52 protein-coding genes (1 of these 52 running past the window's edge) are annotated in these 57,065 nt (G+C 70.9%); 27 read left to right on the plus strand and 25 right to left on the minus strand.

Features of this window, described 5'->3' with window-relative positions:
- Window positions 1-99: 99 nt before the first annotated feature.
- The gene (locus tag RR3_RS13100) at window positions 100-612 is read right to left on the minus strand and encodes a 2-isopropylmalate synthase (RefSeq protein ID WP_010592556.1); all 513 of its coding nucleotides are present in this window, start codon (window positions 610-612) and stop codon (window positions 100-102) included.
- Between the two features lie 365 nt (window positions 613-977).
- Between RR3_RS13100 and RR3_RS13105 the strand changes: the two genes are divergently transcribed.
- Window positions 978-1,538 (plus strand): GNAT family N-acetyltransferase, encoded by a 561-nt coding sequence (locus RR3_RS13105; RefSeq protein WP_010592557.1) that lies wholly within the window; start codon window positions 978-980, stop codon window positions 1,536-1,538.
- A 42-nt stretch (window positions 1,539-1,580) separates the two neighbouring features.
- On the opposite strand, the gene zapE is transcribed toward RR3_RS13105, so the two are convergent.
- Entirely contained in the window at window positions 1,581-2,597 is a 1,017-nt protein-coding gene (gene zapE / locus RR3_RS13110) for a cell division protein ZapE (protein ID WP_010592558.1), read from the minus strand.
- 153 nt (window positions 2,598-2,750) lie between these two features.
- On the opposite strand from zapE, the gene RR3_RS13115 reads away from it, so the two are divergent.
- From RR3_RS13115 to msrB, 3 genes are read left to right on the plus strand one after another with little or no spacing between them, the layout of a single operon-like run.
- Entirely contained in the window at window positions 2,751-4,307 is a 1,557-nt protein-coding gene (locus RR3_RS13115; RefSeq protein ID WP_169833346.1) for an alpha/beta hydrolase, read from the plus strand.
- A gap of 46 nt (window positions 4,308-4,353) precedes the next feature.
- The gene (locus tag RR3_RS13120) at window positions 4,354-5,661 is read left to right on the plus strand and encodes a glycosyltransferase family 87 protein (RefSeq protein WP_010592560.1); all 1,308 of its coding nucleotides are present in this window, start codon (window positions 4,354-4,356) and stop codon (window positions 5,659-5,661) included.
- Window positions 5,662-5,671: 10 nt separating this feature from the next.
- Entirely contained in the window at window positions 5,672-6,100 is a 429-nt protein-coding gene (gene msrB, locus RR3_RS13125; RefSeq protein ID WP_026137914.1) for a peptide-methionine (R)-S-oxide reductase MsrB, read from the plus strand.
- Here msrB and RR3_RS13130 read toward each other — a convergent pair.
- Window positions 6,063-6,788: an HAD family hydrolase gene (locus RR3_RS13130; protein ID WP_010592562.1), complete on the minus strand. Its 726-nt coding sequence runs from the start codon at window positions 6,786-6,788 to the stop codon at window positions 6,063-6,065. The two genes, msrB and RR3_RS13130, sit on opposite strands and share 38 nt — an antisense overlap.
- Before the next feature lie 66 nt (window positions 6,789-6,854).
- Between RR3_RS13130 and RR3_RS13135 the strand changes: the two genes are divergently transcribed.
- A complete protein-coding gene (locus tag RR3_RS13135) occupies window positions 6,855-7,817 on the plus strand; it encodes an L-lactate dehydrogenase (protein ID WP_026137915.1) in 963 nt (320 codons plus the stop codon).
- Window positions 7,818-7,921: 104 nt separating this feature from the next.
- Here the strand turns inward: RR3_RS13135 and RR3_RS13140 are convergent, their stop codons facing one another.
- From RR3_RS13140 to hemE, 4 genes are all read right to left on the minus strand, one after another.
- Window positions 7,922-10,237: a molybdopterin-dependent oxidoreductase gene (locus tag RR3_RS13140; protein WP_040271159.1), complete on the minus strand. Its 2,316-nt coding sequence runs from the start codon at window positions 10,235-10,237 to the stop codon at window positions 7,922-7,924.
- Between the two features lie 101 nt (window positions 10,238-10,338).
- Window positions 10,339-11,034: a hydrogen peroxide-dependent heme synthase gene (hemQ, locus tag RR3_RS13145; protein WP_010592565.1), complete on the minus strand. Its 696-nt coding sequence runs from the start codon at window positions 11,032-11,034 to the stop codon at window positions 10,339-10,341.
- A 5-nt stretch (window positions 11,035-11,039) separates the two neighbouring features.
- Window positions 11,040-12,398 (minus strand): protoporphyrinogen oxidase, encoded by a 1,359-nt coding sequence (locus tag RR3_RS13150; protein ID WP_064066509.1) that lies wholly within the window; start codon window positions 12,396-12,398, stop codon window positions 11,040-11,042.
- A complete protein-coding gene (gene hemE / locus RR3_RS13155; RefSeq protein ID WP_010592567.1) occupies window positions 12,395-13,492 on the minus strand; it encodes a uroporphyrinogen decarboxylase in 1,098 nt (365 codons plus the stop codon). The genes RR3_RS13150 and hemE overlap by 4 nt, the downstream gene beginning before the upstream one ends.
- 116 nt (window positions 13,493-13,608) lie before the next feature.
- Here hemE and RR3_RS13160 point away from each other — a divergent pair, with 116 nt between their 5' ends.
- The 7 genes from RR3_RS13160 (at window position 13,609) to RR3_RS13190 (ending at window position 23,775) form a co-directional block, all read left to right on the plus strand.
- Window positions 13,609-14,184, plus strand: a complete 576-nt coding sequence (locus tag RR3_RS13160; protein WP_017681358.1) for a DUF3000 domain-containing protein — start codon at window positions 13,609-13,611, stop codon at window positions 14,182-14,184.
- 105 nt (window positions 14,185-14,289) lie between these two features.
- The gene (locus tag RR3_RS13165) at window positions 14,290-15,702 is read left to right on the plus strand and encodes a WS/DGAT/MGAT family O-acyltransferase (protein WP_017681359.1); all 1,413 of its coding nucleotides are present in this window, start codon (window positions 14,290-14,292) and stop codon (window positions 15,700-15,702) included.
- A gap of 106 nt (window positions 15,703-15,808) precedes the next feature.
- Window positions 15,809-17,185, plus strand: coding sequence for a WS/DGAT/MGAT family O-acyltransferase (locus RR3_RS13170; RefSeq protein ID WP_017681360.1), 1,377 nt, complete (start codon window positions 15,809-15,811; stop codon window positions 17,183-17,185).
- Window positions 17,186-17,285: 100 nt separating this feature from the next.
- Window positions 17,286-18,524, plus strand: coding sequence for an HRDC domain-containing protein (locus tag RR3_RS13175; protein WP_010592571.1), 1,239 nt, complete (start codon window positions 17,286-17,288; stop codon window positions 18,522-18,524).
- 355 nt (window positions 18,525-18,879) lie between these two features.
- A complete protein-coding gene (locus RR3_RS13180; RefSeq protein WP_010592572.1) occupies window positions 18,880-20,088 on the plus strand; it encodes a thiolase family protein in 1,209 nt (402 codons plus the stop codon).
- 2 nt (window positions 20,089-20,090) lie between these two features.
- Window positions 20,091-22,196 carry a 3-hydroxyacyl-CoA dehydrogenase NAD-binding domain-containing protein gene (locus tag RR3_RS13185; RefSeq protein ID WP_064066486.1) on the plus strand — a complete coding sequence of 702 codons (2,106 nt, stop codon included), beginning with the start codon at window positions 20,091-20,093 and terminating at the stop codon, window positions 22,194-22,196.
- Between the two features lie 139 nt (window positions 22,197-22,335).
- Window positions 22,336-23,775: a sugar porter family MFS transporter gene (locus RR3_RS13190; protein ID WP_010592574.1), complete on the plus strand. Its 1,440-nt coding sequence runs from the start codon at window positions 22,336-22,338 to the stop codon at window positions 23,773-23,775.
- A 49-nt stretch (window positions 23,776-23,824) separates the two neighbouring features.
- Here RR3_RS13190 and dxs read toward each other — a convergent pair whose 3' ends face one another.
- Complete coding sequence (dxs, locus tag RR3_RS13195; protein WP_017681362.1) at window positions 23,825-25,798, minus strand: 1-deoxy-D-xylulose-5-phosphate synthase; 1,974 nt, start codon at window positions 25,796-25,798, stop codon at window positions 23,825-23,827.
- Window positions 25,799-26,083: 285 nt separating this feature from the next.
- On the opposite strand from dxs, the gene RR3_RS13200 reads away from it, so the two are divergent.
- Window positions 26,084-27,058, plus strand: a complete 975-nt coding sequence (locus RR3_RS13200; RefSeq protein WP_010592576.1) for a daunorubicin resistance protein DrrA family ABC transporter ATP-binding protein — start codon at window positions 26,084-26,086, stop codon at window positions 27,056-27,058.
- Entirely contained in the window at window positions 27,055-27,894 is an 840-nt protein-coding gene (locus RR3_RS13205) for an ABC transporter permease (RefSeq protein WP_017681363.1), read from the plus strand. Before RR3_RS13200 ends, RR3_RS13205 begins: the two co-directional genes overlap by 4 nt.
- Here the strand turns inward: RR3_RS13205 and RR3_RS13210 are convergent, their stop codons facing one another.
- From RR3_RS13210 to RR3_RS13225, 4 genes are all read right to left on the minus strand, one after another.
- Entirely contained in the window at window positions 27,895-29,427 is a 1,533-nt protein-coding gene (locus RR3_RS13210) for an MDR family MFS transporter (RefSeq protein ID WP_010592578.1), read from the minus strand.
- Window positions 29,428-29,486: 59 nt separating this feature from the next.
- On the minus strand, window positions 29,487-29,945 hold the full coding sequence (locus RR3_RS13215; RefSeq protein ID WP_010592579.1) for a MarR family winged helix-turn-helix transcriptional regulator: 459 nt from the start codon (window positions 29,943-29,945) through the stop codon (window positions 29,487-29,489).
- Between the two features lie 137 nt (window positions 29,946-30,082).
- Complete coding sequence (locus tag RR3_RS13220; protein WP_048772839.1) at window positions 30,083-31,351, minus strand: class I SAM-dependent RNA methyltransferase; 1,269 nt, start codon at window positions 31,349-31,351, stop codon at window positions 30,083-30,085.
- Window positions 31,348-33,339, minus strand: coding sequence for an APC family permease (locus RR3_RS13225; RefSeq protein WP_010592582.1), 1,992 nt, complete (start codon window positions 33,337-33,339; stop codon window positions 31,348-31,350). Before RR3_RS13225 ends, RR3_RS13220 begins: the two co-directional genes overlap by 4 nt.
- A gap of 177 nt (window positions 33,340-33,516) precedes the next feature.
- Here RR3_RS13225 and RR3_RS13230 point away from each other — a divergent pair, with 177 nt between their 5' ends.
- Complete coding sequence (locus RR3_RS13230; RefSeq protein WP_017682082.1) at window positions 33,517-34,182, plus strand: potassium channel family protein; 666 nt, start codon at window positions 33,517-33,519, stop codon at window positions 34,180-34,182.
- 61 nt (window positions 34,183-34,243) lie between these two features.
- A complete protein-coding gene (locus RR3_RS13235) occupies window positions 34,244-34,897 on the plus strand; it encodes a potassium channel family protein (protein ID WP_010592585.1) in 654 nt (217 codons plus the stop codon).
- A gap of 4 nt (window positions 34,898-34,901) precedes the next feature.
- Here the strand turns inward: RR3_RS13235 and RR3_RS13240 are convergent, their stop codons facing one another.
- Window positions 34,902-35,579: a DUF3159 domain-containing protein gene (locus tag RR3_RS13240; RefSeq protein ID WP_017682083.1), complete on the minus strand. Its 678-nt coding sequence runs from the start codon at window positions 35,577-35,579 to the stop codon at window positions 34,902-34,904.
- Window positions 35,580-35,649: 70 nt separating this feature from the next.
- Window positions 35,650-36,027, minus strand: a complete 378-nt coding sequence (locus tag RR3_RS13245) for an OB-fold nucleic acid binding domain-containing protein (RefSeq protein WP_003935573.1) — start codon at window positions 36,025-36,027, stop codon at window positions 35,650-35,652.
- Window positions 36,028-36,162: 135 nt separating this feature from the next.
- Between RR3_RS13245 and RR3_RS13250 the strand changes: the two genes are divergently transcribed.
- Window positions 36,163-36,891 (plus strand): alpha/beta fold hydrolase, encoded by a 729-nt coding sequence (locus RR3_RS13250; protein WP_010592588.1) that lies wholly within the window; start codon window positions 36,163-36,165, stop codon window positions 36,889-36,891.
- A 12-nt stretch (window positions 36,892-36,903) separates the two neighbouring features.
- Here RR3_RS13250 and RR3_RS13255 read toward each other — a convergent pair whose 3' ends face one another.
- Together RR3_RS13255 and dut are read right to left on the minus strand one after the other, a co-directional pair.
- Window positions 36,904-37,740 (minus strand): DUF3710 domain-containing protein, encoded by an 837-nt coding sequence (locus tag RR3_RS13255; protein WP_017682084.1) that lies wholly within the window; start codon window positions 37,738-37,740, stop codon window positions 36,904-36,906.
- Between the two features lies 1 nt (window position 37,741).
- Window positions 37,742-38,212, minus strand: coding sequence for a dUTP diphosphatase (gene dut, locus RR3_RS13260; RefSeq protein ID WP_082061237.1), 471 nt, complete (start codon window positions 38,210-38,212; stop codon window positions 37,742-37,744).
- Between the two features lie 19 nt (window positions 38,213-38,231).
- Here dut and RR3_RS13265 point away from each other — a divergent pair, with 19 nt between their 5' ends.
- Window positions 38,232-38,741, plus strand: coding sequence for a DUF3093 domain-containing protein (locus RR3_RS13265; protein ID WP_010592591.1), 510 nt, complete (start codon window positions 38,232-38,234; stop codon window positions 38,739-38,741).
- 85 nt (window positions 38,742-38,826) lie between these two features.
- Here the strand turns inward: RR3_RS13265 and RR3_RS13270 are convergent, their stop codons facing one another.
- Window positions 38,827-39,129, minus strand: a complete 303-nt coding sequence (locus tag RR3_RS13270; RefSeq protein ID WP_003935578.1) for a DUF4193 domain-containing protein — start codon at window positions 39,127-39,129, stop codon at window positions 38,827-38,829.
- Between the two features lie 367 nt (window positions 39,130-39,496).
- On the opposite strand from RR3_RS13270, the gene cei reads away from it, so the two are divergent.
- Window positions 39,497-40,180, plus strand: coding sequence for an envelope integrity protein Cei (gene cei / locus RR3_RS13275; RefSeq protein WP_010592592.1), 684 nt, complete (start codon window positions 39,497-39,499; stop codon window positions 40,178-40,180).
- Between the two features lie 13 nt (window positions 40,181-40,193).
- Here cei and RR3_RS13280 read toward each other — a convergent pair whose 3' ends face one another.
- Window positions 40,194-41,090, minus strand: coding sequence for an inositol monophosphatase family protein (locus tag RR3_RS13280; RefSeq protein WP_010592593.1), 897 nt, complete (start codon window positions 41,088-41,090; stop codon window positions 40,194-40,196).
- A gap of 122 nt (window positions 41,091-41,212) precedes the next feature.
- Between RR3_RS13280 and ppgK the strand changes: the two genes are divergently transcribed.
- Both ppgK and RR3_RS13290 read left to right on the plus strand, forming a co-directional pair.
- Window positions 41,213-41,998, plus strand: a complete 786-nt coding sequence (gene ppgK / locus RR3_RS13285; protein WP_010592594.1) for a polyphosphate--glucose phosphotransferase — start codon at window positions 41,213-41,215, stop codon at window positions 41,996-41,998.
- A gap of 134 nt (window positions 41,999-42,132) precedes the next feature.
- Window positions 42,133-43,497 (plus strand): RNA polymerase sigma factor, encoded by a 1,365-nt coding sequence (locus tag RR3_RS13290; RefSeq protein ID WP_064066340.1) that lies wholly within the window; start codon window positions 42,133-42,135, stop codon window positions 43,495-43,497.
- A gap of 8 nt (window positions 43,498-43,505) precedes the next feature.
- On the opposite strand, the gene RR3_RS13295 is transcribed toward RR3_RS13290, so the two are convergent.
- From RR3_RS13295 to RR3_RS13305, 3 genes are read right to left on the minus strand one after another with little or no spacing between them, the layout of a single operon-like run.
- Complete coding sequence (locus RR3_RS13295; protein ID WP_010592596.1) at window positions 43,506-44,726, minus strand: cation:proton antiporter; 1,221 nt, start codon at window positions 44,724-44,726, stop codon at window positions 43,506-43,508.
- Between the two features lie 3 nt (window positions 44,727-44,729).
- Window positions 44,730-45,212: a cation:proton antiporter regulatory subunit gene (locus RR3_RS13300; protein WP_010592597.1), complete on the minus strand. Its 483-nt coding sequence runs from the start codon at window positions 45,210-45,212 to the stop codon at window positions 44,730-44,732.
- A 45-nt stretch (window positions 45,213-45,257) separates the two neighbouring features.
- Window positions 45,258-45,602 (minus strand): DUF952 domain-containing protein, encoded by a 345-nt coding sequence (locus tag RR3_RS13305; RefSeq protein ID WP_010592598.1) that lies wholly within the window; start codon window positions 45,600-45,602, stop codon window positions 45,258-45,260.
- A 255-nt stretch (window positions 45,603-45,857) separates the two neighbouring features.
- Here RR3_RS13305 and RR3_RS13310 point away from each other — a divergent pair, with 255 nt between their 5' ends.
- Window positions 45,858-46,052, plus strand: coding sequence for a DUF7455 domain-containing protein (locus RR3_RS13310; protein WP_010592599.1), 195 nt, complete (start codon window positions 45,858-45,860; stop codon window positions 46,050-46,052).
- Window positions 46,053-46,155: 103 nt separating this feature from the next.
- Here RR3_RS13310 and RR3_RS13315 read toward each other — a convergent pair whose 3' ends face one another.
- Window positions 46,156-47,880, minus strand: coding sequence for a DEAD/DEAH box helicase (locus RR3_RS13315; RefSeq protein ID WP_010592600.1), 1,725 nt, complete (start codon window positions 47,878-47,880; stop codon window positions 46,156-46,158).
- Window positions 47,881-48,133: 253 nt separating this feature from the next.
- Here RR3_RS13315 and RR3_RS13320 point away from each other — a divergent pair, with 253 nt between their 5' ends.
- Window positions 48,134-49,309 (plus strand): YihY/virulence factor BrkB family protein, encoded by a 1,176-nt coding sequence (locus RR3_RS13320; RefSeq protein ID WP_059174606.1) that lies wholly within the window; start codon window positions 48,134-48,136, stop codon window positions 49,307-49,309.
- On the opposite strand, the gene RR3_RS13325 is transcribed toward RR3_RS13320, so the two are convergent.
- Window positions 49,282-49,518 (minus strand): DUF3039 domain-containing protein, encoded by a 237-nt coding sequence (locus tag RR3_RS13325; protein WP_003935590.1) that lies wholly within the window; start codon window positions 49,516-49,518, stop codon window positions 49,282-49,284. The two genes, RR3_RS13320 and RR3_RS13325, sit on opposite strands and share 28 nt — an antisense overlap.
- 72 nt (window positions 49,519-49,590) lie before the next feature.
- Here RR3_RS13325 and RR3_RS13330 point away from each other — a divergent pair, with 72 nt between their 5' ends.
- The 3 genes from RR3_RS13330 to RR3_RS13340 all read left to right on the plus strand — a co-directional run bounded on the left by RR3_RS13330 (window position 49,591) and on the right by RR3_RS13340 (window position 52,627).
- Window positions 49,591-49,950 carry a DUF3099 domain-containing protein gene (locus tag RR3_RS13330; RefSeq protein ID WP_010592602.1) on the plus strand — a complete coding sequence of 120 codons (360 nt, stop codon included), beginning with the start codon at window positions 49,591-49,593 and terminating at the stop codon, window positions 49,948-49,950.
- Window positions 49,951-50,001: 51 nt separating this feature from the next.
- Complete coding sequence (locus RR3_RS13335; protein ID WP_017682087.1) at window positions 50,002-51,483, plus strand: DUF7782 domain-containing protein; 1,482 nt, start codon at window positions 50,002-50,004, stop codon at window positions 51,481-51,483.
- Between the two features lie 181 nt (window positions 51,484-51,664).
- Window positions 51,665-52,627: a sigma-70 family RNA polymerase sigma factor gene (locus RR3_RS13340; protein WP_003935593.1), complete on the plus strand. Its 963-nt coding sequence runs from the start codon at window positions 51,665-51,667 to the stop codon at window positions 52,625-52,627.
- Window positions 52,628-52,761: 134 nt separating this feature from the next.
- Here the strand turns inward: RR3_RS13340 and RR3_RS13345 are convergent, their stop codons facing one another.
- Together RR3_RS13345 and RR3_RS13350 are read right to left on the minus strand one after the other, a co-directional pair.
- Window positions 52,762-55,380, minus strand: a complete 2,619-nt coding sequence (locus RR3_RS13345) for a bifunctional acetate--CoA ligase family protein/GNAT family N-acetyltransferase (RefSeq protein ID WP_234420204.1) — start codon at window positions 55,378-55,380, stop codon at window positions 52,762-52,764.
- 259 nt (window positions 55,381-55,639) lie between these two features.
- Window positions 55,640-56,911: an acetoin utilization protein AcuC gene (locus RR3_RS13350; RefSeq protein WP_010592605.1), complete on the minus strand. Its 1,272-nt coding sequence runs from the start codon at window positions 56,909-56,911 to the stop codon at window positions 55,640-55,642.
- A 150-nt stretch (window positions 56,912-57,061) separates the two neighbouring features.
- Here RR3_RS13350 and RR3_RS13355 point away from each other — a divergent pair, with 150 nt between their 5' ends.
- On the plus strand, window positions 57,062-57,065 hold the start of the coding sequence (locus RR3_RS13355) for an iron-dependent transcriptional repressor DtxR (protein ID WP_010592606.1). 683 nt of this gene lie beyond the right edge of the window; the window shows 4 of its 687 coding nt (coding positions 1-4); its start codon is at window positions 57,062-57,064; its stop codon lies beyond the right edge, outside the window.

The following is a 57,065-nucleotide window of genomic DNA, read 5'->3' on the forward strand; positions in this document are numbered from 1 at the left end:
GGTGTGCCACCCGGACGAGGTCGCCGGTACCGGTCGCCCACACCACTCGACGACGAAGGCCCTCCCGGTCGGGAGGGCCTTCGTCGTGTCACCGCTCCCTCAGCGGGAAGCGTGCAGCCGGTTGGCTCCCGCGATCATCGCGCGCAGTGCCGATTCGGTTCCGGTCGCCGCGGCACCCATGCTCCAGAGCCGGCGCCCGTCCGCCTCGCACAGCAGGAATGTCGTGTGGGTGTCGCCGAGGTCGAACTGGTGGAACGAGAGAATCTCGAGCGGCATCCCGAGGGTGTGCATCATGACGGTCATGGCGGACACCGGACCGGTGGCCGTCGCCGCCGCCGTGTGGATGGTCTCTCCCACGCCGAAAGTGGCCTCGAAGTTCCGCCGACCGGCGCACGGAGCCCCGGCCGACCAGCCACCGAGACGGACCGGCCCGTGCGGTGCATAGGTCGCGGTGAACTCGGTCCAGCTCGTGCCGAGCGCCTCGGCACGCAACTCGCGCGGCAGGGATCGTCCGTAGCGGGCGGCGAACGGATCGATCGGCGCCGAGTATGCGGTCTCCGCGTCGCCGGCGGCGTAGGAGGTGCGGGGAGCGGTGGAGGTGAAGGCGTTCATCGTAGGAGGTCTTCCGCGTGAAGGGAGGACCGACAGGTAGCTCGACGACCCGCAGCGAGGGGTCGGTCCGAATCAGACCCCGCTACGGCGGTGAACTACGAGTACGCGCTTCATGAGAGCCCACAGTAGAGCGTTGCCCGGCGGAAGGCAACCACCCGGACGGCCGGCCCGTGACCCAACCGTGACCACCCCGGTTGGAACCTGAGGGATTCCTCATGTATTGTCGGAGATGCCATCCCCCCGATGGTAATGAACCCCAGCCATGACCCCCCATCCAAGGCTGGGGTTCAGCCATTTCCGGACGTCGAACGGATACCTGCCCCGACCGTCGGCGCGGTGCCCCGCCGAGTGATCTACTGGTTCCCATGTCCACTCCGTCACTCGAGGAATCGACCGCGAACGTCTCCGTCGAGCAGGCCGGCATCTGGGATGCCGAGACCATCGCCGATGTCGCAGCCACCACGTTCCCCCTGGCCTGCCCGGCCGACGCCTCCCAGGAGGACATCGCCGCGTTCATCGACGACACCCTCTCGGCGGAACGGTTCAGCGAGTACCTCACCGACCCGACCCGCATCGTGCTCAAGGCGACCGTCGGCGGCGAGATCGTGGGCTACCTCATGGCCGTCGATGCCGAACCGACGGACCCGGAAGTCCGTGAAGCCGTGACCGCGCTGCCCACCACCGAGATCAGCAAGCTCTACGTGCTGCCGGGCAAGCACGGCACCGGAGTGGCGGCGGCCCTGATGGCTGCCGTCGTCGAGCATGCCCGGGCAGCCGGCTGCCGGGGGCTGTGGCTGGGGGTCAACCAGCAGAACTCTCGGGCCCGGCGGTTCTACGCCAAGAACGAGTTCGAGGTCGTGGGAACGCGCACGTTCCAGGTCGGCTCGCAGACCCATCACGACTACGTCATGCAACGCACCCTGTGACGCGCGGACCCCGCCTGCGGCGGGGGCAGCCGGGAACCCGACTCAGCTGGCGGCGGTCTCGAACCGCGACAGCGCCAACAGGCGCGAGGTCGCACGCAGGTACTTCTTGCGGTAGCCGCCGGCGAGCATCTCGTCGGTGAAGATCTCGTCCAGCTTCGCGCCGGCGACGGTCACCGGAATGCTCGCGTCGTAGAGCCGGTCGGCGAGCACCACCAGACGCAGCGCCACGGACTGGTCGTGGGCGGCATGAACCCCGTTGAGGAAGACGGCCGCGACGCCCTCGACGAGCTTGCCGTACCGGGACGGATGCAGCGTGCTCAGGTGCGCGCACAGCTCGTCGAAGTCGTCGAGGGTGGCGCCGGGGACCGCATCGGCGCGATCGAGCAGCTCCTCGGAGCTGATCGGGTCCGGGGCCGGCGGCAGGTCGCGATGGCGGTAGTCGGGACCGTCCACGCGGATGGTCTCGAAGATCGAGGCGAGCTTCTTGATCTCGCGCAGGAAGTCCTGCGCCGCGAATCGCCCCTCTCCCAGCTGCCCGGGCAGGGTGTTGGACGTGGCGACGATGGACACGCCCCGCGCCGAGAGTTCGGTCAGCAGGCGGGAGACCAGCATCGTGTCGCCCGGGTCGTCGAGCTCGAACTCGTCGATGCACAGCACGCTGTGGCCGGACAGCTCCTCGACGGCCTTGTTGAAGCCGAGAGCGCCGACGACGTGGGTCAGCTCCACGAAGGTGCCGAACGCCTTCGGCGACGGCGCCGCGTGGAAGATCGAGGCCAGCAGGTGGGTCTTGCCGACGCCGAAGCCGCCGTCGAGGTAGAGACCGGCGCCGGTGGACGGCGCCTTCCGTCCGAACAGGCCGCGCCGGCCGCCACCCCGGATCTTCGCGATCTTGTGGGCGAACTCCTCCGCCGTCGCGACAGCGGTCGCCTGGCTCGGCTCGTTCGGATCGGGGATGTAGGACGCGAAGCTCACGTCGTCGAACATCGCGGGCGGAACCATCTGGGCCACCAGTTGGTCGGACGGCACCACGGGATTGCGATCGACGAGACGTTCGTGCATTTCTCCAGGGTAGGGCCGTCGCTCGAGGCGACCGGTACACCCGGGGCAGATTGCGACCTACTTCACACCACGTACACCTGATCGTCACATCCGGCGGATCGGACGATCCGGTCACGTGCGCGGGCCCGCGCACCGACCTGGCAGGCTGTGCGCATGCGCAGAACCCGTGTGCTCACCGTGGGCATCGTCGTGCTCGGAACGATGACCGCCGCGTGCGGGGCGGGCCCTTCGGTACGCCCCGACGTCGCGGTAGTGCAGGAGGCGGACGGCCGGGCCACTCCCACCGGCGAGGATCCGGCCCTCGCCCCGGAGCTACCGGTGCCGGCCCGGGACCTGGACTGGCGCGACTGCACCGCCGACACCCTCGCCGCCCAGCAGCTGCCGCCGGGACCCACCGGTCTCGTCCTCGAATGCGCCCAGCTTCCCGCTGCGATCGACGCCACAGGCACCGTGCCGGGTTCGTTTCCGCTCGACGTGCTGCGCGCCCGGCTGGCACAGACTCCCACCGATGCGGCCCCGCTCGTCATGACGACGGGCGCGGACATGCCCTCCTCGGGGGCGCTGGCCGCACTGTCGACCGGCTCGCTCGCCGAACTCGTGGCCTCCCGGCCGATCATCGCGGTGGATCGGCGCGGCCTCGGCGCCTCCCAGCCGATCGAGTGCATCTTCGGAGCGGACCGGCGCGCCCTGGCCGACCACGGACAGTTCGGCCGCACCGGCGACGGTCCGGAGCGGGTCGCCGAACTCGGGCGGCAGGCCACCATCGCATGCACCGACTACCTGCAGCCGCAGGAACTGCTGTTCGACGCCGCCCACGCCGCCGACGATCTCGAGCAGCTGCGAACCACGTGGGGCGTCGATCGGATCGGCGTGCTCGGCATCGGCAACGGCGCCACGGTCGCCCTCGCCTACGCGTCGAAGTACCCGACCACCCTCGGCCGCCTCGTCCTCGACTCCCCCGCCGCCGCGACGGCCGACGCCGAACTGCTGGCCGAGAGCCGGGTGCGCGGCGCGGAGTCGGCGGTCGACGCGTTCGCCCGCCAGTGCGTCGCGCTGGCGTGCTCGCTGGGGCCGGACCCGCGGGCCGCGCTCGAGGACCTGCACGCCCGCGCCGCGACCGGCGCTCTTGCACCGCTCTCGTCGAACGCCCTGCTCACCGCGGTGACGTGGTTTCTGGGAACCCCCCGCAGCGACGCGCAGGCCCGGGTCCGCGAGCTGTCCGACGCTCTGTCCGCCGCCGGTGCGGGAGACGTGACGCCGATGCTCGAACTCGTCGGCGCCGCCGAGGCCGTGCTGTCGTCCGACGGGCAGTTCGTCTCCCGCTGCAGCGACGGTCAGCGATGGCCCACGACGGCCCGGGCCACCGAGCTGCAGCGAACGTGGTCGGCGAACTACCCCCTGTTCGGCGGCGACAGCGCGGTCGGTCTCACCGCGTGCAGCGCCTGGCCGAGCATGCCGACACCGCCGCTGCCGCCGGAGGTGCGCGTACCCGTGCTGGTGACGACGGGTGCCGCCGATCCGCTCGTCGGCAGCGCGGGCCTCGAGTCGGTCACCGGCGCCCTCACCGCCGTCTCGGCCCGGTGGGCGGCGCTGTCCTGGCAGGGTGCCGGATACTCCGCGGTCCTGCACTCCGGCTGCGTCCAGGCACGCCTGGCGGCCTACCTCGACACCGGTGCCCTGCCGCCGAACGGCAGCCTGTGCCCGGCGTGAATCAGCGTGCGCCGCGTCCCGGGCCCGGCGCCGTCGGGTGGGGACGGTGGGCGGCCGCTCCCGGCTCTCGGTGTACCGTGCCGTAGTGTTCCTCAGCCGCCTCGAGCCCCGCACCGCCCGCACCACCGCGGAGGTGGTCAAGTGCGTGGTGTGGCCGTTGGCCGTGCTCACGGTGCTGCACCGTGTGGTGGTCAAAGCCGTCAACGGATTCCGCACCGACGACTTCACTCCCGTCTACAACGCGGCCCTGGCGTTTCTCAACCGCCGGCCGGTGTACACGGCGAACTTCGAGTGGGTGGACCCGCACTATCTGTACCCCCCGTCCGGGACGTTGCTGATCTCCCCGATCGCGGTAATCGACCCCGAACGCTCCCGGTGGCTGTTCATCATCGCCAACGCGATCGCGATCATCGTGGCGCTGTACCTGCTGCTGCGAATGTTCGGCTACGGTCTCGACTCGGTGCTCGCCCCGATCCTCCTGTTGGCGGCGTTCAGTTCCGAGACGGTGACGAACACCCTGGTCTTCACCAACATCAACGGCCTCGTCCTGCTCGGCGAGGTCGCCTTCCTGACGCTGTTGCTGAGCCGGCGCGATCTGTGGGCGGGCGTCGCGATCGGGTTGACGTTCGCGGTCAAACCGATCCTCGCGCCCCTGCTGCTGATTCCGTTCGTGCGCCGGCAGTGGAAGGTGTTCGCCACTGCCGCGGCGGTGCCGCTCGGCCTGACGCTCGTCGCGTGGCCGCTCTCGGTGGACGCCTGGGCGTTCGTCGAGCGCACCACGCCGTACCTGTTCGAGGCACGCGACTACTTCAACAGCGCCATCGTCGGCAACGGCATGTACTACGGCCTGCCGGCGTGGCTGATCCTCGGGCTGCGCGTCGTCCTGGGCCTCATGGTCGTCGTCTCGCTGTGGCTGCTGTACCGGTACTGCCGCCACGACGAGCTCTTCTTCGTCGGCACGAGCACGGGGGTGTTGCTCACCGCGTCGTTCCTGCTCGGTTCGCTCGGCCAGATGTACTACTCGATGATGCTGTTCCCGTTGCTGATGACGGTCGTGTTGCCCAATTCGGTGATGCGGAACTGGCCGGCCTGGCTGGCGGTCTACGGCTTCATGAGCTACGACAGCTGGCTGTCGGGGCGGTGGCCGGAGGCCGGGCGCGCCGCCGAGTACATGAAGACGACGTTCGGGTGGTCGCTGCTGCTCATCGTGATCTTCGCCGTGCTGCTCGACCGCTATCTGGCCGCCCGGCGGGAGGGCCGGCTGGCGGACGGCATCGAACCGTCGTTCCTGTTGCCGGCACACGAGCCCGCACCGCAGGGCGAGCTCGTGGCGACGAACCGCGGTGACGGCTAGCGTGGAGTTCATGGCTGACGCTGTCCCGACCGAACCCGCGCCGAAGGTATCCCGCAGCGACGACGAATGGCGCGCCCGCCTCACCGCCGCGGAGTACGCGGTGCTGCGGCAGGCCGGCACCGAGCGGCCCTTCGTCGGCGAATACACCGACACGGAGACCGAGGGTGTGTACGAGTGCCGCGCCTGCGGAGCCGAACTGTTCCGCAGCACCGAGAAGTTCCATTCGCACTGCGGGTGGCCCTCGTTCTTCGACCCGGCGTCGAGTGACGCGGTGATCCTGCGCTCCGACACGTCCCTCGGCATGCGCCGGGTGGAGGTACTGTGCGCGTCCTGCCACAGCCATCTCGGGCACGTGTTCGAGGGCGAGGGGTACCCGACTCCGACGGATCAGCGGTACTGCATCAACTCGATCTCCCTGCGCCTGGTTCCGAGGGACTGAGGCCCGCCGCGAACAACGCGCGCCACAGTCCGCGGCGACGCTCGGCGGTGGGCAGCGGCTCGACGAGGGCGAAGGAGCAGCCGATGCGGCGGGCCGCACCGTCGGCTTCCTCACTGTCGCCCACCATCAGGGTGCGCTCCGGGGACACCCCGAGCGCCGCGGTCGCGTGCCGGAAGATCTCCGGCTCCGGTTTGACCGCGCCGACTTCGAAGGAAAGCACGAACTCCGACACCAGATCGTCGATACCGAGCGCCGCGAACGCCGGCCGGATGTCGAAGGCGATGTTGCTCAGCACGGCCACCGCGAGGCCCTCGCCGGCGAGCGCCTCGATCACCGGCACCGTGTCCGGGTAGACCGTCCAGCAGCGCGGATCGGTCAGCTTGGTGTACAGGCCGAGGGCCTGCCCCTCGTCGGCGACTCCGGAACGGCGCAGCACCGTCAGGTATGCGTCCCGGTGCCAGCGGGGGTCGCGGTCGCGGTTGATCCAGGCGTGATGCTCGGCGGCGTCCATCTCGACGGGCTGACCGGTGGGGGCGGTCATCCGGCGCATCAGCTCGGCCTGCCGGTGCACGTCGAAGGGCTCGCCCCGCTCGTCGGTGAGGTCGGCCAGCCAGGATTCGTCCTCCTCGAGCCGGAACAACGTGCCGGAGAAGTCGAACAGCACGGCGTCGAACGGTTGAACGTTCATGATGCGAAGGCTAACGGCTGCACCGTCGGGGTGCGGATCGAGCGCGGAGCGACGACGATCGAATCCATGTCGACGACCCGTGCGTCCAAGTCCAAGGTTTCGATCGTCGGCGCCGGCAGCGTCGGCACCGCCGTCGCCTACGCATGCCTGATCCGGGGCTCGGCGGATTCGCTGGCCCTGTTCGATCCGAACACCGACAAGGTGCGGGCCGAGGTGCTCGACCTGAACCACGGCACCCAGTTCGCCCCCGCGTGCCGCATCGACGGCGCCGACGACCTCGCCGTCACCGCCGGCTCCGATCTGATCGTCGTGACGGCGGGCGCCAAGCAGAAGCCGGGCCAGTCACGGCTCGAGCTGGCGGCAGCGAACGTGCGCATCGTCCGGGAACTCACACCGGCGCTGCTCGCGCTCTCCCCCGAGGCGGTGGTGCTGTTCGTCAGCAACCCGGTCGACGTGGTGACGTATGCGGCGATCCGCGCAACGGACGCCCCCGACGGGCAGATCCTCGGGTCCGGCACGGTCCTCGACTCGGGACGGTTGCGCTTCCTCGTCGCGCAGCACGTCGGCGTCGCGGTGGAGAACGTGCACGCCCTCATCGTCGGCGAGCACGGCGATTCGGAGATCACCCTGTGGTCGAGCGCGACGGTGGGTGGGGTTCCGGCCACCGAGTACCGCGACGAGCACGGAGCGGCGGTGTTCGACGCCGCGGTCCGCGAGCAGATCTCCACCCGGGTGATGCGCAGCGCGTACGAGATCATCCAGGGCAAAGGCGCCACCAACCTGGCCATCGGCCTGTCCACCGCCCGCATCGTGGAGGCGGTGCTGCGGGATCAGCACCGGGTGCTGCCGGTCTCGACGCTGCAGCGCGGCGTGCACGGGATCGAAGGGGTGTGCCTGTCGCTGCCGACGATCGTCGACGGCCGCGGCGCCGGCCGGGTACTCGAGATCCCCCTCTCGCCCGACGAGGCCGCCGGGTTGCGGGCGTCGGCGCAGACGTTGCGGGAGGTGCAGCGCTCGCTGGGGTTGTGACCGCCGGGCCCGGCTCCGACCGACGCATCGTCCATCTCCCGGGTAGCGACGGATACCGTCGCTCGGCCCGCAGGTACCCGGGTGGCTCGGGCAGGTACCCCGCCTCAGCGGGTGCGGATCACCGGCGGGTCGTAGGCGCGGATCGGCGGCAGGTCCCCGTCGAAGCGTTCGATCTGCACGAGCGCGTGCTGGCCCGTGCAGCCGCGGGCCAGACTCGAGGTGCCCACGTCGGCGGTGAGCACGTTGGGATTTCCGTGCACACACATCGAGCCGGGATCGGCCGGATCGAGCGGGTCGTACCAGGCGCCGGTGGCCAGCTGCACCACCCCGGGCATCAGGCCGTCGTCGAGGACGGCGCCGGCCAGGCATGCGCCGCGGTCGTTGAACACCCGCACGACGTCGCCGCCCGCCACACCGCGGGCGGCCGCATCGGCCGGATGCATGCGGATCGGTTCGCGCCCGCGGATCTTCGAGGCCTGACTGACGCCGCCGTGGTCGAGCTGGCTGTGCAGGCGGGTCTTGGGCTGGTTCGCGATCAGGTGCAGCGGGTAGTGCTGCGCGCGGGGGCCGCCGAGCCACTCCTCCGGCTCGAACCACGCAGGGTGCCCGGCGCAGTCGTCGTAGCCGAAGCCGTCGATGTCGGCGGAGAAGATCTCGATGCGCCCACTCGGGGTACGCAGGGGGTTGCGCTGGGGGTCGGCGCGGAACTCCTCGAACAGTGTCAGCTCGTCCTCGGTGCGCATCCGCACGTGTCCGCGCACCCAGAACTCGTCGAACTCCGGAGGGGATTCGACGCGGGCGTCGTCGGCGAGGACGAATCCGCGCCACTGCTCGTACAGGTGCTCGAGCCACTGCCGCGCCGTGCGGCCCTCGGTGAACCGGTCCCCGAAGCCGAGACGGTGCGCGAGCGCCGAGAACGTGTCGTAGTCGTCGCGGGCGGCGGCGAATCGCGGGGCGGCGGCGTGCATCGCGACCAGCAGCGGGTCGTTGCGGGTGCAGCTGAGATCCTCGCGTTCGAGGGATGTGGTGGACGGCACGACGATGTCGGCGTGCTTGGCCGTCGGCGTCCAGTACGGGTCGTGCACGACGATCGTGTCCGGGCGGGCCAGGGCGCGGCGCAGCCGACCCAGGTCCTGATGGTGGTGGAACGGGTTGCCGCCGGCCCAGTACACGAGCCGGATGTCGGGGTACGTCAGGCGCCGGCCGTCGAAGTCGTACTCCTGGCCCGGCCGCAGCAGCAGGTCGGAGATCGCGGCCACGGGAATCAGGTCACCGACCGGATTGTCGCCCTGGAACAGGGTCGGGAGCGGGTACGGGACGGGCGCGATGCCGGGTTCGTTCATCGAGCCGTAGCCGTGACCGAACCCGCCGCCGGGCAGCCCGATCTGGCCGAGCATCGCGGCGAGGGTCACCCCCGCCCACGGGGCCTGCTCGCCGTACCGGACCCGCTGCAGCGACCAGGTGACGGTGATCAGGGTGCGGCCGGCGGCCATGCGCCGGGCCAGCGCGGCGAGGGTCTCGGCGGACAGCCCGGACAGGGCGGCCGCCCACTGCGGTGTCTTGGCGACGCCGTCGGTGCGGCCGAGCAGATAGTCCTCGAACTTGTCGTAGCCGACGCAGTAGCGGTCGAGGAAGTCGCGGTCGGCGAGGCCCTCGGTGGCGAGCACGTAGGCGAGGGCGAGCATGATCGCGACGTCCGTCCCGGGTCGCGGCGCGAGGCGTTCGGCGGCGCCGTGCAGATCGTCGTGCAGGGGGCTGACGGACACGACCGTCCCGCCGCGGGCGCGCAGAGCGTCGAGCGCCCCCCGCGTGGGATGGTTGCTGGTGCCGCCGTCGTTGACGGCCGTGTTCTTGAGCGGCACCCCGCCGAAACACACCATCAGGTCGGTGTCGCGGGCGATGACGTCCCAGTTCGTCGCACGGGCGAACAGCTTCCAGTGCGTGCCGACCACGCGCGGCATGATCACGCCGGTCGCACCGAGCGAATAGCTGTGCACCGAGCGGGTGTAGCCGCCGAGCATCTTCAGGAAGCGATGCACCTGACTCTGCGCGTGGTGGAACCGGCCCGGCGACGACCACCCGTACGAACCGCCGAAGATCGCCCGGTTGCCGTGCGCGTCGATCACGCGCTGCAGCTCGCCGGCCAGCAGTTCGGTCAGCTCGTCCCAGGACACCGCGACGAATTCGTCGTCGCCGCGGCGATCGCTCGGCCCCGGTCCGTGCTCGAGCCAGCCCCGGCGCACCGCCGGTCCCGCGACCCGCGAGCGGTGCCGCACCGAGCCGACGGCATTGTCGAGAAACGGTGACGGATCGGCGTCGCCGCGGAAGGGATGCACGGCGCTGACATCGCCCTCGTGCGTCTCGACCTCGAACATCCCCCAGTGCGCCATGTGCTGGTACCGCACGGGCCGAGAACTCATGGTGCACAGTCTGCCAGGGGGTGCACCGCGTCCTTCCGGCGAGCCGACGGCGCCCCCGGAGTCCGCGCAAGGGCGGCGTCTCCGGGGGGTGACGGCGGGCGTCAGGGCAGCGCGGTGATCAGCGTCTCGAGGTCGACGCGCGGTCCGGTGAAGAACGGGGTCTCCTCCCGGACGTGCATGCGGGCCTCGGTGGCACGCAGGTCGCGCATGAGGTCGACGATGCGATCGAGTTCGGGGGCTTCGAATGCGAGGATCCACTCGTAGTCGCCGAGGGCGAACGCGGGCACGGTGTTGGCCCGCACGTCCGGGTAGCCGCGCGCGGCCTTGCCGTGGTCGGCGAGCATCTGGCGGCGTTCGGCGTCGGGGAGCAGGTACCACTCGTACGACCGCACGAACGGGTAGACGCAGACGTAGTTGCCGGGTTCCTCACCGGCGATGAAGGCGGGCAGGTGGCTCTTGTTGAACTCGGCCGGCCGGTGCAGGCACACGTTCGACCACACCGGGGTGGTGGTGCGGCCGAGGACGGTGGTCCGGCGGAAATCGGCGTAGAGCTTCTGCAGGTCTTCGAGTCGCTCGGCGTGCGTCCAGATCATGAAGTCGGCGTCGGCGCGCACCCCGGCGACGTCGTAGATGCCGCGCACGACCAGATCGGTGCCGTCGTAGGCCGCGAAGAACTTCTGGGCGTCCTCGATCGCCGCGGAGCGGTCGTCGCCGAGGGCACCGGGCTGGACCCGGAACACCGAGAACATCGCGTAGCGCAGGGTGGAATTGAGCTTGTCGTAGTCGAGACGTGCCATACCGCTCATCCTGCCACTCGGGTTGCCAGGCGCGTCGCGGCCGTCGTGCCTGATGCGACACATGCCGGCACACCCACGCCGTGGAGCATCGCGCCGGCGACCTCGAGGCCGTCGACGGCGGCGACCGCGTCCTCGAGCGCCGCGACGATGTCGAGGTGCCCGGCCCGGTACTGCGGCAGGCCCCCGTGCCAGCGCTGGACGAACGCGGCCACGGGCTCGTCGGTGACACCGGTGACGGTGGCGAGGTCGATGCGCGCGCGGGCGATCAGCTCGTCGTCGGGGGCGTCGACGATCGCGGCCTCGCCGTAGCGGCCGAACGATGCGCGGGCCAGCGCGACGTCGCGCCCGGCCAGGTGGGGCCACTTGCGGCTCGACAGGGTGAACGCCTTGGCGGACAAATCCTCGCCGGTGGCCACGAGGATCCCCGAGTTCTGCGGCAGTGCGGCACCGTCCGGCAGTGCCAGCGCGACCACCGCCGACGATGCGAGCGGGATCCGGGCCGCCTGGGCGGCTGCCGCCGGGACGGCGTCGGCGAGCAGTTCGGCGGCGCGGTCGGCGGGCACCGCGAGGACGACGCCGTCCACGGGCCCGATCGGGTCGAGGTCCCAGCGGCCGCCGCTGCGGCGCAGTCCGCTCGCGGTGACGTGCCGGATCTCGGCGTCGGCCGCCTTCTCGAGCGCGTCGAGCAACGTGCCGTAGCCGTCGCGCAGGGTGCCGAACACGGGTGTGTCCGAGGGCTCGGGCAGGGCTCGGACGACCGCCTCGCTCAGGCTCGGGGCCCCCGCGTCGAGGGCTGCGGCCAGAGCCGGCAGGGTGGCCCGCACGCCTGCGGTGTCCGAGAGCCCGGAGTAGACGCCGCCGAGGAGGGGGTCGACGGAGCGGCGCACCACCTGCTCGCCGAACCGGGCGGTCACCAGGTCGGCCACCGAGACGTCGCGGGTGCGGTCCCAGTGCAGCGGAACGGTGGGCTCGGCGGCGATTCGCGCAAGGGTCTCGGTGTCGACGAGACCGGTGAGCGCCCCGGCGTCGGCGGGGATCCCCATCAGGGTGCCGCCGGGCAGCGGGTGCAGCGCGGCGCCGGCGTAGATCAGCGGCCGGGCCCCGGACGGGTGGACGATCCGGTCGCTCAGGCCCAGCTCCGCGAGCAGCGCCGGGACCTCGGGGCGGCGACCGATGAACGCTTCCGCTCCCACGTCGACCGGATCGCCGGCGAGCGGCACCGTGTGCAGCTTTCCGCCGAGCCGATCGGCGCCCTCGAGCAGGACGATCCGGGCGTGCGCGCCGAGCAGGCGACGGAGCCGGTACGCCGCGACGAGCCCGGTGATGCCGCCCCCGACGACGGCGAGGCTCGGCGTACCGCTCACAACGAGTGCACCAGGTCGACGACCGCGGTGAGGACGTCCGGGTCGGTGTCCGGGAGGACACCGTGCCCGAGGTTGAAGATGTGCCCGGTGGCTCCCGCGGCGCGGGCGCGGTCCCCCTCGGCGACGATGCGCCGCACCTCTGCCTGGACGACGTCGGGTCCGGCGAACAGGATCGCGGGATCGAGGTTGCCCTGCAAGGCCTTTCCGGCCCCCACCCGGGTGGCGGCGACGTCCAGCGGCACCCGCCAGTCCACGCCGACCACGTCGGCGCCGGCCTCACCCATCGCGCCGAGCAGCTCGCCGGTGCCGACGCCGAAGTGGATGCGCGGCACGCCGGCGGACTCGACCTCGGCGAACACCCGTTCCGAGTGGGGCAGCACGAACTCGCGGTAGTCGGCCAGCGACAGCGCGCCCGCCCACGAGTCGAACAGCTGGACCGCGTCGACGCCGGCGTGCAGCTGGGCCTGCAGGAACGCGATCGTGATGTCGGCGAGCCGCCCCAGGAGGGCGTGCCACGTGCGCGGCTCGGCGTGCATGAGGGCCTTGGTGCGCTCGTGGTTGCGGCTGGGACCGCCCTCGACGAGGTAGGAGGCGAGGGTGAACGGCGCCCCGGCGAAACCGATGAGCGGGACGTCGCCGAGCTCGCGGGTGAGCAGCCCGACCGCCCGTGCGACGGCACCGACCTCGTCGTGCTCGAGGATCGGCAGCTTCGCCACGTCCGCCGCGGTGCGCACGGGGTCGGCGATCACCGGTCCGGTCCCGGCCACGATGTCGAGGTCGATCCCCGCGGCCTTGAGCGGAACTACGATGTCCGAGAACAGGATCGCAGCATCGACGCGATGACGGCGCACCGGCTGCAGGGTGATCTCGCACACCAGCTCGGGATCGAAGCAGGACTCGAGCATGCCGATGTTCGCCCGGATCTCCCGGTACTCGGGAAGCGAGCGACCGGCCTGTCGCATGAACCACACGGGCCGGTGTGCCGGCTCGAGTCCCCGCGCGGCGGCGAGCAGGGGCGCCTGCGGGAGCTGGCGCCGCGTCGGGTACTCCACACGCGGGGTGGAGCCGACGTTCGTGTTCTCCAGGCCGGTCATCGATCCTCGTTCGTCCAGGGGCACGGGTCGCCGCCCATGCTGCCACGTCCGGCCACCCCTCCGGAATCGGCGCGCCTCCCGCGTGGCCCCGGTCACCCGGTCTAACGTCCGCAGTCGTGACCACCTCGCCCGCCGAGCCGGCTCAGTTCCGCGCGGCCATCGACTCGATGAACGCGGCCACCGTGCGGCCGGAAATCGAGGTGGGTCCGATCCGGCCGCCGCAGCGGCTGGCTCCGTACAGCTACGCGCTGGGCGCGGAGGTGCTTCATCCGGACACCGATCTGGTGCCCGAGCAGTCGGAGGGCGACGCGTTCGGCAGGCTGATCCTGCTGCACGATCCGGACGGCGACGAGGCCTGGAACGGCACCATGCGGCTCGTCGCCTACATCCAGGCGGACGTGGACGCCTCGCTGGCTGCCGATCCCCTGCTTCCGGAGGTGGCCTGGAGCTGGCTGGTCGATGCCCTCGACGCGCACGGCGAGCCGCTGACGGCGCTCGGCGGCACCGTGACGTCGACGAGTTCGGTGCGCTTCGGTGACATCGCCGGCCCGGCCCGAGCGCATCAGCTCGAGCTGCGGGCCTCGTGGACCGCGCAGTCCGGTGAACTCGGCCCGCACGTGGAGGCGTTCTGCGAGGTGCTCGCGTACGCGGCGGGCCTGCCCCCGGCGGGCGTGACGCAGCTTCAGCCCTGAATCGTCGGCACGGAATCGTCGGCACGGAATCGTCGCCGCCGGCGCCCGGGTTCCCGACGGGCCGGAACGGGTGTACGGGGCACGTCGCGGTCCTATGATCGAGGCATGCGGCGGCTCAGCGGGCTCGACGCCGCGCTTCTCTACACCGACACACCCGGGCAGCCGGTACAGATCGGTGGCCTCGCCCTGCTCGACGTCTCCACCGTGCCGGGGGGCTACTCCTTCGAACGGCTGGGATCCGACCTGGCGGCGCGGGTCGCGGCAGTGCCGCTGCTGCGCCGGCGAGTGGTCGATTCCCGGTTCAATCCCGGCCACCCCGCGTGGGTGGACGACCCGGGTTTCGACGTCGGCCGGCATCTGCGCCGGTTCACCGTGCCACCGCCGGGTACCGCCGCCGAACTGGCGGTGCTCTGCGGGCAGCGCTTCGCGCAGCGGTTCGACCGGTCCGGGCCACTGTGGGAGACCGCGGTGTTCGAGGGGCTGGCCGACGGCTCGGTCGCGGTGCTGACACGCATCCACCACGCCGTGGTGGACGGCCTCGCCGGAGCGACCCTGCTGGCGCAGTTGTGTGACCTCGAACCGGGGGCGCCGCCCCCGCAACCCGAGTCGCCCGGCGTCGGCGGGGGCAACCGCCTGAGCGTCGCCGCGGGCGGCATCGCCGATCTCGCCGCGCGTCCGCTGCACCTGGCCCGGGCGGTACGGTCCAGCGCGGCGCTGGTGCCCGGTTGGGTGGGCCGGGCCCGGCGGGGCGAGGCGATGGCGGTTCCGCTCACGGCCCCGCGGACGTCGTTCAACCGCCGCGTGACCGGCCGCCGCAACGTCGCATTCGTGACGCTGGATTTCACGGCCGTGAAGGCGGTCAAGCGGGCGTTCGGCGTCACCGTCAACGACGTCGTGCTCGCGCTGTGTTCCTCGGTTCTGCGCCGGTATCTCGCCGCCCGCCGTGAGCTGCCGGCCTCTCCCCTGTTGGCGGCCGTCCCGGTCTCGGTGCACGGACGCGCCCGGGGCGACGCCGGCAACCAGATCTCGGTACTGATCGGGCGGCTGCACACCGAGATCGCCGACCCGGTGGTGCGGCTGCATGCCGTGGCGGCGGACCAGACCGCGGCGAAGGCGCATCAGGCCACGTTCGACCCGGATCTGCTCGGCAGCTGGGGCCAGGTGACCCCGGGAGCGGCGTTCGGTGCGGTGCTGCGGCTGTATTCGGCGCTGCGACTGCCCGACGTGCTCCCCGTGCTCAACAACCTCGTCGTCTCCGATATCCCCGGGCCGAAGGACACGCTGTACTACCTGGGCGCGCGGATCACCGCGCTCTACCCGTTCGGGCCGATCTACCACGGCGCAGGCCTGAACATCACCGTCCTGTCGCTCGACGGCGGCCTGCACTTCGGTCTGCAGTCGTGCCCGGACCTGCTACCGGACCTGTGGCAGCTGGCCGGCGGTTTCCCGGCCGCGCTCGCGGAGCTGGCCGACCGGCTTCCCGGCACGCCGCCGGCCCCGCTCGCCACGCCGGGCTGACTGCCGCCGCGGCTGCGGACACCCGGAGAACGCCGGCCGGGGTGGGTTCGCGCACGTGGAGCGATCGTTCCCGTGCAGATTCTAGAACTCGTTCTACCATGAGGGCATGCATCGACTCAGCGGCCTCGACGCCGGATTCCTGTACCTCGAGACGCCGACGCAGCTGCTGCACGTGTGCGGACTGATCGTCCTCGACCCGACCACGATTCCGGACGGATACCGCTTCGAGACGCTCCGCGCCGGACTCGCCGCCCGCCTTCCGGCCGTACCGTTGTTCCGGCAGAAGATCGCCGACAGCCCGTTCAATCTCGACCATCCGGTGTGGGTGGACGATCCGGACTTCGACCTCGACCGGCACCTGCACCGGGTCGCGGTCCCGGCGCCCGGGCGCCGGGAGGAACTCGCGGAACTGTGCGGGCACATCGCTGCGCAGCCGCTCGACCGCTCCCGGCCCCTGTGGGAGATGACCGTGATCGAGGGTCTCGAGGACGGGTCGGTCGCCGTCATGACGAAGATCCACCACGCGGGCGCGGACGGCGTCACCGGCGCCGAACTCGTGGCACAGCTGTGCAGTCTCGAACCCGATGCACCGCGGCCCGATCCGGTCGCCGACGGTGCCGGCGGGGGGTCGGCGCTCGAGATCGCCCTCGGCGGCCTGTTCAACGTCGCCACCCGCCCCTTGGGTCTGGTGCGGGCGCTGCCCAAGACCGTGGAACTGCTGCCCCGATGGATCACCCGGGCCCGCAGGGGCGAGGCCATGCCGGCGCCGTTCACCGCTCCGCGCACGTCCTTCAACGGCACCATCACCGGTCACCGCAGTGTCGGGTTCACGCGATTCGACCTGGACCGGGTCAAGGCGGTGAAGGACGCGCACGGCGTGAAGGTCAACGACGTCGTCATGGCGGTGTGCGCCGGGGCGCTGCGCCGCTACCTCACCGAGCGCGACGAACTTCCCGACCCCCCACTGATCGGCATGGTCCCGGTGTCGGTGCGCGGCACGTCGGACCGGCCCGGGCGCAATCAGGTCTCGCCGATGTTCGCGAGCCTGCACACCCACATCACGGATCCGATCGAGCGACTGCACGCGATCGCCGATGCGAACGCGTGCGCCAAAGAACACAATTCGGCACTGGGTGCGAGCCTGCTGCAGGACTGGACGCAGTTCATGGCACCGGCGGTGTTCGGCACCGCGATGCGCATGTACGCGTCGCTGCGGCTGGCGGAACGCCACCCCGTCGTGCACAACCTGGTGGTGTCGAACGTGCCGGGTCCCGCCGTGCCCCTGTACTTTCTCGGCGCACGGATCCGGGGCATGTATCCGCTGGGGCCGATCTTCCACGGTGTCGGACTCAACGTCACCGTGATGTCGCTGGACGGCGCGCTCGATGTGGGCGTACTCGCGTGCCCCGAACTGGTTCCCGACCTCTGGTCGCTCGTCGACGGTTTCCCCGCGGCGCTCGAGGAACTCGAAACGAGCCGATGATCCGCCCTGTGCCTTTCGTCACGCCGGGAATCGACGTGGGGACCGCGCGGTTGACCGGGTCGACGCCCCCGTTTCCGCCACCCGGATAGAGTCACGAAGCATGTCGGTAGCCAACGAGCACGAGCCCGCGCGGGCAGCGGTCCCGTTGCTGACCCCGCGGGACGGGGTCCCCGAGGTCGTCACCACGGCTGCCGGAGTGGCCGCGGCCGCGGAAGCACTCGCCGCGGGCCGGGGACCACTCGCCGTCGACGCGGAACGCGCCTCGGGTTTCCGGTACTCCGCGCGGGCCTACCTGGTGCAACTGCGACGGGCCGGCGCCGGCACGGTACTGCTCGACCCGATCCCGACGGCCGGGGCGCTCGCCCCGCTCGCCTCGGCGATCAACGATCTCGAGTGGGTGCTGCACTCCGCCGACCAGGACCTGCCCGGCCTCGACGAGCTGGGGCTGCGACCTGCGGTGCTCTACGACACCGAGCTGGCCGGACGGCTGGCCGGCTTCGATCGAGTGGGGCTGGCCGCCATCGTCGAACGCACCCTCGGTTTCGAACTGCGCAAGGGGCACGGGGCTGCGGACTGGTCCACCCGGCCGCTTCCCGACGCCTGGCTGAACTACGCGGCACTCGATGTCGAGATCCTCGTCGAGCTCCGGGACGCGATGGCGGACGAGCTCGAGCGGCAGGGCAAGTCGGAGTGGGCCGCGCAGGAGTTCGAGCACATCCGTCGCGCCGGGCCCCCCGCCCCCAAACCCGACCGCTGGCGCCGCACCTCCCGGATCCACACCCTCAAGGATTCGCGGCGGCTCGCGATCGTGCGCGAGTTGTGGACTGCGCGAGACGAACTCGCGGCGCGGCGCGATATCGCACCCGGACGGGTACTGCCGGACTCGGCGATCGTCGCCGCCGCGGAGGCCGCGCCCCGCACGGTCGAGGAACTGCGCGCCCTGCCGGTGTTCGGAGGCCCCCGTCAGCGCCGGTCGTCGCGGATATGGCTGGGCGCGATCGAGCGGGCCCGGGCACTGCCGAAATCGGACCTGCCCCCCGTCACGCAGCCGTTCACCGGCCCGCCGCCGGCCAACCGCTGGGCCCGGCACGACCCCGAAGCCGCGGCGCGGCTCACCGCGGCCCGGTCCGCGCTCGCCGAGCTGAGCGAGCAGGTGCAGGTGCCGGTGGAGAATCTGGTCGGCCCCGAAATGGTGCGCCGGCTGTGCTGGGAGTGGCAGGTGCCGGCGGATGCGGACGTGGTCGCGTACATCGAGGAACGGTTCGCCGCCGACGGGGCACGGCCCTGGCAGCGGGAACTGACGGTGCCGCGGCTGGCGAAGGCGCTGTCCGCGGACTGACCCCCCGGATCCCCTCCTTCGCGACGGTCGAGCTCGGCGCGCCGCGATCGTCACCGTCCGCCTCGTGCCCGAGCGCGCGCTCGCCGGTGCCCCCGAGCGCGCTCGCGCCGGTGCTGCAGCCGTCCGAAGCCGGCGACGAGAACTGCCACGGGCAGGATCGCCGGTCACGACCGTCCACGGCCGTCGGCCGCGCCGCCGGAACGGCAGCCCGCGGCGCACCCCTCCCGCCACCCCGGACACGGGTGGTAAGTTACCGGTCGGTAACACGCCGGCGTCCGGGCTCCCGTCGCCGGATGTTCCCGGAACCCTGGCCTCGCCCACGGCGGCGAGCATCGCTCCATCGGGAGGAATACGCGTGGCGTCAACCACCACAACTCAACGCACTGTCGTCTTCGTCGACGGCGTACGCACCCCGTTCGGGAAGGCGGGCCCGAAGGGCATCTACGCGGAGACCCGCGCCGACGACCTCGTCGTCAAGACCATCAGGGAACTGCTGCGCCGCAACCCTCAGCTCGACCCCGCGCGCATCGACGAGGTCGCCGTCGCCGCAACCACCCAGACCGGCGATCAGGGCCTGACCATCGGCCGCACCTCCGCGATCCTCGCCGGCCTGCCCGAGACCGTGCCGGGCTTCGCGATCGACCGGATGTGCGCGGGCGCGATGACCGCGGTCACCACCACCGCCTCCGGGATCGGCTTCGGCCAGTACGACGTCGTCGTCGCCGGCGGCGTCGAGCACATGGGCCGCCACCCGATGGGCGAGGGCGCCGATCCGAATCCCCGCTTCCTCGCCGACAAGCTCGTCGATCCCAGCGCCCTGGTGATGGGCAACACCGCGGAGAACCTGCACGACCGCTTCCCCGGCATCACCAAGGCCCGTACCGACGCCTACGCCGTCGCCAGCCAGAACAAGTACGACGCCGCGAAGAAGGCCGGCCACCTCGCCGACACCCTCGTACCCGTCGCGACGCGGTCCGCGAGCGGATGGGGCCTGGCCACCGAGGACGAGCCGCCGCGTCCGGGCACCACGCTCGAGGATCTCGCGACGCTCAAGACCCCGTTCCGTCCCGCCGGCCGCATCACCGCCGGCAACGCCGCCGGCCTCAACGACGGCGCGACGGCCTGCATCCTCGCCGGCGAGGACACCGCCCGCGAACTCGGCCTGCAGATCGGGATGCGCATGGTCGGGTTCGCCTTCCAGGGTGTCGATCCGGCCGTGATGGGCATCGGCCCGGTGCCGGCGACCGAGAAGGTCCTGGCCCGCACCGGTCTGACCATCGACGACATCGGTCTGTTCGAGATCAACGAAGCCTTCGCCGTGCAGGTCCTCGCCTTCCTCGAGCACTTCGGCATCGACGACGACGACCCGCGAGTCAACCAGTGGGGCGGTGCCATCGCCTGCGGCCACCCGCTCGCCTCGTCCGGCGTGCGTCTGATGACCCAGCTCTCCCGGCAGTTCGCGCAGCACCCCGAGGTGCGTTACGGCCTGACCACGATGTGCATCGGCCTCGGCATGGGCGGCACCGTGATCTGGGAGAACCCCAACTTCGAGGGAGACAAGTAGTCATGAGCGAGCTTTCGTCCCTGTTCGCCGACGAGGTCGTCACGAACGCCTACACCAAGATCCTCCGGGTGCCCGGCATCGACGGTCCCGTCGCGCTGATCACGCTGGACAACGGGTTCGACCACACCAAGCCGAACTCGTTCGGCCCTGCCGGCCTCGCCGCATTCGACGCCGCGCTCGACGAGGCGTTCGCCGCCGATCCTGCCGCCGTCGCCGTCACCGGCAAGCCGTTCATCTTTGCCGCGGGTGCCGATCTCAAGGGCGTGCCCGCGATCACCACCCGCGAGCAGGGCATCGAACTCGGCCGGCTCGGCCACCGGGTCTTCCGGCGGCTGCGCGAGTCGGCCGTCCCGACCTTCGCGTTCGTCAACGGGCTCGCGCTCGGCGGCGGCCTCGAGGTCGGGCTGCACTGCCACTACCGCACCTACGCCGACAACGTGCCCGCGCTCGGTCTGCCCGAGACCATGCTCGGCCTGGTTCCCGGCTGGGGCGGCACGCAGCTGCTGCCGAATCTGATCGGACCCGACGCGGCCGTCACCCTGATCCTCCAGAACCCGCTCGACAACGGCAAAGTGATCCGTGCGAAGCAGGCCGAGCAGATCGGCCTCGCCGACGCGGTGTTCGGATCGGCGGATTTCCTCGAGCAGTCCTTGGCCTGGGCCGCGAAGGTACTCGCAGGGCAGATCACCCCCGCCCGCCCCGAGATCGACCGCGGCGCAGGCTGGGACAGCGCCCTCGAGCGGGCGAAGGCGCTCGTCGCGGCGAAGACTCGCGGCTTCGCGCCCGCCCCCGCCCGGGCGATCGAGCTGCTCGATCTCGCCCGCAACACCGACATCGGTGACCCGCAGTCGCTGTCGGCCGGCTTCGCCGCCGAGGACGAGGCGCTGGCGGACCTGCTCATGTCCGACGAACTGCGAGCCGGACTGTACGCGTTCGACCTGGTCAACAAGCGCGCCAAACGTCCCGCGGGGGCCCCGGACAAGTCACTGGCCCGCAAGGTCACCGGCGTCGGCATCGTCGGCGCGGGCCTGATGGCCAGCCAGCTGGCGCTGCTGTTCGTCCGGCAGCTGAAGGTGCCGGTGATCCTCACCGACATCGACCAGGAGCGCATCGACAAGGGCGTCGGCTACGTCCATACCGAGATCGACAAGCTGCAGGGCAAGGGCCGGCTCTCGCCCGACGCGGCGAACCGCCTCAAGGCGCTGGTGTCCGGCTCGCTGGACAAGGCCGCGTTCGCGGACACCGACTTCGTCATCGAGGCCGTGTTCGAGAACATGGACGTCAAGAAGCAGGTGTTCGCCGATCTCGAGCAGCATCTCTCGCCCGAGACGATTCTCGCGACCAACACCTCGTCGCTGTCGATCACGGAGATGGCTGCGGATCTGAAGCACCCCGAGCGCGTAGTCGGCTTCCACTTCTTCAACCCCGTCGCCGTGCTCCCGTTGCTCGAGATCATCAAGGGCGCGCAGACGGACGACGCGACCCTGGCCACGGCCTTCGCCACCGCCAGGGCACTGAAGAAGTCGGCCGTACTGTGCGCGGACAAGCCGGGATTCGTGTTCAACCGCCTCGTCACCCGCACCCTCGGCGAGGTCATGACCGCCGTGGATGAGGGCACCCCGTTCGAGGTGGCGGACAACGCCGTCGGCGCGCTCGGCATGCCCATGAGCCCGTTCACCCTGCTCGCGCTCGTCGGCCCGGCCGTCGCGCTGCACACCGGCGAGACCCTGCAGGCCGCCTACCCCGAGCGCTTCGTCTCCTCCCCGGGCCTCGAGGCACTCGTCGAGGCCCGCAAGCCCGGCGTGTGGACGTACGTCGACGGCAAGCAGGTCGTCGACCCGGACGTCGCCGCGCTCTGGCCGCAGGGCGACAGGCCCTCCACCGCCGAGGAGGTGCTCGAGCGGACCCGCCGCGCGTTCGCGGAGGAGATCCGGATCATGCTCGAGGAGGGCGTCGTCGCCGCCCCCGAGGACATCGACCTGTGCCTGATCCTCGGTGGCGGCTTCGGATTCTGGAACGGGGGCATCACCCCGTACCTGGATCGCACCGGCACCTCGGAGGCCGTCAACGGCGCACGCTTCCTCGCACCGGGAGTGGCGAGCGTCTGACGTCCGGTTGCTCGTCGGGGCGGCCCGCGGTCCGCGCACTCCGCTGCGGACCGCGGGCCGCCCTCGGTGCATATCGCCCCGGCCACGGTGCCCGCCGAAGCGGCCCCCTCGGTGCACCGTCAGGCGTACCGTCCAGCCTGTGACCGACAGTTCCCACCTCCCCCATTCGAGGCTCGAACAGCAGCACACGGTGACCCGGGCGGTGCTGTTCGCCGCCGCGGCCGCACTCGGCGGATTCCTGTTCGGGTACGACACCGCCGTCATCAACGGCGCCGTCGGAGCCATCCGTGAGCGCTACGAGGTCGGTGCCGGCGCGATCGGATTGTCGGTGTCGCTGACCCTGGTCGGCGCGGCGCTGGGCGCGTGGATCGCGGGCAGCGTCGCCGACCGGCTGGGCCGGATCCGGGTCATGCAGATCGCCGCGATCCTGTTCATGATCAGCGCCCTCGGGTCGGCGTTCCCCTTCAGCATCTACGACCTGACGTTCTGGCGCACCGTCGGCGGTGTCGGCGTCGGCTTCGCCTCCGTCATCGCGCCGGCCTACATCGCCGAGATCTCGCCGGCCGCGGTGCGCGGCCGCCTCGGCTCGATGTACCAGCTCGCCATCGTCCTGGGTATCGCGATTTCCCAGCTCGTCAACTATGCGCTGGCCGCGGCCGCGGGTGGGGCCGGCGAGAACCTGCTCGGCATCCAGGCCTGGCAGTGGATGCTGGCGCTGGAGGTCGTTCCCGCCGGCTTGTATCTGCTGCTGACCTTCCCCATCCCGGAGTCGCCGCGGTTCCTCGTGCGGATCGGCCGGGAGGACGCGGCGCGGCGGATCGTCTCGGCGGTCGAGGGCGGCGACCAGGTGGCGGTCGCCGAGCGCATCGCCACCATCCGCGAGACCCTGCATCTCGAGGCGGCGCGGCCCGGCGTGCGGGACGTGTTCACCCGGCGCTTCGGCGTCGCCACACTCGTCTACGTCGGTATCGCCCTGGCCGCGCTGCAGCAGTTCGTCGGCATCAACGTGATCTTCTACTACTCGTCGACGCTGTGGCAGGCAGTCGGGTTCGGTGAGGATCGGTCCCTGCTCATCAGCGTCGTCAGCGCGCTGGTCAACATCGTCGGCACCTTCGTGGCCATCGCCGTGATCGACAAGATCGGACGCAAGCCGCTGCTGCTGGTCGGTTCGGTGGGCATGGCGCTCTCGCTGGGCACCGCGGCGGTGTGCTTCCACTCGGCGACGTTCGTCGTCGACGAGGACGGGGAGAAGGTCGCTACGCTGTCCGACACCTACGGGATGATCGCCCTGCTCGCGGCCAACGCCTTCGTGTTCTTCTTCGCCCTGTCGTGGGGGCCGGTCGTATGGGTCCTCATCAGCGAGATGTTCCCGAACCGGGTGCGCGCCGTCGCCGTCGGCATCGCGACCGCGTCCAACTGGATCGCCAACTTCCTCGTGTCTGCGACATTCCCCGCGCTGGCCGACTGGAACCTGTCGTTCACCTACGCCGGCTACGCGGCGATGGCCGCGCTGTCGCTGCTGGTGGTGATCAAGTTCGTGCCCGAAACCCGCGGACGGACGCTCGAGGAAGCCGGCTGAACGATCGGCGGGCCGACCGCAGGTGCGGTCGGCCCGCCGACAGCAGCACTCAGCGGCCGGGGTCCCGGCGGACGACGACGTCGCCCGCGGACTCCTCGCCGGCCGATCCGTCCACGGCCGGCTCTGTCTTCTGGGCGGCGCCGAGCCCGACCACCCAACCGGTGACCTGACGTGCGACGTCCTGCGCGGTCAGACCCAGCTCGCGGTGGATCTGCTCCCGCGATGCGTGATCCAGGAACCGTTGCGGCACACCGAGTTCGCGCGTGGGAACGTCCACGCCGGACGAGCGCAGTGCCGACGAGACCGCCGAACCGACGCCGCCGTGCATGCCGCCGTCCTCCACGGTGACGACGAGCCGGAAGTCCCGCGCCAGTCGGGCGAGGGCCGCCGGCACGGGCAGCACCCAGCGCGGGTCGACGACGGCGGCGGTGAGGCCGTGCTGCTCGAGTCGCTCCGCCGCGTCGAGGGCCAGGCCGGCGAACGCTCCGACCGCGACGATCAGCACGTCACCGCGGCGCCCGGACGGCATCCGCAGCACGTCGACGGTGCCGTCGATGCGCTCGACCGCGGGAATGTCGGGACCGACCGCCCCCTTCGGGAACCGGAGTACGGTCGGGCCGTCCGCGACGGCGAGCGCCTCGCCGAACTCCTCGCGCAGGGTTGCGCCGTCGCGTGGCGACGCCACCCGGATCCCCGGGATCACACCGAGCAGGGAGAAGTCCCACATGCCGTTGTGACTGGCGCCGTCGGCGCCGGTGATGCCCGCCCGGTCGAGCACGACGGTCACGGGGAGTTTCAGCAGCGCCACGTCCATCAGCAGCTGGTCGAAGGCACGGTTGAGGAACGTCGAGTACACCGCGACCACGGGGTGCATCCCGCCGAGCGCGAGGCCCGCGGCGGAGGTGACGGCGTGCTGTTCGGCGATGCCGACGTCGAACATCCGGTCGGGGTAGCGTTCGCCGAAGGCCGACAGGCCCGTGGGTCCCGGCATCGCGGCGGTGATCGCCACGACGTCCTGGCGGCGGCCGCCCTGCACGAGCAGTTCGTCGGAGAACACCGACGTCCAGTCCGGTGCCGACGCTGCCGCCGTGGCGCGGCCGGTGACCGGGTCGATGACACCGGTGGCGTGCATCTGATCGGCGACGTGGTTCTCGGCCGGTGCGTACCCGGCGCCCTTGCGGGTGACGGCGTGCACGATCACCGGCCCGCCGAACGACTTGGCCCGCCGGAAGGCCGCCTCGAGCGCGGCCTCGTCGTGCCCGTCGACCGGCCCGAGGTACTTCAGGCCGAGATCGGTGAACAGCACCTGCGGGCTGACCGCGTCCTTGATACCGACCTTCATCCCGTGCAGCACGGAGTACGCGGCCGCCCCGATCCACGGCAGCCGCTTCACGAAGCGGCGGCCGTTGTCGAGGACCCGCTCGTAGCCGGGTTGCAGCCGCAGCGCCGCGAGGTGCTCGGCGAGTCCCCCGATCGTGGGCGCGTAGGAGCGGCCGTTGTCGTTGACGACGATCACGAGCGGGCGGTCCCGTCCGGCTGCGATGTTGTTCAGCGCCTCCCAGCACATTCCGCCGGTGAGCGCGCCGTCGCCGACCACGGCGACCACGGTCCGGTCCTGCTGGTCCGACAGCTCGTAGGCCTTGGCGAGGCCGTCGGCGTAGGACAGGGCCGCCGAGGCGTGCGAGGACTCGATCCAGTCGTGCTCGCTTTCGGCGCGACAGGGATATCCCGACAGGCCGCCCTGCTTGCGCAGCGTGTCGAAGCCGTCCTTGCGGCCGGTCAGGATCTTGTGGACGTAGGCCTGATGGCCGGTGTCGAAGATGATCGGGTCGTGGGGTGAGTCGAACACCCGGTGCAGTGCGATGGTCAGTTCGACGACGCCGAGGTTGGGGCCGAGGTGTCCCCCGGTCGCCGCCACCTTCTCCACCAGGAACCGCCGGATCTCCTCGGCGAGTTCCCGGATCTCGGGTTGGCTGAGCCGGCGCAGGTCCTCGGGCGACTCGATGCGGGACAGGACACCCAACTGGTATTGCTCCCTCCGGCTCGGTCCCGCACGTTTCCGCGCGGGCGGTTCCACCCAGTCTACGGAGCGTCGGGGGTGGCCGACTCGTCACGTCGCGCCGCCGGTCCGTCTCACACCGTGTCCCTCACCTCATTATGCCGGTGCTGTGATGCTGCACACCCTTCCGACGGGGCCGGTTGCGGGATCCCTCGTCGCCGGGGGTGGGCACCACCCGCGGCCACGGCGGGCCGGTCGAATCCGACAAAACCGATTGCCGCGCCCGGCACCGTGGGCAAGGCTGGAGCCATGCCCCCTGCACTGGCCATCGAGACCTCGGGCTTGATCAAACGTTTCGGCGCGGACACCGCCGTGGACGGCATCGACCTCGCCGTGCCCGCCGGCGGCGTCTACGGCGTGCTCGGCCCGAACGGCGCCGGGAAGACGACCACGATCCGGATGCTCGCGACACTGCTTGCACCGGACGGCGGCACCGCGACCGTCCTCGGGCACGACGTGCGCCTCGAACCCGAGCGGGTTCGCCGCCGGGTCTCGCTCACCGGTCAGTTCGCCTCGCTCGACGAGGATCTGACCGGTTCCGAGAACCTGGTGCTGCTCGCGCGGCTGCTGGGATTCTCCAGGGCGGGTGCCCGGTCCCGGGCCGGACAGCTGCTGGCCGCGTTCGACCTGGAAGCGGCCGCGGGCCGTCAGGTGAAGCTGTACTCCGGAGGTATGCGGCGGCGTCTCGACATCGCCGCGAGCCTCATCGTCGCACCCGAACTGATCTTCCTGGACGAGCCGACGACGGGACTCGACCCGCGGAGCCGGAACCAGGTGTGGGAGATCGTGCGAGCCCTGGTGTCCGCCGGGACGACGGTGCTGCTGACGACGCAGTACCTCGACGAGGCGGACCAGCTCGCCGATCGGGTCGCGGTCATCGACCGGGGCCGGGTGATCGCCGAGGGCACCCCGGGCGAACTCAAGGCGTCCGTCGGGTCCGGTTCGCTGCACGTGCGGGTGGTCGATCCTGCGCGCCGGGACGATGCGGCGGCCGTGCTGGGCGCGGCGCTGGGGATGGCGGTGACGGCCGGCTCCGACCCGGCGGCGCTGACCGCGCGGGTGGACGATCCACGGGCCGCGGCGGCGGCTCTGACCGCCCTCGACACCGCGGACATCGGGGTCACGACGTTCGCCCTCGGGCAGCCGAGCCTCGACGAGGTCTTCCTCGCCCTCACCGGCCATCCCACGGAAGTTCCCGACGAAGACGAGGAGATCGCATCGTGACCTCGACCGCCGACCGACGGGCAGGCACGCCCGCCGCCGTCGTGGACGTCCTGCACGTCGCCGGACCGCCCCCGACTCCGGCGTCCGCGTTCGCCGCGTCGCTGTCGTTCGGGTGGCGGGCGCTGCTGCGGATCAAGCACGTTCCCGAGCAGCTGTTCGACGTGACCGTGTTCCCGCTGATGTTCACGCTGCTGTTCACGTTCCTGTTCGGCGGTGCGCTGGCCGGATCGACCGATGCGTACGTGCAGTTCCTCATCCCCGGGATCCTGGTCCAGACGGTGTGCACCATCACGATGTACACGGGCATGACGCTCAACCGCGACATCGAGAAGGGGGTGTTCGACCGGTTCCGGTCCATGCCGGTGTGGCGGCCCGCACCGCTCGTCGGCGCCTTGTTCGGCGATCTCGCCCGTTACACGCTGGCGTCGGTGATCGTGCTGACGCTCGGGATCGTGCTCGGGTTCCGGCCGGCGGGCGGTCCGGTCGGCGCGGCCGCGGCGGTGGCGCTCGTGCTGCTGTTCGCGTTCAGTCTCTCGTGGGTGTGGACGATGCTGGCGATGCTGCTGCGCACCGAGCAGGCGGTCATGGGTGTGTCGATGACCATCCTGTTCCCGCTCACCTTCGCGTCGAACGTGTTCGTCGATCCCGCGACGATGCCGAGCTGGCTGCAGGGCTTCGTGACGGTCAATCCCATCAGCCGCCTCGTCACAGCCGTCCGGGACCTGACGGCGGGTACGCCGGACGCCGCGCACCTCGCGATGGTGTTCGGGTGGTGCGCGGCGCTGGTGGTGCTGTTCGGCCCGGCGACGATGTGGTTGTACAACCGCCGGTCCTGATCAGCGCCCCGCCGCGGCGGGCTGCTCCTCGGTGACGATATCGATGGTCTTCCGCAGGGGACGGTTCGGGATGAACACGACCGCGGCGACGGTGACCAGCGCGATGATCGCGGCGACGAGGAACAGCAACCCGGTGGCGTCGCCGTAGGCGTGACGGATGATCTCCGCGACCGGCTCGGGCAGGGCCGCGAGGTCGAGGTTGCCGCCACCGCCGGCCGAGCCGGTGTCGATGCCGAGGGCGGCGAAGCCGTCTGCGGACAGCGTGGTCACCCGGGTGGCGAGGATCGATCCGAGCACGGACACCCCGATCGCTCCGCCGAAGGTGCGGAAGAACGCGACCGAGCTGCTCGCGGCTCCGATGTTGCGGACACTGACGGTGTTCTGCACGGCGAGCACGAGGTTCTGCATGAGCATGCCCGTGCCGAGGCCGACGATCGCGATGTACACACCGATCAGCCACATCGGGGTGGCGTGGTCGAGGAAGCCGAGCAGACCGAAGCCGACCACCTGCAGGACCGCGCCGAGCACCAGGAACGGCTTCCACCGGCCGAAGCGCGTGATGAGCTGACCGGAGACCACCGAGGCCACGAGCGAGCCGAACACCATGGGGATGGTGAGCAGGCCGGCGGCCGTCGGGCTGTAGCCGCGGGCCGTCTGGAAGTACTGGCCGAGGAAGGCGGTGGCGCCGAACATCCCGACGCCGACGGCGACCGACGCGATGATCGCGAGTGCGGTGGTGCGCTCGGTGACGATCTTCAGCGGGATGATCGGGTCGGCGACCTTGGACTCGACGACGACGGTGGCGGCGAGCAGTCCGACACCGACGCCGACGTACGCGAGGGTCTCCCACGACAGCCACCCGTAGTAGCCGGCCTTGCCCGCGAAGGACACCCAGATCAGCAGGACGCTGACACCGGCCGTCAGCAGCGTGGCGCCGAGCCAGTCGATGCTCACGTCCTGCTTGCGTTCGGTCACGATGTGCAGGGTGCGCTGCAGCAGCGCCATGGCGGCGACGGCGATCGGGATGGAGATGAAGAAGCACCAGCGCCAGCCGAGCGGGCTGTCGACGATGACGCCGCCGAGGATCGGCCCGCCCGACATGGACACGGCCATCACCGCGCCCATGTAACCGGAGTACCGGCCGCGTTCGCGGGGCGGGATGATGCTGCCGATGACCGCGACGACGAGCGCGGTGAGGCCGCCCATCCCGATGCCCTGGATCACGCGGGCGGCGAGCAGGACGGGCACGTTGGTGGCGAGGCCGGCAACGATCGAGCCTGCCACGAAGATGAGGATCGCCGTCTGGACCAGCAGCTTCTTGTTGAACAGGTCCGCGAGCTTGCCCCAGATCGGCGTCGAGGCCGCGTTGGCGAGCAGGGCGGTGGTGATGATCCACGCGAACTGGGTCTGGGATCCGTTCAGGTCCGCGATGATCGTGGGGAGCGCAACCGCCACGATGGTGCTGCTCAGCAGCGCCGTGAAGAGGGCGGCGAGCAGCCCCGCGAGAGCCTCGAGGATCTCGCGGTGCGTCATGGTGGTTTCGGCGGCGCCCGGGGCGCTCATCGAGGAGGGGGGACTGACAGCTGCGGCGCTCACAGGCAGTTCCTTCCGGTGGTGTCGTGGACGGAAAGGGTGTCGTTCAGGTGCGCGAGCGCGCCGAGGGCGGATTCGGCTTGCGCCTGGTCCCAGCCGCCGAGCAGCTCGTGCAATCGGGAGGCGCGACGGTCGCGGATCTCGCGCAGGGCTCTGTGCCCGGTCTCCGACACGCTGACGCGGTGGGCCCGCCGGTCGTCGGGGTCGCGGTGACGGTCCACCATTCCCCGTTCGACGAGTTCGCCCAGCTGCCGGCTCAACGCGGACTGGCTCATACACAGTTCCGCGGCGAGTTCGCTGGGACGGCACTCCCCCATCCGCCACAGGACGAACAGAACTCCGGTCAGGGCGTTGGGCAGCTCGTCGCCCGTCGAGTTGGCCAGGGCCGTGCGCAGCGTGCGACCGAACAGGAAGATCGCGTCGACGAGCGCGTGCGCGGTGTCGGGCTGGACGGCCACGGATCGCCTCCGAATCGATATTAATTGCTTGCAACACGCAACTATACATTTAGTTGCGTGTTGCAAGCAACCACGAAGGCGCGGGACCCTACGACGAGGGCAGCCCCGATCAGCGGGTGAACATCAGCGGGTGAACATCAGCGGGTGAACAAGGCCAGACACTCCACGTGGTGCGTCGAGGGGAACGCCGCGTAGACGCGCAGGTCGGCAAGCTCGAAGCCGTGGTCCCGGTACAGGCCGACATCGCGGCCGAAGGCCGCCGGATCGCATCCGACGTGCACGACGCGCTCCGGCCCCGCCGCCGCGACGGCCGCCACCACATCCCGCCCGGCGCCGGCCCGGGGCGGGTCGAGCACCACGACCTGCGGGGCGGGAAGCTCCGGGAGCAACTGCTCCACCCGGCCCGCATGGAACCGCACCTGTCCGAGATCCGAGAGTGCCTCGGCCCCGTCCTGCGCCGCCCGGCGGGACAGTTCCACCGCCTCGACCCGGCCGCCGGTGCCGACCTGATCGGCCAGGACGGCGGCGAACACCCCCACCCCGCCGTAGAGATCCCACGCCGTCGCGCCCGGCGACACCGCTGCCCACTCCCCCACGGTGTCCGAATAGGCCTGCGCTGCCCCGCGATGCGCCTGCCAGAAGCCGGTTGCCGCCACGTGCCATTCGCGGCCGCCGACGCGCTCGACCGCCCGCCCCGAGCCTTCGACCACCTTCTCGGCGCGGGGCGCACCGGCCGCCGCGCGGCGGGCTGCCGCTCCCCGCCGCCCCGGGCTGCGACGGCCCGTGCGGGACACGGGCGGCGGTGCGATCTCGATCACGTGCCGCGTCCCGTCCGCATCGAGGACCACCTGGACCTCGGAACCAGGTCGCCACACCCGTTCCGCCAGCCCCTCGTAGGCCCGGGCCTCGATCTGCGGGCAGGCCAGGTCGGTCTCGATCTCGTGGCTGCGGTAGCGCCGGTACCCCGCTCGGCCCGCGGCGTCGACCGCCAGGCGCACCCGGGTGCGCCACCGGGTGCCGTCGAGCGCACCACCCGGCAACTCCTCGACGAGCACGTCCCGCTCGACCCCGCCGAGACGGCGCAACTGCTCCGCGACCACCGCGGCCCCGAAGGCCCGCTGGGCCGGCACCGTCGCGTGGGACAGGTCGCAGCATCCCGATCCGCCGGGCCCGGCGATCGGGCACACCCGCTCCCTCCGGTCCGGCGAGGCCTCGAGAATGTGCACGGCGTCGGCGCGGCAGAACGAGCCGCCTCGGTCCTCCGTCACCGACGCGACGACCCGCTCGCCGGGTAGGCCGTGCCGGACGAACACGACCCGGCCCTCGTGCCGCGCGACGCAGAACCCCCCGTGCGCCGGGTTGCCCAGTGTCACCTCGAGCCGGCGTCCGGACCAGTCGACACTCATCGTTCCTCCTCGAATCCCCGCCGCACCGATCCCGGCGCGGAATCCAGACGTTCCGCGCGGGCGTGGGCGGACGAACTCAGCTGCCACGGGACGCTGGTGACCATGACACCGGGCTGGAACAACAGCCGGCTCTTCAGCCGCAGCGCGCTCTGGTTGTGCAGGATCTGCTCCCACCAGTGACCGACGACGTACTCCGGGATGAACACGGTCACCACGTCGCGCGGTGAATCCCGCCGCACCCGCCGGACGTATTCGAGGACGGGACGGGTGATCTCCCGGTACGGCGACTCGACGACCTTGAGCGGGACGGTGATGTCGCTGCGTTCCCATTCGCGCACCAGCATCCGCGTGTCGGCGTCGTCGACGTTGACCGTGACCGCTTCGAGTGTGTCCGGACGGGTCGCCCGCGCGTACGCCAGCGCTCGCAGGGTCGGCATGTGCAGCTTGGACACCAGCACGATCGAATGGGTGCGACTGGGCAACACCCCGTCCCATTCGGTGTTCTCCAGTTCCTCGGCCACGCTGTCGTAGTGACGGTGGATGGCCTTCATCACGCCGAAGATCGCGACCATCGCCACGATCGCGATCCACGCGCCCGCCGCGAACTTCGTCACCAGCACGATCACCAGCACGGACGCGGTCATGGCCAGGCCGATCGTGTTGACGATCCGCGACCGCTGCATGCGTCTGCGCTGCTCGGGATCGGTCTCGGACGCCAGATGCCTCGTCCAGTGCCGGATCATGCCGGTCTGACTGAGGGTGAACGAGACGAACACACCGACGATGTAGAGCTGGATCAGCTTCGTGACCTCCGCGTCGAAGGCCCACACGAACACGATGGCCACGCCCGAGAGGAACAGGATGCCGTTGCTGAAGGCCAGCCGGTCGCCGCGGGTGTGCAGCTGCCGGGGCAGGTAGCGGTCCTGCGCCAACACCGAGGCCAGCACCGGGAAGCCGTTGAACGCCGTGTTGGCGGCCAGCACCAGGATCAGCGCCGTCACGACGGTGATCAGCACGAAGCCGAGCGGGAAGCCCTCGAACACCGCGTGCGCCAACTGTGCGACGAGCGTCTTCTGCTGGTAGTCGTCCGGCGCGCCGCGCAGCTGGGTCTCGGGATGCTCGGCGATGACCACACCCACCTTGTTCGCGAGCAGGATCATGCCGAGAAGCAGCACGATCGCGATCCCACCGAGCATGAGCAGGGTCGTGGCAGCGTTCCGGGACTTCGGCTTGCGGAACGCGGGCACCCCGTTGCTGATGGCCTCGACCCCGGTCAGGGCCGCACACCCGGACGAGAACGCGCGGGCGATGAGGAACACGAACGCGATCGCCGTCAGACCGGACTGCTCGGCGACCAACTCGAAGCCGGCCGACTCGGCCCGGACGTCCTCGCCGAACACGAAGATGCGCACCAGCCCCCAGCCCAACATCACGAGCATGCCGATCATGAAGGCGTAGGTGGGAATCGCGAAGGCCGTGCCGGCCTCGCGGAGGCCACGCAGATTGATCGCGGTCAGCACGACGATCGCGGCGACCGCGAAGAGCACCTTGTGCTGCGCCACGAACGGGACCGCCGAGCCGATGTTCGCCGCAGCCGAGGAGATCGAGACGGCGACGGTGAGCACGTAGTCGACCATCAGGGCGCTGCCGACGGTCAGGCCGGCGGTCGGGCCCAGATTCTTGGTCGCCACCTCGTAGTCTCCGCCCCCCGACGGATAGGCGTGCACGTTCTGCCGGTAGCTCGCGACGACGACCGCGAGGACGAGCGCCACCGCGACGCCGATCCACGGGGTGAACACATACGCCGACAGACCCGCGACCGACAGGACGAGGAAGATCTCCTCCGGGGCGTACGCCACCGACGACAGCGCGTCGGATGCGAACACCGGCAGGGCGATTCGCTTGGGCAGCAACGTGTGACCGAGCGTGTCGCTGCGAAACGGCCTACCCAACAACAACCGCTTCGTGGCGGTCGAGAGCTTGGACACTCGCAAAGCCTAAGCCGTCCCGCCGGCCACCCGCCGGGCGCCCGGGGTCGTGTCCGAAATGCACCGCTGCCGGGGCACCTTCGCCGGGCACTGCACACCGGTCCTGCGCGAGCGGTACGGTTCGGTTCTGCGCGTCGCGACCGGGCGACACGGCAAGCAAGAGAATCGGAGCGAACGGTGTACGTGGTGGTCATGGGTTGCGGCCGGGTGGGTTCCTCCCTGGCTGCGGCGCTCGTCCGGCTGGGCAACGAGGTGGCCGTCATCGATCGCGACCCGAGCGCGTTCCTTCGGCTCGGCCCGGACTTCCCGGGACACACGATCGTGGGGATGGGCTTCGATCGGGACGTGCTGGTGCGGTCCGGCATCGAGCGGGCCGACGCGTTCGCCGCGGTCTCGTCCGGGGACAATTCGAACATCATCTCGGCCCGGGTGGCCCGGGAGACCTTCGGTGTCGAGCGCGTCGTCGCCCGCATCTACGATGCCAAGCGCGCCGCGGTGTACGAGCGCCTCGGGATCCCGACCGTCGCCACGGTGCCGTGGACGACCGACCGGTTCCTGCACAACCTCACCCACGAGAGCCAGACCGCCAAGTGGCGGGATCCGACGGGCACCGTCGCCGTCGCCGAGGTCTCGGTGCACGAGGACTGGATCGGCCGCAACGTCACCGACTTCGAGGCGGCGACCCATTCGCGGGTCGCGTTCGTCATCCGCTTCGGCACCGGGGTCCTACCCGACCGGAAGACGGTGCTGCAGGCCGACGACCAGGTCTACATCGCGGCCGTCTCGGGCACCGTCGCCGAGGCGATCGCCCTCGCCGAACAGCCCCCCGCGGCCGACGACTGACCGTCCGGTGCCAGCAGGCGCAGCCGAACACACGACCCGGACATCACCGAGAGGATCGCCGATGAAGGTGGCCATTGCGGGGGCGGGAGCCGTCGGGCGCTCCATCGCGCGCGAACTGATCCGCAACCACCACGACGTCATGCTGCTCGAGCGCAAGCTCGAGCACGTCGAGCCCGACTCCGTGCCCGATGCCAAGTGGGTGCACGCCGACGCCTGCGAGCTGAGCCTGCTCGAGGCCGCACAACTCGAGCAGTACGACGTGGTGATCGCCGCGACCGGCGACGACAAGGCGAACCTGGTGCTGAGCCTGCTTGCCACCACCGAGTTCGGGGTCGCGCGGGTCGTCGCGCGCGTCAACGACCCGCGCAACGAGTGGCTGTTCGACGAGTCGTGGGGGGTCGACGTCGCCGTCTCCACGCCGCGCATGCTGGCGTCGCTGGTCGAGGAGGCCGTCTCGGTCGGCGATCTGGTCCGGCTGATGACACTGCGCAAGGGCGCGAACCTGGTCGAGATCACCCTGCCGGACACCACCGCGCTGGCCGGGAAACCGGTGCGCAAACTGCAACTGCCCCGGGACGCGGCCCTGGTGACGATCCTGCGCGGGGGCCGCGTCATCGTCCCGCAGCCCGACGACCCGCTCGAAGGCGGCGACGAACTGCTGTTCGTCGCCGCGGACGAGGTGGAACAGGAACTGCGGGGAGCGCTCGGGCTCTAGCGGATCAGCGGACGTCCTGGTCGGGGCCGTCGGCGGCCCGGCCCGGCCCGGTCTCGATCGGCTCGTCGACCGTCTCGGGCGCCGGTTCGACGACCCGATCAGCGCGGCGCACGGCCCACAACGTGACCAGCAACGCCACCGCAGTCAGCGGCCATCCCATGCCGATGCGGGCCACGGCGAGCCAGCCGGTCCGGTCGGCGTCGTACAGCTCGTGTTGCACGAGGTAGCGGGCCGCGAACACGAGCGCCCACGCCGCCGTCGCGATGTCGTAGGCGCGCACGGCGACACGGTGCCGCCGCCAGGACGATCCCTGCCCGTTGAGCATGCCCCAGATCACGCCGACCAGGGGTCGCCGCACCAGGACGGACAGGACGAAGCCGGCGGCGTACAGCAGACTGGTGTAGATGCCGAAGAGGAAGTATCCCTTGGCGTCGCCGGTGCGATAGGCGATGAACGCGCACACACCCACACCGAGGAACCCTGAGACGGCGGGTTGGACGGGAGTGCGCTGGACGAGCCGCCACACGAGCACGGCGGTGGCCGCGGCGAGGGCGGCCCAGATCGCGGCGGTCAGACCCCAGATGCTGTTGACCGGAACGAACACCAGCACGGGCACGGTCGACGAGACCAACCCGCTGAGTCCACCGAGTTGTTCCAGAACCGTCTGCTGCTTCTCGCTCACTCCTACGAGGGTGCCACAGCTCAGCTCAGGGGCGGGTGGCGCCGGGTACGGGCGCGGGGCGACGACCGGGTCAGGCCCGCTCGCGCAGTTCGTAATACGGGTTGTAGAGGACCTTCGCGCCGTCGCGTTCGCCGACGCGGCCGCGCACGAGCAGCGTCTTGCCCGGCTCGATGCCCGGGATGCGGCGACGTCCGATCCACACGAGCTTGACGGCTTCGGTGCCGTCGAACAGTTCCGCCTCGACGGCGGCGCTGGCGGCCTTCGGGCACGCCTCGACACTGCGGAGGCGGCCGAACATGGTCACTTCCTCCCCGCGCGCACAGTCGCAAGCGCGGCGGGCCCCGGTCGCCTGGGCGGTTTCGGCGATCTCCTCGGCGTCGAGCTGTTCGAGATCTTCCGTGAGCCGACGGGTGAGTCGGCGGAAGTAACCGGCTGCGGCGGTTGCCATAGCGTGCTCCTGGAACGGGCGCGGCACGGGTCGCGGGCCGCGCATGGGGCTTTCCTGAGGGCCACTGTAGACCTATCGGGACAGGGCAACCACTCCGGTTCCCACCTGCGCCGACGGGTCCGGCAGGATCGGGGCATGCCCTCCGTGAACAGCTCCCCCGAACGCCACGCGACCAGGGCTGTCGTCGCCGTGATCCTGCCCGGAACAGGCTCCGACGCGCACTTCGCCGAGCGTGCGTTCGCGGGTCCGCTCGCCGCCACCGGAGTACGCACCGTCGCGGTCGACCCGGATCCGGCACGCGTGGTCGGCAGCTACGTCGATGCCCTCGACCGGGCCGCGGCCGAGGGGCCGGTGCTGGTGGGCGGCGTATCGCTCGGGGCCGCGGTCGCACTGCGATGGGCGGCCGAGAATCCCGGACGCACCGTCGGCGTGCTGGCTGCGCTGCCGGCGTGGACGGGCTCACCGGACGCCGCACCGGCGGCGGCGAGCGCCCGATGGACCGCCGGGGAGCTACGTACCCACGGGCTGGCTGCGGTGACCGCCGCGATGGTGGCGTCCAGCCCCGCGTGGCTCGGGACGGAACTGGCCCGCTCCTGGCGGTCGCAGTGGCCGGGCCTGCCGGCGGCGCTCGACGAGGCATCCCGATACCGGGCCCTGGACCTGCACGAGCTGCAGGCCGTGGAGGTGCCGGTCGGCATCGCCGCCGCCGTGGACGACGCGGTCCATCCCCTCGCGGTCGCGCAGGAATGGTGTGCCCACCTGACGCGGGCCGCGCTGGGCACCGTCACCCTCGCCGAGATCGGCGCCGACCCGTCCGTACTGGGAACGACCTGCCTGAAGGCGCTGCGGCGCGTCCGGGGCTGACGGATCGGACCGTCAGAAACCGAGCTGCTGCATCGCCGAGCCCGACTCGCCGTGCCGCGGGCGCGTCTGTGGTGCCGGCTGCTGAGGCGGTGCCGGCTGCTGAGGTGCCGGCTGCTGAGGTCCCGGCTGCTGAGGTCCCGGCTGCTGAGGTCCCGGCTGCTGGGGCGTCGGCTGCGCTGCCTGCTGCGCGGCTGCGTGCTGCTGCTGCTGTGCGGCGGCGGCTAGTTGCTCGGCAAGAGCCTTCGGCAGCACCACCGGCAACGGCGTGCGCACCGGGTGCGGATCCTGGCCGCGACGCACGACGGTTTCGGCGACGATGCTGCGTGCGGTCTCCACCAGCGGCGAATCAGCCGTCACCGAACCGGCCGGCCCGGCGACCACGCAGCGGATCATCCACCGGTAACCGTCGACCCCCAGAAAGCGCAGATCCGCGTTCGGGGTGCTGCCCTGCAGTTCCCGGCCCCACGGTCCGCTCTCGATGCTGACCGTCGCATTGTCGCGGCGCAGCGATTCGGCCAGCTCGGCAGCCACCTCCCGCCACTGCCCCGGAGACTTCGGCGCCGCGTACGCGGAGACGGTGATCCGTCCGTGCTGGGTCACCAGATGCACGGCCTGGGGTTGACCGTTCGGCGCCATCTCCACCTGGATCTGCCCACCCGGCGGCAGCGGCACGAGGACCGACCCGAGGTCGAGCCGGCCGCCGACCGCGTCCTCGCCGATGTCGTCGATGTCGTAGGGACCGCCCTGCGGCACCGGTGTCTCGTCTTCCCCGGGCATGGGCGCGAACTCAGCCTCGTCCGCGAGTCCGGGTGCTTCGGCGTCCCGGTTCTTCCGGCGTCGTCCGAACATGTCAGGAACCTTCCTTCACCAGACCTGCGTGCCCACCGCTCGATCCGTATCCTCCGGCGCCTCGGCTGGTGTCGTCGAGAGAGTCGACCTCGACGAAGTCGACGAGTTCCACCTTCTGCACGAGCAGTTGGGCGATGCGGTCGCCACGACGCAGCTCGACCGCGCGGTCGGGATCGTGGTTGATCAGGCACACCTTGATCTCGCCGCGGTAGCCCGCATCCACCGTCCCGGGGGTATTGACCACCGAGAGCCCGAACTTCGCGGCCAGGCCGGAACGCGGATGGATCAGACCCACCGTGCCGACGGGCAGGGCCACCGCGATGCCGGTCCCCACCAGCGCTCGCCGCCCGGGCTCGAGGGTCACGTCCACCGTGGTGCACAAGTCCACGCCGGCGTCGCCGGTGTGTGCGCGGGCGGGCACAGGAATCCCCGGGTCCAGACGGAGCAGAGGGACGGCTGGAAGATCGGTCACGTGCACCGAGACTACTCTGATGGACGTGTCTCGAACCTCTCGACCCGACGCGGATGCGCAGCAGACGACCGACGTGCCGGTCTACTCCGAACGGATGTGGGTGCCGCTGTGGTGGTGGCCCCTCGGCCTGGGCGTGGCCGCGCTGCTGGCCGCGGAACTGCACATGGGGGCGCCCGGTCTGCAAGCCTGGCTGCCGTACGTGCTGCTGCTGCCGTTCCCTGTCTGGGCGCTCGTGTGGCTGTCCCGTCTGCGGTTGGAGGTGACGGGCGGGGAACTGATCGTCGGCCGGGCGCACCTGCCGCTCGAGGTGATCTCCCGCGCTGTCGTGGTGCCGGCGTCGGCGAAGAGCGCCGCCCTGGGCCGCCAGCTCGACCCGGCGGCATACGTCCAGCACCGCCCGTGGATCGGGACGATGGTGCTCGTCGTGCTGGACGACCCGGACGACCCCACCCCGTACTGGCTGATCAGCACCAGGCGGCCCGCGGAGCTGCAGGCCGCCCTGGGATGCGCCGACCACTCCGGACACTGAACCGGGCACGGCCGGTCAGCGCGATCGTCCGGGACTCAGCGTGGACAGTCCCGCCGGGACTCAGGCTGCACAGTCCCGCCGGGACTCAGGCTGCACAGTCCCGGCAGATCATCACGCCGTTCTCGTCGCTGGCGAGCCGGCTGCGGTGGTGTACCAGGAAACAGCTCGAGCAGGTGAACTCGTCGGCCTGCTTGGGCACCACCCGGACCGACAGCTCCTCGCCGGACAGATCGGCGCCGGGCAGCTCGAAGGACTCCGCGGTATCCGACTCGTCGACGTCCACGACGGCGGACTGCGCCTCGTTGCGTCGCGCCTTCAGTTCTTCGAGTGAATCCTCCGACACCTCGTCGGTTTCGGTTCGCCTCGGTGCGTCGTAGTCAGTCGCCATTTCCTCTACCTCTAGTCCTCGTGCAGGTGCCCGGCCGGAGGACACTGTTCATGTCCTTCGGCGGGGGCAACGCCCGACCGTCTCCGGAAGTTCCCGCCGACCGTGTCCGGGTCCCGGACACGACCCGGGCCTCCCGCTGTCGAAAGCCCGATCATCGAATCTTCGACGACCTGGGCCGCCGAACAATAGCGGAAGTACCCACAGAAGCCGTAACCGATACACGCGATCCGGGGAAATGTCGGTCAATTGTCACCAACACCACAGCAACTCGAGACATTCCACCGTTCGCCCGCCTTCGCGGACCCCCCCGGGGATGCCCTCTACAGTGGTCGCACACACCCCTTGGAGATGCGAGAGGCAGGGCGCCGTGGTTTCCCTGATCACCGAAGGCCGGGCGCGTGACGAACGCGGCCGGCCGTTCCCCCGCCGCCGCGTCGTGCCGGCCGCGGCACTGTTCGCGATTCTGGCTACGGTCGGGATCGTGGTGTGGGCATCGGTGTTCGCCGGTTCCGACCCGGTATCCCGGACCGTGGCATGCAACGCCCCGCCGACCGTGCCGTCGGAGCCCGGAGGACCGCAACCGGCCCCCCTCGGCGAGGTGGTCGACCGGTCCGTCCTGCTCGACGTCGAGCCCGCTCCCCTGGCGGCGACGCGGGTGCGGGTGTTCAACGCCAACGGTGAACGTGGCCAGGCGACCCATGTGGCCACCCAGCTGGCCGAGTACGGCTTCGCGAGCGCACCGGACGTCCAGGCGGGCAACGACCCCGTCTACGTCGACCAGAACATGCAGTGCCACGGTCAGATCAGGTTCGGGGCGGCCGGAGCCGCAGCTGCCAGCACGGTGTGGCTGGTCGCACCGTGCGCCGAACTCGTCCGCGACGACCGTGCCGACGACACCGTCGACCTCGCCCTGGGCACCTACTCCAAGGAGATCGCGCCCAACGCCGATGCCGAGGAGGTGCTGCAGTCGCTGCGGGAGGCGCCGGTGGGTGCGGCCGCCGCGCCGCTGGACATCGACCTGCTGGCGGCGGCCCGCGACGCCCGCTGCTGAGCGCCGCGGACCGTCAGGCCGGGATCGGAGCGTCGGCGCCGAACGTGGCGAGCAGGTCCGCGAGCTGTGCTGCGACGCCGGGTGCAGCGGCGACGGTGATCTCGCCGACGTCGCCGCCACCGGTCGGTAGCCGCACCCAGGCGCCCGCCTCCGCGGCGATCAGCGCACCGGCGGCCCAGTCCCACGGTTGCAGCCCGTGTTCGTAGTGGGCATCGACCCGGCCCGAAGCCACCATGCACAGGTCCAGGGCGGCCGCGCCGATCCGGCGGATGTCCCGCACTCTCGGCAGCAGCTCCGCCACCAGAAGGCCCTGTCGTTCGCGCCGGTGCGGCGCGTAGGAGAAGCCGGTCGCGACGAGTGCGTGGGCGATGTCCCCGACCGGGTTGCAGCGCAGACGCGTCACCGATCCCCCGGCGTCGGTGCGGGTGGCCCCCTCTCCGCGCGCGGCCGAGTAGACATCTCCGGCGGCGACATCGACCACCGCTCCCGCCACGGATCTTCCACCGACCTGGGCTGCTATCGAGACCGCGTACGCGGGGATGCCGTACACGAAGTTCACCGTGCCGTCGATGGGGTCGACAACCCATCGGACACCGGTCGACCCGGCATCGGCGCCGCCCTCCTCTCCGAGGATCGCGTCGCCCGGCCGCGACCGGGTCAGCAGTCGCCGGATGAGGTCCTCGGTCTCGGTGTCCGCCATCGTCACCGGATCGGTGTCGGTGCTCTTCGATCGCACCGCGCCGGCCGTGCGAGCACCCGGGTCGGCGGCCGGGAACAGCTCGGGCCGCCGGGCGCGCACGTGGGCGGCGGCCGCCACCGCGACGTCCACGGCGATCTCCCGCAGCCGGGCCGGGTCCGTGGTGGCGTCGCGGGAAAGGGTGCAAGGGTGGGGATCCGGGGTGTCGGGCACCCGAGTATCCGAACACACTGCGCGGTACGGCACCACCCGCGTTGCCGCCGCGTTCGCATTAGGGTGACGTCACGACAGCGGTTGCCCGCGGTGACTGTTCCGGTGACGAGAGGGAGCGCGAGATGACGCAGACGACCCAGCCGGCCATGCCGGATCCGGACCTTCTGGGATTCGGTGTCGACGTCGGGGGCAGCGGCATCAAGGGCGGGGTCGTCGACATGTCCACGGGTGTTCTGGTGGGTGAGCGCATCAAGATCCTGACTCCCCAGCCGTCGACTCCGCAGGCGGTCGCGGACACCGTCGCCCGAATCGTGGAGCAGGCGCAGTGGACCGGACCGGTGGGGGTCACCCTGCCCAGTGTGGTGACCGGTGGGGTGGCGCGTACGGCCGCGAACATCGATCCGGCATGGATCGGCACCGACGCCCGGGCGTTGTTCGCTTCGGCTCTGGGGGATCGCCCAATCAGCGTGCTGAACGACGCGGATGCCGCCGGTCTCGCCGAGGACCGCTTCGGTGCGGCCAGGGACGCGTCGGGAGTGGTCGTCCTGCTCACCTTCGGAACAGGGATCGGCTCGGCGGTGCTGCACAACGGCGTTCTGTTGCCGAACACCGAGTTCGGGCACATGGAGGTCGACGGGATGGAAGCCGAGCACCGCGCGGCGTCGTCGGTCAAGGAGAGCAACGAGTGGTCGTACAAGCGGTGGGCCAAGGAGGTCTCGCTGGTGCTGTCGCGGTTCGAGGCCCTGCTGTGGCCCGACCTGTTCATCGCCGGCGGCGGCATCAGCCGCAAGCACGAGAAGTGGATCCCGCTGCTGACCAACCGCACGCCCGTCGTTCCGGCCGCGTTGCGCAACACCGCCGGCATCATCGGGGCCGCGTGGGCTGCGAAAACAGGCGTCCACCCCTGAGTCCTGCACATCGCGCACGACGGCGATCGTTACAATGGTGCACAGCCGGCTGCGAACCGGCCTGATCCCGACAGACCTCTCCGCCGGAACCCCTCTGGCGCGACGCCGCACTACCTCGTCACGAAAGGGCGTACGTGGCAGCCACCGACATCCACACGGCTGATTCCCCCAACGAATCGGCAGCCTCCGCGGACGCCGCGGAATCCGCGACCGGTACCGCACCCGCCACGAAGCGGCCGGCGAAGAAGGCCCCGGCCAAGAAGGCCCCGGCGAAGAAGGCGGCCGCCAAGAAGGCCCCGGCGAAGAAGGCCGCCGCCAAGAAGACGACGGCGAAGAAGGCCGCCGCCAAGAAGGCGGGCAAGCCGGCCGGCGACGAGTTCGAGGGCGAGGAAGCCGCGCTCGAGGACATCGACGTCGCCGAGGCCGAACTCGAAGGCGCCGAGGACGTGGTCGTGGAGGCGGCGGACGCCGACGACGAGCCCAGCGACAAGGACAAGGCGTCGGGCGACTTCGTCTGGGACGAAGAGGAGTCGGAGGCGCTGCGGCAGGCCCGCAAGGACGCCGAGCTGACCGCCTCCGCCGACTCGGTGCGCGCCTACCTCAAGCAGATCGGCAAGGTTGCCCTGCTCAACGCCGAGGAGGAGGTCGAGCTCGCCAAGCGCATCGAGGCCGGCCTGTACGCGACCTACCGGTACCGGCTGCAGGAGTACGCCGACAAGGGCGAGAAGCTGCCGGTCGCGCAGCGCCGCGACCTGAACTGGATCTGCCGCGACGGCAACCGCGCCAAGAACCATCTGCTCGAGGCCAACCTGCGACTCGTCGTCTCACTCGCCAAGCGCTACACCGGCCGGGGGATGGCCTTCCTGGATCTCATCCAGGAGGGCAATCTCGGTCTGATCCGCGCGGTGGAGAAGTTCGACTACACCAAGGGTTACAAGTTCTCCACGTACGCCACCTGGTGGATCCGGCAGGCCATCACCCGCGCCATGGCGGATCAGGCCCGCACCATCCGCATCCCGGTGCACATGGTCGAGGTGATCAACAAGCTCGGCCGCATCCAGCGTGAGCTCCTCCAGGACCTCGGGCGCGAGCCCACTCCGGAGGAACTGGCCAAGGAGATGGACATCACGCCGGAGAAGGTACTGGAGATCCAGCAGTACGCCCGGGAGCCGATCTCGCTCGACCAGACCATCGGCGACGAGGGCGACAGCCAGCTCGGCGACTTCATCGAGGACAGCGAGGCCGTGGTGGCGGTGGACGCGGTGTCGTTCACGCTGCTGCAGGATCAGCTGCAGTCGGTACTCGAGACACTGTCCGAACGTGAGGCCGGGGTGGTCCGGCTGCGGTTCGGCCTGACCGACGGTCAGCCGCGGACCCTCGACGAGATCGGGCAGGTCTACGGGGTCACCCGCGAGCGGATCCGGCAGATCGAGTCGAAGACCATGTCGAAGCTGCGGCACCCGTCGCGGTCGCAGGTGCTGCGCGACTACCTCGACTGAGGATCCACCTAGAACTCCTCCGCTTCACGGCGATCGGCCGTCGGCTCCGCAGCCGGCGGCCGTTCGCGTAGCCGGGGTACCACGGCGCGGGTCGCCGGCTCGACGAACCGCGCCGCCACGGGGCCGAGCACCGCCGTGATGAGCACGTACGCCGAAGCGAGGGCTGCGAGCTCGGCGTCCACGTGACCCGAGGTGACGGCGAGTCCGGCGATGACGATGGAGAACTCACCGCGGGCGATGAGGGCGGCGCCCGCGCGAGCGCGGCCCATGGTGGCGATGCCGTGCTGTCGCGCCGCCCACCAGCCGGTGGCGACCTTCGTCAGCGCCGTGACGACGGCGAGCAGCGCCGCCCACCCCAGTACCGGAGGAATGGCGGTCGGATCGGTGTTGAGGCCGAAGAACACGAAGAAGATCGCCGCGAAGAGATCCCGCAGCGGCTCGAGGACGCGGGCCGCGTTGTGGGCGGTCGAGCCGGAGATCGCGATGCCGAGCAGAAACGCGCCGACCGCCGCCGAGACCTGCATCGCCGAGCTGACACCGGCGACCAGCAGCGCGGCGCCGAGAAGCTTGAGCAGCAGCGTCTCGCTGTCCGGGCTGTCGAGCACCGCGGAGACGTAACGCCCGTATCGCAGCACCAGCACGAGCACGACCGTGACCAGCCCCAGCGCGATCGCGACGGCCTCGAGCCCACCGATCAGGCTGACCCCTGCGAGCACCGCGGTCAGGATCGGCAGGTACACCGCCATCGCGAGGTCCTCGAAGACGAGGATCGACAGCACCACGGGAGTCTCCCGGTTACCCAGGCGACCGAGGTCGGTCAGGGTCTTGGCGATGATGCCCGAGGACGAGATGTAGGTGATGCCACCGAGGACGAACGCCCCCGTCGCGCCCCACCCGAGCAGCAGCGCGATCACCACTCCCGGCGCGGCGTTGAGTACGAGATCGAGCAGGCCTGCCGCGCGGGACCGTTTGAGCCCGGTGACGAGTTCGGAGGCCGTGTACTCCAGGCCGAGGAGCAGCAGCAGCAGGACCACGCCGATCTCACTGGCAACGTGACTGAACTCGCTGATGTCACCCAGCTGGATGAACCCACCGGTGCCGAACGCGAGACCGCCGAGGAGGTAGAACGGGATCGGCGACATGGCGAAGCGCGCGGCGAGGCGTCCGAGCACGCCGAGGGCGAAGAACACCGCCCCCAGTTCGATCAGGGCGAGCGTGGTCGAATTCATCGGTCAGCCGTTGCGCAGGATCCTGGCCGCGGCGTCCAGGCCGTCGGCCGTGCCGACGGCGACGAGGATGTCTCCCCCGGTGAGTACGAAGTCCGGCCCCGGCGAGGGCGTCACCTGCCCGGCGCGCATCACCGCGACGACGGACACACCCGTGCGGGTACGCATCGCCGTGTCCCCGAGCACTGCCCCGTCGAAACGGGAGCTGTCGTGGATGTGCAGCTGCCGGGTGATGATCCCGGGCAGTTCCCGGTGGTCCTCCTGGAGCTGGGCGACGAGTTGCGGCGCGCCGAGCAGGTTGCTCAGGGTGGCGGCCTCCTCGACGGTCAGCGGCAGGGAGGCCGCACAGGCATCGGGATCGTCCGCCTTCGAGACGATGAGGTCCGAATGGCCGTCCCGATGCGTGATGACCCCGATCCGCCGACCCGACGCCAGCTCGAAGTCCTTGCGCACGCCGATTCCGGGAAGCGGCGTCACTTCGACGTTCATGCCGCCAGAGTAGGACTCACAGTCCACCCGGGTGACGGCGCACCCTCAGGGATCCCCGAAAAGTCCGTTTCCCCCGGGGCGATAGTCCACCACCGCGGTGACCGCAGCGACCGGCAGCGGGCCGTAGAGGTGCGGAAACGTCATCCCCTCCGGATCGTCCGGGAGGCCCGGCTCCCATCGCACTTCGTCCGCGAGCCGCGCCGGGTCGAGATGCAGCAGCACCAGGTCCGTGCGGCCGGCGAACAACCGGTTCGCCGGCAGGTGCACCTGTTCCGGGGTCGACAGGTGCACGAACCCGTGCGTGGCGAGCGAGTCGGGGGCAAGCTCTCCTTGGCGCTGCGCCCGCTCCCAGTCGGCTCGCGCGCAGATGTGTACCAGCCGATTCGTCACCGCAGCCTCTCCCGGTGGCCGTTCCGGGCCCGCGACACCGCCGAGGGCTCTGCGCTGTGAGCGAACACCCGCAGCCCCGAAACCGCACGTCGTGGGCGTTCGGGGGGGTCGGGGGTGAAACTCGACACGATTTTCGGAGGATTGGAACAACGCGTGAACGGGAATCGTCTGACACAGTAGTTCCACCGCGCCGGCCCGGTGCGGCGGACCAGACCCCAGGCAACCGACGACAGTGGTGGCCAGTTTGGAGGAGTCATGCCCGGAACGTTGACCAGCCCGAAGTTGACCGCCGCAGACCGCTGCGATCGGTGCAGTGCAGCCGCTCGCGTCCGTGCCGTCCTTGCCACCGGTGGCGAGCTGCTCTTCTGCGGCCACCACGCCAAGGAGCACACCGACCGGCTGCGTGAACTCGGCGCCACGATCGAGTCCGACGCCGAAGCCGCCGTCTGATCCACCGTTCCGGAGCCGGACGACTCCGAGACCCGAGCCGAAACGGGCGACCACCGCGGGTGGTCGCCCGTTTCGCCGTTTCGGGGGTGCGTCGGCAGTGGGTTCACCACTGGCGCAGCAGCGCGATGCGGTCGCCGAGTTGCTCGGCCGTGGCGATCGCGGTCGGCGGACCCCCGCACTGCCGTCGCAACTCCCCGTGGATGACCCCGTGCGGCTTACCGGTCCGGTGGTGGTGCATCGCGACGAGCGAGTTCAGTTCCTTGCGCAGCCGGGCCAGCGAGTCGGCGGTCGCCACCCGCTCGGCCACCTGCGGCGGCGGAGCGGGTGCGGGGACCGGCGTCGGCTTGTCCAGCTGCTCCTGCTGCCGGCGACGCAGCAGCGCCCGCATCTGTTCGGCGTCGAGCAGCCCGGGCAGACCCAGGTAGTCGGCCTCTTCCTCGCTGCCGGAGAACGTCGCCGTGCCGAACGAGGAGCCGTCGTAGATCACCTGGTCGAGTTCGGCCTCCGCGCCGAGCGCGGTGAACGCCTTCTCCTCCTCGCCCGGTTCGTCCTTGGTCCGGTTGGCGTCGGCGAGCAGGTCGTCGTCGAAGCCCTCCTTCACGCGGTGCGGCTTACCGAGCACGTGGTCCCGCTGCGCCTCGAGCTGGCTGGCCAGGTCGAGAAGCACCGGCACGGACGGCAGGAACACGCTCGCGGTCTCGCCCTTGCGTCGCGACCGCACGAAACGGCCGATGGCCTGGGCGAAGAACAGCGGCGTCGAGGCGCTGGTGGCGTACACGCCCACCGCGAGCCGAGGGACGTCGACGCCTTCGGACACCATGCGCACCGCCACCATCCAGCGCTGCGTGCTCGCGTCGAACTCCGAGATGCGCCGCGACGCGGTCGGGTCGTCGGACAGGACGAGGGCGGGCGTCTCACCGGTGAGCTGCTCGAGGATCTTGGCGTACGCGCGGGCCACCGTCTGGTCGCTGGCGATGACCAGTCCGCCCGCATCGGGCATCCCGCCCTGGCGCAGTTGCTCGAGCCGCGTGTTGGCGGCGGTGAGGACGGCCGGGATCCAGTCGCCGGCCGGATCGAGAGCGGTCCGCCACGCGCGTGCGGTCTGCTCGGCGCTGAGCGGCTCACCGAGTCGTGCCGAGTACTCCTCCCCCGCGTTGTTGCGCCATCGGGCTTCGCCGGAGTAGGCGAGGAAGACCACCGGACGCACGACACCGTCCGCGAGGGCGTCGGCGTAGCCGTACGCATGGTCGGCCCTGGACTGCATGAAGCCGTCGGTGTTCGGTTCGTATGTCACGAACGGGATGGCGCTGTCGTCGCTGCGGAACGGGGTACCGGTCAGGGCGAGCCGGCGGGTGGCGTCGCCGAACGCCTCCCGGATTCCCTCACCCCAGCTCTTGGCGTCGCCGCCGTGGTGGATCTCGTCGAGGATCACCAGGGTGCGGCGGGCCTCGGTGCGGACGCGGTGTTTGAACGGGTGCGAGGCCACCTGCGCGTAGGTCACCACGACGCCGTGGAAGTCGCTCGACGTCTGGCCGGTGGAGTTGGTGAAGTTCGAGTCCAGGGCGATGCCGGAGCGCGCGGCCGAAGCGGCCCACTGGTGCTTGAGATGCTCGGTGGGGGCGACGACCGTCACCTGGTCGACGGTGCGGTCGCGCAGCAGTTCGCCCGCGACTCGAAGCGCGAACGTGGTCTTACCGGCGCCGGGGGTCGCGACGGCGAGAAAGTCCCGCGGGCTCGTCGCGAGGTACTTCGTCAGGGCTCGGCGCTGCCAGGCGCGCAGCTGTCCGGCCGGGGCGGAGGGCGCTGTTCCGACGGTCTCGGTGCTCACCGGCTACTCGTGCTCCTTCTCCGGTCGTGCGGGTGGTCTCGCTCTGCGGCCCGCCGTCGGGCGGACGGACACCGCCGTGCGGTCGCCGGACGGACGACGGCCGTCGAGCAGCCTATCCCGGTCCGCCGGCCCCGCCCGCATCCGAGCCGCCGGCCGTGACGCGGGCGACAGGAGACGATCATGTCAGAATTCGCGGTGTCGTCGGCCCGCCGCCGCGCACTGCGGCGTGTCGTCAGGAATGCTGGAAGTACCCATGAGCAACACACCTCCTCCGGCCGGATCGACCGCCGCACCGCGCCCGCGGCGGCGGCCGGTGCATCGCGGGCTGCAGGTGCTCGCCCGGACGGCGGTCAAGGCATGGGACGACTCCATCTTCAGCAAGGCCGCGGCGGCCGCCTTCTGGCAGACGCTGTCGCTGCCCCCGCTGCTGCTGGGGCTGCTGGGCAGTCTCGGCTACGTCGCCGGGTGGTTCGGACCCGATACGGTGGAGATCATCCAGTCCAAGATCGTGACGTTCTCCCGCACCATGTTCAGCGAGAACGTGGTCGACGACATCATCGGGCCCACGGTGCAGGACGTGCTGCTGCGGGGCCGCGCCGACGTGATGTCCCTCGGATTCCTGCTGTCGCTGTGGGCGGGTTCGTCGGCGATCTCCACGTTCGTCGACTCCATCGACGAGGCACACGACCAGCACGACCACCGTCATCCCGTCTGGCAGCGGTTCTTCGCCCTGCTGCTGTACGTGGTGTTCCTCGTCCTGGCGGTGTTCACGCTGCCGCTCGTCGCGCTCGGGCCGACCATGATCGGACGGGCGCTGCCGGAGGCGTGGTACGACGTCGGGTCCCGGTTGCTGGACACCTTCTACTACCCCGGGGTGGGCCTGCTGCTGCTCGTGGGCCTGACGACGCTGTACAAGGTGGCGTTGCCGAGGTCCCTGCCGTGGCATCGCCTGCTGGGTGGTGCGATCCTGGCGGGCACGTTCTTCATGGCATCGAGCGCGGCGCTGCGCTGGTACCTGCGATGGGTCTCCGGGACCGGATACACCTACGGAGCGCTCGCCACCCCGATCGCGTTCCTGCTGTTCACCTTCTTCCTCGGCTTCGCCGTCGTGCTGGGAGCCGAGTTCAACGCGACGGTGCAGGAGTTCTGGCCGGCGCGCGAGACCCGCATCGAACAGATGCGCCGGTGGCTCGCCGAGCGGGCGGCCGCAGCGCCCGCACCGGCCGCGGTGACCGGCCTGACCCGGCGGCTGGGGACGGCACCGATCCCGATCCGGCTACCGGACATCATGCGGCCGGGGCAGCGGGAACCCGAGTCGTGCCCCGTGGACGCGCCGCACCCACGCGCAGCGGAGGGCATCGTCGGCGCACCCGCGCCGGCGGCCCCGGACGAGGCGGTCGATCAGTCGCCCTTGCGCAGACCCTCGTAGACCTTCTTGCATTCCGGGCACACCGGTGACCCCGGCTTCGGGGAGCGCGTCACCGGGAAGACTTCGCCGCACAGCGCGACGACATGGGTACCCATGACCGCACTCTCGGCGATCTTGTCCTTCTTGACGTAGTGGAAGAACTTGGGAGTGTCGTCGTCGGTGGTTTCGTCGGTGGTGGTATCCGGCCGTTCCTTGATGTCGGTGCTCACCGTTACATGATGCCGCACCCCGGGTGCGGATGTGTATGTGCATTCCGTGGACGCGAGTGGGACAGTAGAAGGATGTCGAGAACTCCGGGTTTCCATGGGGACTACGACGACGGGTCACCCGAGAAACCGGTTCTGATCACCGAGGCGGCGTCGTCGCTGGAGGAGCAGCACCGAGCGAGGGTCCGCAAGTACCTGACGCTCATGTCCTTCCGCATCCCCGCCATGATCCTCGCTGCGCTCGCGTACGCGGCGTTCGCCAATCCGTGGCTGGCGGTGGGCATCCTCGCTCTGTCGGTCCCCCTTCCCTGGGTGGCGGTGCTCATCGCCAACGATCGCCCACCGCGGTCGAAGGACGAGCCCAGCCGTTGGGACGGCCGCGCCGACGACACCACGGCGCTCGAGGGCCCACAGCCGCGCATCATCGAGGGCTGACCCGATTCCCCGGCCCGGGGCGCGGCACCAGGGTGCTGCCACAATGCGTGGATGGACCGCGACCTGCTGCTTTCGATCTGTCCCGCGCTGCGCACGGCACTCACTCGCGCACGGTTCGACACCGACACGATGCTCGAGCTGCTCGGTCCCGACGCGCACGCCGCGCTGGGACGCGGCGAACCCGTGCCGGTGCGACGGGCCGCGGCGGGCGGCGGTGATCTCGGCACCCTCGTGCGCCTGTTCCTCGTGTGCGACACGCTTCCCGCCGACGAGGTGGGCGACGCGCTCGCACCACTCGACGTGGCGACGGCGATCGCGTCCGGGCTGCTCGAACGCGACGGCGACGGTGTGCGCGCAGCGCTGGATCTGCGACCGCTCGACGCCGGCACCGGGACGCGCTGGATGCTGTCGGACCTCGACGGGGCGATGCGTCCCCGGCGCGCCCGCGAGGATCATGTGCTCGGCGTCGGACACGCGTCGCTGTCGCTGCTGCAGGCCATGCCCACCGATCCGGTCGGCTCGGTGCTGGACCTGGGCACCGGCTGCGGCGTGCAGGCTGTACGCGCGACCGATTTCGCCGACACTGTCACCGCCACCGACGTCAATGCCCGGGCACTGGTTCTGGCCGCCGCCACGGCCGCGCTCAACGAGGTCGAGATCGAACTGCTCGAGGGGTCGTGGTTCGAGCCGGTGGCCGGCCGTCGCTTCGACCGGATCGTCGCGAACCCGCCGTTCGTGGTGAGTACGGGACGGGTCGAGCACACCTACCGGGACTCGGGCCTGGACCTCGACGGCGCGAGCGAACTGATGATCTCGCGCGCCGCCGAGCACCTGAACCCGGGCGGGACCGCGGCGATGCTGGCTTCGTGGGTGCACCTCGAAGGCGAGGACTGGCGCCGCCGGATCGCGTCCTGGCTGCCCGCCCACGGAGTCGACGCGTGGATCGTGCAGCGCGACGTCGCCGACCCCGCCTTCTACGTGGGCACGTGGCTGCGCGACGGCGACGCCGACCCGCGGGATCCGGCGGTGGCGGCACGCGCCGAGGCCTGGCTCGACCACTTCGCGCGGCACGGGGTCGAGGGCATCGGCTTCGGATTCGTCTACCTGCGGCGCACCGACGCGCCGAGCGACGTCCTCGCCGAGGACCTGCGGCACGGCTTCACGGACCCGCTCGGGGCGGAGGCCGTCGCGTACTTCGACCGGCTGGCCTGGCTGCGTGACCACGACGTCCTGGAGGCGCGGTTCGTCGTCCGGCCCGACACCGCCCTCGAACGGGTGTACCTCCCCGGGGAGGACGGCTGGCGGCAGGTGGTGACGCGCGTGCACCGCGGCGGGGGCCCGAACTGGCAGCACGAGGTGGACGAGCCGGCGGCAGCGCTGCTGGCGGGGATGCGGGCCGACGGCCTGCCGCTGGCGGACCTGGTTGCGCTGCTCGCCGTCGCGCACGGCGAGGACGAACAGGCGCTGACCGAACGGGCGGTGGCTCTGGTACAGGCGCTCGTGCGGCACGGGCTCGTCGAGCCGGTCCGGTAGGGCGTTCCGGGCGGGCCGAAAGTTACCGGCCGGTTCCCCCGGTGGTGTGTTCTCAGCAACTTCTCAGGACCTCCGTGCCGTTTGCGCAGGTCAGAGCAGTTCCGGCAATGGAACCTCGGGAACTTTCCCAGGGGCCTGGCGCGTTGAACGCTTCGAGACACCACCGATGAGGAGGCACGTCATGGCACGCCCCGATACCACCGCCCGCGTCGATTCCGACCTCGACAGCCAGAGCCCGGCCGCAGACCTGGTCCGCGTCTATCTGAACGGGATCGGCCGCACGGCCCTGCTGAGCGCTGCGGACGAGGTGGAACTGGCCAAGCGGATCGAGGCCGGCCTGTACGCCCAGCACCTGCTGGAGACCAAGAAGCGGCTCACCGCAGCGAAGAAGCGCGACCTCGCGATCCTGGTGCGCGACGGACAGGCCGCTCGCAGCCATCTGCTCGAGGCGAACCTGCGTCTGGTCGTGTCGCTGGCCAAGCGTTACACCGGCCGTGGCATGCCCCTGCTGGACCTGATCCAGGAGGGCAACCTCGGACTGATCCGCGCCATGGAGAAGTTCGACTACGCCAAGGGCTTCAAGTTCTCGACCTACGCCACCTGGTGGATCCGTCAGGCCATCACCCGCGGTATGGCCGACCAGAGCCGCACGATCCGGCTCCCCGTCCATCTCGTCGAGCAGGTCAACAAGCTGGCCCGGATCAAGCGGGAACTGCACCAGCAGCTCGGCCGGGAGGCGACCGACGACGAACTGTCCGCGGAGTCCGGCATCCCGGTCGAGAAGATCGGCGACCTGCTGGACCACAGCCGCGACCCGGTGAGCCTGGACATGCCGGTCGGCAACGACGAGGAGGCCCCGCTCGGCGACTTCATCGAGGATGCCGAGGCGACGTCCGCGGAGAACGCGGTGATCGCCGGGCTGTTGCACAGCGACGTGCGCAGCGTCCTGGCCACCCTGGACGAGCGCGAGCAGCAGGTGATCCGTCTGCGTTACGGCCTCGACGACGGCCAGCCCCGCACCCTCGACCAGATCGGCAAGCTCTTCGGCCTCTCCCGTGAGCGAGTCCGCCAGATCGAACGCGAGGTGATGGGCAAGCTCCGCGAGGGCGACCGCGCCGAACGTCTGCGCGCCTACGCCAGCTGACCGGGCAGTCGGCCGGACGATCCCCGAGAACCGGGCTGGGTTCTCGGGGATCTTTGTCTCTGTGGCCGGTCCAGCGCAGCCGGCGGGACCGGCGTGGTCCGTCTGGCAGAGCCGGCCGGACCGCCGTGGTCCGTTCAACGCAGCCGGCGCGGGCCGAGGTCGAGTGGGTGCGGCTCGGGACCGATCCGCAGGTGCGCGTCGGTGAGCTCGGCGCCGGTGGGGGACGCGAGGACCGGTTCGCACGCGATCTCCCGTACCTCCGGTAGGTCGTCGGCAAGGGCGGAGATGCGCTGGACCAGGTCGACGAGTGCCGACTTGCTGACCGGTTCGGTGTTGCGGTAGCCGGACAGCAGTGGCGCCGCCTTGGGGGCGTCGATCAGCTCGACGGCCTCGTCCTCGGTGACCGGCAGGACCCGGAAGGCGCGGTCGCCGAGCAGGTCGGAGATGACTCCGGCCAGACCGAACGAGATCAGCGACCCGAACGACGGGTCGTCCTGGACCTGCACGACGCATCCGATGCCCTTGGTGGCCATCTTCTGCACGTGCAGCAACGGCTCCCCCGAGACCGCGGCGAGGTCTCGGTACGCGATCCGCACCGCCTCGGGTCCGAGCAGATCCAGCCGCACACCGCTCAGGTCCGGCCGGTGCCGCCAGTGGGCGCCGGTGGCCTTCACCGCGACGGGAAACCCGATCTCCTCCGCGGCGGCGACGGCTTCCTCGGCAGTGGTCACCGCCCGGAACTCCGCGATGTGCACGCCGTAGCACGCGAGCAGGAGTGCGGCCTCGGTGTCCGAGAGCCAGCGCCCCTCCGGCGACGTCGCGAGCCAACCCTCGACGAGGGTGCGGGCCTTCTCTGCGTCGATGCCCGCCGGGCGGACGACCTGGGAGGCGGGACGGCTGCGCCACTTGGCATACCGCCATGCCCGGGCCAGCGCGAGGGCCGCCCGCTCGGGACCCGGATACGAGGGCACCGAACCTCGGGTGGGGTGACCGTCGGGTCCGCGCACCGCGAGGACGTCGGGCAGGCCCTCGGTGGCGAGGAACGTCGTGAGCACCGGCTTGTCGGTGCCGGCAACGGCGTCGCGCAGGGCCTGCGCGTACGGCTCGACCGTCACGGCGACCGGCGGTACGAACACTGCGATCACCGCGTCGACATCGGTGGATTCGAGTGCGTGGGTGACGGCCGCCGCGAACTGCTGTGGGGACGCCGCGGCCCCCAGATCGACGGGTTCGCCGACGTGCAGGCCCTCACTCCGGGCGGCGTCGACGGCGAGCACACCCAGCGCCGTGGAGTTGCCCACCACCGCGACGCGCGGGCCGGCCGGCAGCGGCTGATAGCCGAACAACAGGGCCGAATCGAACAACTGGGAGATCGAACCCACCTGCACGACCCCGGCCTGCTCGAACAGGTCCCGCACGATGGTGTCGTCCATTTCCCCCGTCCGGGCGGCCAGGACGGGGGGCACGGCGTGCCGACCGCTCTTGACGGCGACGATCGGCTTGCTGCGAGCCACGCGCCGGGCGATGCGCGAGAACTTGCGCGGATTGCCGAAGCTCTCGAGGTACAGCAGCACCACCTCGGTGGCCGGATCGGTGTCCCAGTACTGCAGCAGGTCGTTGCCCGACAGGTCGGCGCGGTTGCCGGCGGAGACGAACGAGGACAGGCCGACGCCGGTCTTGGCGGCCTCGTCGAGGATCGCGATGCCCAGCGCGCCGGACTGGCAGAAGAAGCCGACGTTGCCGGCCGCGGGCAGCACGGGCGCGAGGGTGGCGTTGAGACGGACCTCGGGGTCGTTGTTGGCGACACCGAGGGCGTTCGGACCGATCAGCCGCATGCCGTGTGCCCGTGCCGCGTGCGCGAGGCGGCGTTCCGCGGCCCGGCCTTCCGGTCCGGTCTCGCCGAAGCCGGACGACACGACGAGCAGCGCCTTGACGCCCTTGGCGAGGCAGTCGTCGAGCACCGCGTCGATGGCCTCGGCCGGGACCGCCGCGATCGCGAGGTCGATGTCGTCGGGGATGTCGCGGACGGTCGGATAGGCCCGCACGCCGCGCACCGAGCGGTGCTCGGCGTTGACCGGATAGACCGGGCCGGTGAAGCCGCTGCGCAGCATGTTGACCAGGACCGCGTTACCGACCTTGCGACTGTCGGTGGACGCGCCGATGACGGCGGCGCTGCCCGGGCTGAGCAGGTTGCGGACGCTCCGCGCCTCGGCGGCCCGTTCGCGGGCATTGCGTACCGACACCAGCGCCTCGGTGGGGTCGATGGCGAATTCGAGCCGCACCACGCCGCCCTCGAAACTACGGCTGACCTGGTATCCGGCCTCGCGGAACACCGTGACCATGTTGCGGTTCTCGGCGAGTACCTCCGCGACGAAGGTGTGGATGCCGTTCTCGGCGGCGGCGCCTGCCAGGTGCTCGAGCAGGATGGGGCCGAGACCGCGGCCCTGATGCGCGTCGGCGACGGTGAAGGCGACCTCGGCGGACAGGCCGTCGCCCTCGGGCAGTCCCTCGTAGCGGCCGACCGCGATGATCTCCCCGCCGAGCAGGGCCACGAAGGCGACCCGGCGGTGGTGGTCGACCACGGTGAAGTTGAACAGGTCCCGTTTCGACATCGTCGGGTAGGGACCGAAGTAGCGAAGGTAGCGGGTGCGCTCCGAGAGTTTGCTGTGGAAATCCACGAGCAGGTCCGCGTCCTCGGGGACGATGGGCCGCAGGTGCACGGCCTTCCCGTCGGAGGCCAGGACGTCCGCCACCCAGTGCTTGGGGTAGTTCCGCGCGACGGCGAGTGCCCGCTCCCGGGCGGCGTCCTTCTCCGCCTGGGCGCGCGCTGCGGCGTCGGCCTGCGTGCCGGCGGGTGCGTCGCCGTCGGGCGTCTGTCCCGCGGGGCCGTGAGGCGTGCCCTCGGATGCGGTGCTCTCGGATGCTGTGCTCTCGGATGCTGTGCTCTCGGATGCTGTGCTCTCGGATGCTGTGCTCTCGGATGCTGTGCTCTCGGATGCTGTGCTCTCGGATTCAGTCACGCGGGTCCTCCGGGTCCAGGCCGAGCAGCGGGAAGCAGGCCCGACGGGTGGCGACGATGGCCGAGTCGACTCGGCTGAGGGCACGATCGAACGAGGCGACGCCGGTCTCGGGGGTGCCGCCGGGACCGTCCCACGGCAGATACGCCACGTCGCCGCCCTCCCCCATCACGGTCGGCAGATCGACCCCCGGTGCCATCGCAGCGACCCGCTCCCGCCATTCGCCGGGAATCGGCGTAGCGGGGTCGATCTCGCGGTCGAGCACGGCGGCGATCAGGTGGGTCCACGATCGCGGTACCACCCGCACCAGCCCGTAGCCACCCCCTCCGACGGCGAGCCACCGACCCTCGCAGTGCCGGTCCGCGAGCTCACGCATCGCCAGGTACGCCGCGCGTTGACCGTCGACGGTCAACGAGAGGTCGGCCAGCGGATCCTCCCGGTGGCTGTCGGCACCGCACTGGCTGATGATGATCTGCGGCCGGAACGCGGCGACCGCCGCGGGGACGACGGCGTGGAACGCGCGCAGCCACAGGGCGTCGACGGTGCCGGGCAGGACCGGCAGGTTGACCGCGGTGCCCTCGGCGGCACCGGTACCGATCTCGCTGGACCAGCCGGTGTTCGGCCACAGCGTCGCGGGGTGCTGGTGGACGGAGACGGTGAGCACCCGGGGATCGCCGAGGAACGCGTGCTGCACTCCGTCGCCGTGGTGGGCGTCGACATCGAGGTAGGCGATCCGGTCGAAGCCGTTGTCGAGGAGCCACGAGATCGCGATGGCGGCGTCGTTGTAGACGCAGAATCCGGCGGCCCAGTCGGCCATCGCGTGGTGCATCCCGCCGCCGATGCTCACCGCCCGCCGGGTGCGGCCGGCCGCGATCTCGCGCGCGGCCGCGAGGGTGCCGCCCGCGAGGACGGCGCTCGCCTCGTGCATGCGCGGGAAGATCGGGTTGTCCTCGGTGCCGAGACCGTGCGGGGCCTCCGGTCCGGCGGTCGAGCCGGGAGGCAGGTTGCCGGCGTGCTTGACGGCCTCGACGTAGGCGGGGGTGTGGATGCGCAGCAGATCGGCGTCGGTCGCGGCCGGCGGGCGCAGGGTCTCCACCCCCTCGAGCAGGCCGAGACCCCGGGACAACGCCATCGTGAGATCGAGCCGGGTGGGGTTCATCGGGTGGGACGGACCCCACCGGTAGTCGAGGTAGTCCGGACTCCACACCACCACTCGGTCGCCGCTCGGATGTGTCGGATCGCCCGTCGCGGCGGAGGTCGTGGTCATGGCCACAAAGCTACTGCGCCGCTCCGGGTGACGCGAGTGCCCGAAGACCTCGGCGTGCCCACCGCCCACCGCGCCGGGCGGGGCCGCTCGGGGTTCACCCGCCGGGGGTTTCGCCCGGTTAGAATCGGCCGCAGACGAAGGGGTGTGAGAGTGA

Source organism: Rhodococcus ruber NBRC 15591 (assembly GCF_001894945.1).
Classification (GTDB): domain Bacteria; phylum Actinomycetota; class Actinomycetes; order Mycobacteriales; family Mycobacteriaceae; genus Rhodococcus; species Rhodococcus ruber.

What these genes read in the sequence shown, in the direction of transcription:
- RR3_RS13100 (WP_010592556.1), bottom strand. Translation starts at nt 612, where the DNA reads ATGAACGCCTTCACCTCCACCGCTCCCCGCACCTCCTACGCCGCCGGC.
- RR3_RS13105 (WP_010592557.1), top strand. Translation starts at nt 978, where the DNA reads ATGTCCACTCCGTCACTCGAGGAATCGACCGCGAACGTCTCCGTCGAG.
- zapE (WP_010592558.1), bottom strand. Translation starts at nt 2,597, where the DNA reads ATGCACGAACGTCTCGTCGATCGCAATCCCGTGGTGCCGTCCGACCAA.
- RR3_RS13115 (WP_169833346.1), top strand. Translation starts at nt 2,751, where the DNA reads ATGCGCAGAACCCGTGTGCTCACCGTGGGCATCGTCGTGCTCGGAACG.
- msrB (WP_026137914.1), top strand. Translation starts at nt 5,672, where the DNA reads ATGGCTGACGCTGTCCCGACCGAACCCGCGCCGAAGGTATCCCGCAGC.
- RR3_RS13130 (WP_010592562.1), bottom strand. Translation starts at nt 6,788, where the DNA reads ATGAACGTTCAACCGTTCGACGCCGTGCTGTTCGACTTCTCCGGCACG.
- RR3_RS13135 (WP_026137915.1), top strand. Translation starts at nt 6,855, where the DNA reads ATGTCGACGACCCGTGCGTCCAAGTCCAAGGTTTCGATCGTCGGCGCC.
- RR3_RS13140 (WP_040271159.1), bottom strand. Translation starts at nt 10,237, where the DNA reads ATGAGTTCTCGGCCCGTGCGGTACCAGCACATGGCGCACTGGGGGATG.
- hemQ (WP_010592565.1), bottom strand. Translation starts at nt 11,034, where the DNA reads ATGGCACGTCTCGACTACGACAAGCTCAATTCCACCCTGCGCTACGCG.
- hemE (WP_010592567.1), bottom strand. Translation starts at nt 13,492, where the DNA reads ATGACCGGCCTGGAGAACACGAACGTCGGCTCCACCCCGCGTGTGGAG.
- RR3_RS13165 (WP_017681359.1), top strand. Translation starts at nt 14,290, where the DNA reads ATGCGGCGGCTCAGCGGGCTCGACGCCGCGCTTCTCTACACCGACACA.
- RR3_RS13170 (WP_017681360.1), top strand. Translation starts at nt 15,809, where the DNA reads ATGCATCGACTCAGCGGCCTCGACGCCGGATTCCTGTACCTCGAGACG.
- RR3_RS13175 (WP_010592571.1), top strand. Translation starts at nt 17,286, where the DNA reads ATGTCGGTAGCCAACGAGCACGAGCCCGCGCGGGCAGCGGTCCCGTTG.
- RR3_RS13185 (WP_064066486.1), top strand. Translation starts at nt 20,091, where the DNA reads ATGAGCGAGCTTTCGTCCCTGTTCGCCGACGAGGTCGTCACGAACGCC.
- RR3_RS13200 (WP_010592576.1), top strand. Translation starts at nt 26,084, where the DNA reads ATGCCCCCTGCACTGGCCATCGAGACCTCGGGCTTGATCAAACGTTTC.
- RR3_RS13210 (WP_010592578.1), bottom strand. Translation starts at nt 29,427, where the DNA reads ATGACGCACCGCGAGATCCTCGAGGCTCTCGCGGGGCTGCTCGCCGCC.
- RR3_RS13220 (WP_048772839.1), bottom strand. Translation starts at nt 31,351, where the DNA reads ATGAGTGTCGACTGGTCCGGACGCCGGCTCGAGGTGACACTGGGCAAC.
- RR3_RS13235 (WP_010592585.1), top strand. Translation starts at nt 34,244, where the DNA reads ATGAAGGTGGCCATTGCGGGGGCGGGAGCCGTCGGGCGCTCCATCGCG.
- RR3_RS13245 (WP_003935573.1), bottom strand. Translation starts at nt 36,027, where the DNA reads ATGGCAACCGCCGCAGCCGGTTACTTCCGCCGACTCACCCGTCGGCTC.
- RR3_RS13250 (WP_010592588.1), top strand. Translation starts at nt 36,163, where the DNA reads ATGCCCTCCGTGAACAGCTCCCCCGAACGCCACGCGACCAGGGCTGTC.
- RR3_RS13255 (WP_017682084.1), bottom strand. Translation starts at nt 37,740, where the DNA reads ATGTTCGGACGACGCCGGAAGAACCGGGACGCCGAAGCACCCGGACTC.
- RR3_RS13265 (WP_010592591.1), top strand. Translation starts at nt 38,232, where the DNA reads ATGGACGTGTCTCGAACCTCTCGACCCGACGCGGATGCGCAGCAGACG.
- RR3_RS13270 (WP_003935578.1), bottom strand. Translation starts at nt 39,129, where the DNA reads ATGGCGACTGACTACGACGCACCGAGGCGAACCGAAACCGACGAGGTG.
- ppgK (WP_010592594.1), top strand. Translation starts at nt 41,213, where the DNA reads ATGACGCAGACGACCCAGCCGGCCATGCCGGATCCGGACCTTCTGGGA.
- RR3_RS13295 (WP_010592596.1), bottom strand. Translation starts at nt 44,726, where the DNA reads ATGAATTCGACCACGCTCGCCCTGATCGAACTGGGGGCGGTGTTCTTC.
- RR3_RS13300 (WP_010592597.1), bottom strand. Translation starts at nt 45,212, where the DNA reads ATGAACGTCGAAGTGACGCCGCTTCCCGGAATCGGCGTGCGCAAGGAC.
- RR3_RS13310 (WP_010592599.1), top strand. Translation starts at nt 45,858, where the DNA reads ATGCCCGGAACGTTGACCAGCCCGAAGTTGACCGCCGCAGACCGCTGC.
- RR3_RS13320 (WP_059174606.1), top strand. Translation starts at nt 48,134, where the DNA reads ATGAGCAACACACCTCCTCCGGCCGGATCGACCGCCGCACCGCGCCCG.
- RR3_RS13330 (WP_010592602.1), top strand. Translation starts at nt 49,591, where the DNA reads ATGTCGAGAACTCCGGGTTTCCATGGGGACTACGACGACGGGTCACCC.
- RR3_RS13335 (WP_017682087.1), top strand. Translation starts at nt 50,002, where the DNA reads ATGGACCGCGACCTGCTGCTTTCGATCTGTCCCGCGCTGCGCACGGCA.
- RR3_RS13340 (WP_003935593.1), top strand. Translation starts at nt 51,665, where the DNA reads ATGGCACGCCCCGATACCACCGCCCGCGTCGATTCCGACCTCGACAGC.
- RR3_RS13350 (WP_010592605.1), bottom strand. Translation starts at nt 56,911, where the DNA reads ATGACCACGACCTCCGCCGCGACGGGCGATCCGACACATCCGAGCGGC.